The sequence below is a fragment of the Leclercia sp. GLN_9 genome, from assembly GCF_043105735.1.
Classification (GTDB): Bacteria; Pseudomonadota; Gammaproteobacteria; order Enterobacterales; family Enterobacteriaceae; genus Enterobacter; species Enterobacter adecarboxylatus.
Map to the genome: position 1 here is coordinate 114,441 of NZ_JBICLV010000013.1, position 57,024 is coordinate 171,464.

The 57,024-nt window shown below is 56.8% G+C and carries 55 protein-coding genes (1 of these 55 cut by a window edge); 35 read left to right on the forward strand and 20 right to left on the reverse strand.

Annotated features, from left to right (window positions below):
- Positions 1-1,101, reverse strand: partial view of an aspartate:alanine antiporter gene (locus ACF8PE_RS07500; RefSeq protein ID WP_032617265.1) — the 5' portion only. Its footprint begins 585 nt before the window's first position; only the first 1,101 of its 1,686 coding nucleotides appear in the window; it begins with the start codon at positions 1,099-1,101; the stop codon falls past the left edge of the window.
- A gap of 275 nt (positions 1,102-1,376) precedes the next feature.
- Between ACF8PE_RS07500 and ACF8PE_RS07505 the strand changes: the two genes are divergently transcribed.
- Positions 1,377-1,766: an inner membrane protein YbjM gene (locus tag ACF8PE_RS07505; protein WP_032617266.1), complete on the forward strand. Its 390-nt coding sequence runs from the start codon at positions 1,377-1,379 to the stop codon at positions 1,764-1,766.
- Between the two features lie 13 nt (positions 1,767-1,779).
- Here ACF8PE_RS07505 and ACF8PE_RS07510 read toward each other — a convergent pair whose 3' ends face one another.
- Complete coding sequence (locus tag ACF8PE_RS07510) at positions 1,780-2,049, reverse strand: GrxA family glutaredoxin (protein ID WP_032617267.1); 270 nt, start codon at positions 2,047-2,049, stop codon at positions 1,780-1,782.
- A 179-nt stretch (positions 2,050-2,228) separates the two neighbouring features.
- Here ACF8PE_RS07510 and nfsA point away from each other — a divergent pair, with 179 nt between their 5' ends.
- From nfsA to ACF8PE_RS07565, 11 genes are all read left to right on the forward strand, one after another.
- The gene (nfsA, locus tag ACF8PE_RS07515) at positions 2,229-2,951 is read left to right on the forward strand and encodes an oxygen-insensitive NADPH nitroreductase (protein WP_103791975.1); all 723 of its coding nucleotides are present in this window, start codon (positions 2,229-2,231) and stop codon (positions 2,949-2,951) included.
- 72 nt (positions 2,952-3,023) lie between these two features.
- The gene (gene rimK, locus ACF8PE_RS07520) at positions 3,024-3,926 is read left to right on the forward strand and encodes a 30S ribosomal protein S6--L-glutamate ligase (RefSeq protein ID WP_032617270.1); all 903 of its coding nucleotides are present in this window, start codon (positions 3,024-3,026) and stop codon (positions 3,924-3,926) included.
- A gap of 61 nt (positions 3,927-3,987) precedes the next feature.
- Positions 3,988-4,464 (forward strand): YbjN domain-containing protein, encoded by a 477-nt coding sequence (locus ACF8PE_RS07525; RefSeq protein WP_032617271.1) that lies wholly within the window; start codon positions 3,988-3,990, stop codon positions 4,462-4,464.
- A 349-nt stretch (positions 4,465-4,813) separates the two neighbouring features.
- Positions 4,814-5,926: a spermidine/putrescine ABC transporter substrate-binding protein PotF gene (gene potF, locus ACF8PE_RS07530; protein ID WP_059308409.1), complete on the forward strand. Its 1,113-nt coding sequence runs from the start codon at positions 4,814-4,816 to the stop codon at positions 5,924-5,926.
- Positions 5,927-6,022: 96 nt separating this feature from the next.
- A complete protein-coding gene (gene potG, locus ACF8PE_RS07535; RefSeq protein ID WP_032617274.1) occupies positions 6,023-7,156 on the forward strand; it encodes a putrescine ABC transporter ATP-binding subunit PotG in 1,134 nt (377 codons plus the stop codon).
- 9 nt (positions 7,157-7,165) lie between these two features.
- Positions 7,166-8,116, forward strand: a complete 951-nt coding sequence (gene potH / locus ACF8PE_RS07540; RefSeq protein WP_032617276.1) for a putrescine ABC transporter permease PotH — start codon at positions 7,166-7,168, stop codon at positions 8,114-8,116.
- The gene (gene potI, locus ACF8PE_RS07545) at positions 8,113-8,958 is read left to right on the forward strand and encodes a putrescine ABC transporter permease PotI (protein WP_032617277.1); all 846 of its coding nucleotides are present in this window, start codon (positions 8,113-8,115) and stop codon (positions 8,956-8,958) included. The genes potH and potI overlap by 4 nt, the downstream gene beginning before the upstream one ends.
- A 57-nt stretch (positions 8,959-9,015) precedes the next feature.
- Positions 9,016-9,504, forward strand: coding sequence for a YbjO family protein (locus ACF8PE_RS07550; protein WP_032617278.1), 489 nt, complete (start codon positions 9,016-9,018; stop codon positions 9,502-9,504).
- A gap of 40 nt (positions 9,505-9,544) precedes the next feature.
- On the forward strand, positions 9,545-10,672 hold the full coding sequence (gene rlmC, locus ACF8PE_RS07555) for a 23S rRNA (uracil(747)-C(5))-methyltransferase RlmC (RefSeq protein ID WP_392494731.1): 1,128 nt from the start codon (positions 9,545-9,547) through the stop codon (positions 10,670-10,672).
- Positions 10,673-10,821: 149 nt separating this feature from the next.
- Positions 10,822-11,514: a response regulator transcription factor gene (locus tag ACF8PE_RS07560; RefSeq protein ID WP_392494732.1), complete on the forward strand. Its 693-nt coding sequence runs from the start codon at positions 10,822-10,824 to the stop codon at positions 11,512-11,514.
- On the forward strand, positions 11,511-12,965 hold the full coding sequence (locus ACF8PE_RS07565; protein ID WP_032617282.1) for a sensor histidine kinase KdpD: 1,455 nt from the start codon (positions 11,511-11,513) through the stop codon (positions 12,963-12,965). The genes ACF8PE_RS07560 and ACF8PE_RS07565 overlap by 4 nt, the downstream gene beginning before the upstream one ends.
- 85 nt (positions 12,966-13,050) lie before the next feature.
- Here ACF8PE_RS07565 and artJ read toward each other — a convergent pair whose 3' ends face one another.
- The 6 genes from artJ to ACF8PE_RS07595 form a co-directional block, all read right to left on the reverse strand.
- On the reverse strand, positions 13,051-13,782 hold the full coding sequence (gene artJ / locus ACF8PE_RS07570; RefSeq protein WP_032617283.1) for an arginine ABC transporter substrate-binding protein ArtJ: 732 nt from the start codon (positions 13,780-13,782) through the stop codon (positions 13,051-13,053).
- A gap of 174 nt (positions 13,783-13,956) precedes the next feature.
- The gene (gene artM / locus ACF8PE_RS07575; protein WP_392494733.1) at positions 13,957-14,625 is read right to left on the reverse strand and encodes an arginine ABC transporter permease ArtM; all 669 of its coding nucleotides are present in this window, start codon (positions 14,623-14,625) and stop codon (positions 13,957-13,959) included.
- Complete coding sequence (artQ, locus tag ACF8PE_RS07580) at positions 14,625-15,341, reverse strand: arginine ABC transporter permease ArtQ (RefSeq protein ID WP_032617286.1); 717 nt, start codon at positions 15,339-15,341, stop codon at positions 14,625-14,627. The genes artM and artQ overlap by 1 nt, the downstream gene beginning before the upstream one ends.
- A 6-nt stretch (positions 15,342-15,347) precedes the next feature.
- A complete protein-coding gene (gene artI, locus ACF8PE_RS07585) occupies positions 15,348-16,079 on the reverse strand; it encodes an arginine ABC transporter substrate-binding protein ArtI (protein ID WP_032617288.1) in 732 nt (243 codons plus the stop codon).
- Positions 16,080-16,098: 19 nt separating this feature from the next.
- Positions 16,099-16,827 (reverse strand): arginine ABC transporter ATP-binding protein ArtP, encoded by a 729-nt coding sequence (artP, locus tag ACF8PE_RS07590; protein WP_059308406.1) that lies wholly within the window; start codon positions 16,825-16,827, stop codon positions 16,099-16,101.
- Between the two features lie 238 nt (positions 16,828-17,065).
- The gene (locus ACF8PE_RS07595) at positions 17,066-17,584 is read right to left on the reverse strand and encodes a lipoprotein (RefSeq protein WP_032617290.1); all 519 of its coding nucleotides are present in this window, start codon (positions 17,582-17,584) and stop codon (positions 17,066-17,068) included.
- A gap of 260 nt (positions 17,585-17,844) precedes the next feature.
- Between ACF8PE_RS07595 and ACF8PE_RS07600 the strand changes: the two genes are divergently transcribed.
- The 3 genes from ACF8PE_RS07600 (at position 17,845) to ACF8PE_RS07610 (ending at position 19,893) form a co-directional block, all read left to right on the forward strand.
- Positions 17,845-18,168 carry a heavy metal-binding domain-containing protein gene (locus tag ACF8PE_RS07600; protein ID WP_032617291.1) on the forward strand — a complete coding sequence of 108 codons (324 nt, stop codon included), beginning with the start codon at positions 17,845-17,847 and terminating at the stop codon, positions 18,166-18,168.
- Positions 18,165-18,995: an N-acetylmuramoyl-L-alanine amidase gene (locus ACF8PE_RS07605; RefSeq protein WP_130589105.1), complete on the forward strand. Its 831-nt coding sequence runs from the start codon at positions 18,165-18,167 to the stop codon at positions 18,993-18,995. The genes ACF8PE_RS07600 and ACF8PE_RS07605 overlap by 4 nt, the downstream gene beginning before the upstream one ends.
- Before the next feature lie 274 nt (positions 18,996-19,269).
- Entirely contained in the window at positions 19,270-19,893 is a 624-nt protein-coding gene (locus ACF8PE_RS07610; protein WP_077227480.1) for a helix-turn-helix domain-containing protein, read from the forward strand.
- Here ACF8PE_RS07610 and ACF8PE_RS07615 read toward each other — a convergent pair.
- Both ACF8PE_RS07615 and ACF8PE_RS07620 read right to left on the reverse strand, forming a co-directional pair.
- Positions 19,887-20,540, reverse strand: a complete 654-nt coding sequence (locus ACF8PE_RS07615) for a hypothetical protein (RefSeq protein WP_392494734.1) — start codon at positions 20,538-20,540, stop codon at positions 19,887-19,889. The genes ACF8PE_RS07610 and ACF8PE_RS07615 overlap by 7 nt on opposite strands.
- Complete coding sequence (locus tag ACF8PE_RS07620; protein ID WP_392494735.1) at positions 20,540-22,117, reverse strand: peptidoglycan-binding protein; 1,578 nt, start codon at positions 22,115-22,117, stop codon at positions 20,540-20,542. The genes ACF8PE_RS07615 and ACF8PE_RS07620 overlap by 1 nt, the downstream gene beginning before the upstream one ends.
- A gap of 304 nt (positions 22,118-22,421) precedes the next feature.
- Between ACF8PE_RS07620 and gspC the strand changes: the two genes are divergently transcribed.
- The 14 genes from gspC to iagB all read left to right on the forward strand — a co-directional run bounded on the left by gspC (position 22,422) and on the right by iagB (position 36,690).
- Complete coding sequence (gspC, locus tag ACF8PE_RS07625; RefSeq protein WP_392494765.1) at positions 22,422-23,153, forward strand: type II secretion system protein GspC; 732 nt, start codon at positions 22,422-22,424, stop codon at positions 23,151-23,153.
- A 13-nt stretch (positions 23,154-23,166) separates the two neighbouring features.
- Entirely contained in the window at positions 23,167-25,074 is a 1,908-nt protein-coding gene (gspD, locus tag ACF8PE_RS07630; protein WP_059308401.1) for a type II secretion system secretin GspD, read from the forward strand.
- A 14-nt stretch (positions 25,075-25,088) separates the two neighbouring features.
- The gene (gene gspE, locus ACF8PE_RS07635; protein WP_392494736.1) at positions 25,089-26,567 is read left to right on the forward strand and encodes a type II secretion system ATPase GspE; all 1,479 of its coding nucleotides are present in this window, start codon (positions 25,089-25,091) and stop codon (positions 26,565-26,567) included.
- On the forward strand, positions 26,567-27,775 hold the full coding sequence (gene gspF, locus ACF8PE_RS07640; RefSeq protein ID WP_191152982.1) for a type II secretion system inner membrane protein GspF: 1,209 nt from the start codon (positions 26,567-26,569) through the stop codon (positions 27,773-27,775). Before gspE ends, gspF begins: the two co-directional genes overlap by 1 nt.
- A 2-nt stretch (positions 27,776-27,777) precedes the next feature.
- Positions 27,778-28,221, forward strand: coding sequence for a type II secretion system major pseudopilin GspG (gspG, locus tag ACF8PE_RS07645; protein WP_032617298.1), 444 nt, complete (start codon positions 27,778-27,780; stop codon positions 28,219-28,221).
- Positions 28,221-28,706: a type II secretion system minor pseudopilin GspH gene (gene gspH / locus ACF8PE_RS07650; protein ID WP_117385713.1), complete on the forward strand. Its 486-nt coding sequence runs from the start codon at positions 28,221-28,223 to the stop codon at positions 28,704-28,706. Before gspG ends, gspH begins: the two co-directional genes overlap by 1 nt.
- Positions 28,699-29,073, forward strand: coding sequence for a type II secretion system minor pseudopilin GspI (gene gspI / locus ACF8PE_RS07655; RefSeq protein WP_117385712.1), 375 nt, complete (start codon positions 28,699-28,701; stop codon positions 29,071-29,073). The genes gspH and gspI overlap by 8 nt, the downstream gene beginning before the upstream one ends.
- Positions 29,070-29,732, forward strand: a complete 663-nt coding sequence (gene gspJ, locus ACF8PE_RS07660; protein WP_392494737.1) for a type II secretion system minor pseudopilin GspJ — start codon at positions 29,070-29,072, stop codon at positions 29,730-29,732. The genes gspI and gspJ overlap by 4 nt, the downstream gene beginning before the upstream one ends.
- The gene (gspK, locus tag ACF8PE_RS07665; RefSeq protein ID WP_392494738.1) at positions 29,729-30,745 is read left to right on the forward strand and encodes a type II secretion system minor pseudopilin GspK; all 1,017 of its coding nucleotides are present in this window, start codon (positions 29,729-29,731) and stop codon (positions 30,743-30,745) included. The genes gspJ and gspK overlap by 4 nt, the downstream gene beginning before the upstream one ends.
- 15 nt (positions 30,746-30,760) lie before the next feature.
- On the forward strand, positions 30,761-31,906 hold the full coding sequence (gene gspL, locus ACF8PE_RS07670; RefSeq protein WP_392494739.1) for a type II secretion system protein GspL: 1,146 nt from the start codon (positions 30,761-30,763) through the stop codon (positions 31,904-31,906).
- Positions 31,903-32,388 (forward strand): type II secretion system protein GspM, encoded by a 486-nt coding sequence (gspM, locus tag ACF8PE_RS07675; RefSeq protein WP_032617304.1) that lies wholly within the window; start codon positions 31,903-31,905, stop codon positions 32,386-32,388. Before gspL ends, gspM begins: the two co-directional genes overlap by 4 nt.
- Positions 32,385-33,182, forward strand: coding sequence for a prepilin peptidase (locus tag ACF8PE_RS07680; protein ID WP_392494740.1), 798 nt, complete (start codon positions 32,385-32,387; stop codon positions 33,180-33,182). The genes gspM and ACF8PE_RS07680 overlap by 4 nt, the downstream gene beginning before the upstream one ends.
- 247 nt (positions 33,183-33,429) lie before the next feature.
- Positions 33,430-36,123: a glycosyl hydrolase family 18 protein gene (locus ACF8PE_RS07685; protein WP_392494741.1), complete on the forward strand. Its 2,694-nt coding sequence runs from the start codon at positions 33,430-33,432 to the stop codon at positions 36,121-36,123.
- Between the two features lie 123 nt (positions 36,124-36,246).
- On the forward strand, positions 36,247-36,690 hold the full coding sequence (gene iagB, locus ACF8PE_RS07690) for a type III secretion system invasion protein IagB (RefSeq protein WP_164540070.1): 444 nt from the start codon (positions 36,247-36,249) through the stop codon (positions 36,688-36,690).
- A 177-nt stretch (positions 36,691-36,867) separates the two neighbouring features.
- Here iagB and ACF8PE_RS07695 read toward each other — a convergent pair whose 3' ends face one another.
- From ACF8PE_RS07695 to poxB, 4 genes are all read right to left on the reverse strand, one after another.
- A complete protein-coding gene (locus ACF8PE_RS07695) occupies positions 36,868-37,881 on the reverse strand; it encodes an NAD(P)-dependent oxidoreductase (RefSeq protein WP_032617309.1) in 1,014 nt (337 codons plus the stop codon).
- Positions 37,882-37,972: 91 nt separating this feature from the next.
- A complete protein-coding gene (locus ACF8PE_RS07700) occupies positions 37,973-39,409 on the reverse strand; it encodes a DUF2867 domain-containing protein (protein ID WP_392494742.1) in 1,437 nt (478 codons plus the stop codon).
- Between the two features lie 9 nt (positions 39,410-39,418).
- A complete protein-coding gene (gene ltaE, locus ACF8PE_RS07705) occupies positions 39,419-40,420 on the reverse strand; it encodes a low-specificity L-threonine aldolase (protein WP_130589091.1) in 1,002 nt (333 codons plus the stop codon).
- 154 nt (positions 40,421-40,574) lie between these two features.
- On the reverse strand, positions 40,575-42,293 hold the full coding sequence (gene poxB / locus ACF8PE_RS07710; protein ID WP_059308389.1) for a ubiquinone-dependent pyruvate dehydrogenase: 1,719 nt from the start codon (positions 42,291-42,293) through the stop codon (positions 40,575-40,577).
- A gap of 152 nt (positions 42,294-42,445) precedes the next feature.
- Between poxB and ACF8PE_RS07715 the strand changes: the two genes are divergently transcribed.
- On the forward strand, positions 42,446-42,880 hold the full coding sequence (locus ACF8PE_RS07715; RefSeq protein WP_103791990.1) for a DoxX family protein: 435 nt from the start codon (positions 42,446-42,448) through the stop codon (positions 42,878-42,880).
- Between the two features lie 99 nt (positions 42,881-42,979).
- On the opposite strand, the gene hcr is transcribed toward ACF8PE_RS07715, so the two are convergent.
- From hcr to aqpZ, 4 genes are all read right to left on the reverse strand, one after another.
- Positions 42,980-43,948 (reverse strand): NADH oxidoreductase, encoded by a 969-nt coding sequence (gene hcr / locus ACF8PE_RS07720; RefSeq protein ID WP_392494743.1) that lies wholly within the window; start codon positions 43,946-43,948, stop codon positions 42,980-42,982.
- A gap of 10 nt (positions 43,949-43,958) precedes the next feature.
- Positions 43,959-45,611, reverse strand: coding sequence for a hydroxylamine reductase (hcp, locus tag ACF8PE_RS07725; protein WP_032617316.1), 1,653 nt, complete (start codon positions 45,609-45,611; stop codon positions 43,959-43,961).
- A gap of 143 nt (positions 45,612-45,754) precedes the next feature.
- Positions 45,755-46,654 (reverse strand): lysine exporter LysO family protein, encoded by a 900-nt coding sequence (locus ACF8PE_RS07730; RefSeq protein ID WP_165717607.1) that lies wholly within the window; start codon positions 46,652-46,654, stop codon positions 45,755-45,757.
- 130 nt (positions 46,655-46,784) lie between these two features.
- Complete coding sequence (gene aqpZ / locus ACF8PE_RS07735) at positions 46,785-47,480, reverse strand: aquaporin Z (protein WP_392494744.1); 696 nt, start codon at positions 47,478-47,480, stop codon at positions 46,785-46,787.
- 358 nt (positions 47,481-47,838) lie between these two features.
- Between aqpZ and ACF8PE_RS07740 the strand changes: the two genes are divergently transcribed.
- A complete protein-coding gene (locus ACF8PE_RS07740; RefSeq protein ID WP_117385696.1) occupies positions 47,839-49,497 on the forward strand; it encodes an ATP-dependent endonuclease in 1,659 nt (552 codons plus the stop codon).
- Here ACF8PE_RS07740 and ACF8PE_RS07745 read toward each other — a convergent pair.
- Entirely contained in the window at positions 49,494-50,450 is a 957-nt protein-coding gene (locus tag ACF8PE_RS07745) for a VirK/YbjX family protein (RefSeq protein ID WP_059308385.1), read from the reverse strand. The genes ACF8PE_RS07740 and ACF8PE_RS07745 overlap by 4 nt on opposite strands.
- Before the next feature lie 159 nt (positions 50,451-50,609).
- Here ACF8PE_RS07745 and macA point away from each other — a divergent pair, with 159 nt between their 5' ends.
- Both macA and macB read left to right on the forward strand, forming a co-directional pair.
- Positions 50,610-51,725 (forward strand): macrolide transporter subunit MacA, encoded by a 1,116-nt coding sequence (gene macA, locus ACF8PE_RS07750; protein ID WP_032617322.1) that lies wholly within the window; start codon positions 50,610-50,612, stop codon positions 51,723-51,725.
- Entirely contained in the window at positions 51,722-53,662 is a 1,941-nt protein-coding gene (gene macB / locus ACF8PE_RS07755; RefSeq protein ID WP_059308384.1) for a macrolide ABC transporter ATP-binding protein/permease MacB, read from the forward strand. Before macA ends, macB begins: the two co-directional genes overlap by 4 nt.
- A 165-nt stretch (positions 53,663-53,827) precedes the next feature.
- Here the strand turns inward: macB and cspD are convergent, their stop codons facing one another.
- Entirely contained in the window at positions 53,828-54,049 is a 222-nt protein-coding gene (cspD, locus tag ACF8PE_RS07760; RefSeq protein ID WP_032617324.1) for a cold shock-like protein CspD, read from the reverse strand.
- A 321-nt stretch (positions 54,050-54,370) separates the two neighbouring features.
- On the opposite strand from cspD, the gene clpS reads away from it, so the two are divergent.
- On the forward strand, positions 54,371-54,691 hold the full coding sequence (gene clpS / locus ACF8PE_RS07765) for an ATP-dependent Clp protease adapter ClpS (RefSeq protein WP_032617325.1): 321 nt from the start codon (positions 54,371-54,373) through the stop codon (positions 54,689-54,691).
- Between the two features lie 30 nt (positions 54,692-54,721).
- The gene (gene clpA / locus ACF8PE_RS07770) at positions 54,722-56,998 is read left to right on the forward strand and encodes an ATP-dependent Clp protease ATP-binding subunit ClpA (RefSeq protein WP_392494745.1); all 2,277 of its coding nucleotides are present in this window, start codon (positions 54,722-54,724) and stop codon (positions 56,996-56,998) included.
- The last annotated feature ends 26 nt before the right edge of the window (positions 56,999-57,024 follow it).

Below are 57,024 nucleotides of genomic sequence, written 5' to 3' on the forward strand. Positions count from 1 at the left end.
GACGGTTTTCACGCGGCGCGTGTCGCCGCTCACCTGCAACACATCGCCCTTGTTCAGCACGATGTTGTCATCGATTGGCATCTCAATCTGGCTGCGGATCACCCGGTTGAGGAAGCAACCGTGGTCGGTCAGCTTGAGCTGTGCCAGACGGCGGCCAACGGCATTGTGGTTTTTGACCACAATCTCTTCGGTGACGATGCGCATGTCGAGCAGGTCGCGGTCGAACACCTCTTTGCCGTTGCGGAAGCTCGGATCGAGACGGGCGTGCGCATCCGGGTAACCCACCAACGCGATGTCATCGCCCATCTGCAGCACCGCATCGCCGTCCGGGTTGGCCAGAATGCCGTTACGGCGAATACGTTCGATATAGCAGCCCGTCTGGCGATAGATGCCCAGCTCACGCAGATTTTTACCGTCGGCCCAGGCCACCAGCTCCGGGCCGACACGGTAGGCGCGGATCACCGGAAGATAAACTTTGCGTTTGATGTCAGTGTCCAGACCGCGCTCGCGGGCGATTTGCTGGGCGCTGGTCTGCAGATCCTGATGCTGTAATTTCGGTAAATAGCGCGCGCCCACAATCAGGCTCACCAGACCGATCAGATAGGTCAGGGCATAGCCAAGGCTCAGGTGATCCAGCGCCAGTGACAGTTGGGCGTTATCCAGCCCAAGATGGCGCAGCGTATCCCCGGCACCGACCAGCACCGGCGTGGAGGTCATCGACCCGGCCAGCATGCCCGCCGTCAGGCCAATATCCCAGCCAAAGATCTTGCCTAAACCCAGCGCGATTAACAGGGCACTGCCAACCATCACCAGCGCCAGCATCAGGTAATTTTTACCGTCGCGGAAGAAAATAGAAAAAAAGTTGGGACCAGCTTCAACGCCGACACAAAAAATAAACAGCATAAAGCCCAGATTCAGGGCATCGGTGTTAATACTGAAATGCTGCTGGCCTAATAATAATGAAACGACTAAAACGCCAATAGAATTACCGAGTTGGATTGACCCGAGACGTAATTTCCCCAGGCAAAGACCTAAAGCCAGTACCACAAATAATAACAGGATGTAATTCCCATTTAACAATTCTGCGACGTTTATGTTCACGGAGGATAACTTTTCGTTTACCAGTAAGTGGTTGAAGGGGTGGGATATTTAGGCTACTGTTTGCGCTGTAATAACAGGAGTTAAGACACTCCTGATCGCATATCATAATATATCCCACAAAGTAATATCAAACTATTAGTGAATTTTTAACAGATATCACCCAATGATAGCAGTGACGTTAAGACCCGGTGATTTTGGCAAGGAAGGCCGGGTGACTCAACTAATTGGCGTCCATCGGACGAAAAAGTATTTGCCCGCAATGGCAGGGGGATAGATTGAATATTAAACGTAACTGGTTTGGCGTGGCTTGCTGCTTTTTACTGTTTACCGCAGTTTGCATCTGTCTGATGTACCAGGTGAGGGGGGCGTTTATTTCTTCGGGGTACCCTGGGCTTGGGCTACTTTTCTTCATCTTACCCGGTATCGCTGCGGGCTTCTTCTCCCGTGGTGGAGAGGTGATCAGGCCGCTGATGGGGGCGATACTCGCCGCGCCGGTCTGCCTGGTGGTGATGCGGATGATCTTTATTTCGTCACGCAGCATCCTGCAGGAACTGGCCTGGCTGCTGAGCGGCGTTTTCTGGTGTGCGTTAGGAGCGTTGTTCTTTCTGTTTGTGCGCCGGGCGCTGAAGCACCGCCGCGTGAGAGTAAAAACGCCCTCAGAGTGAGGGCGTGAAAGGATTACTGGGCAGCGAACAGGCCCAGGTGCTCTTTGGCATAGGCTTCAAAATCGGTAAAGCCGCCGATGTGGGTCTGGTCGAGGAAGATCTGCGGAACAGTTTCAACCGGCTTACCTACGGTCTGCTCCAGATCGGCTTTAGAGATACCTTCTGCGTGGATGTCCACGTAGCGGTAGTTAAAATCTTCACGCTCAGCGGTCAGTTTTTCTGCCAGATCTTTTGCGCGCACACAGTAAGGGCAACCCGGACGTCCAAAAATTACTGCAAACATTTTCTCTCTCCTGAAACTAAGCCCGACGGCGAATGACACTATATTGCCGATAACTATCGGTAATGGAAAGCAGGTTCTGCCTGTTACATTGATACCTTCAGGCTATGTTTGGCCAATTACAGCCTCATTTTCTTTGCCTATACTGGCGAAATGTCAGTAACGCCGTAAAGAGAGACAAGATGACGCCAGTAATTGATCTGTTACGTTCCCACCGCTCCATCCGCCATTTTACCCAGGAACCTATCACCGATGCGCAGCGCGAAGCCATTATTGCCGGTGCGCAGGGCACCTCCAGCTCCAGCTTCCTGCAGTGCAGCTCCATTATCCGCATCACCGACCCGGCGATGCGTGAACAGCTGGTGACCCTCACCGGCGGGCAAAAGCACGTTGCCGAGGCGGCGGAGTTCTGGGTGTTCTGCGCCGACTTCAACCGCCATCTGCAAATTTGTCCTGAGGCGCAGCTTGGCCTGGCAGAACAACTGCTGCTCGGCGTGGTGGATACCGCGATGCTGGCGCAAAACGCGATGACGGCGGCAGAGTCGCTGGGGTTGGGTGGCGTTTATATTGGCGGTATCCGCAACAGTATTGAGGCCGTGACCGAGCTGCTGCAGCTGCCGAAGCACGTTCTGCCGCTGTTTGGCCTGTGCCTGGGCTGGCCTGCGGATAACCCGGACGTCAAGCCGCGCCTGCCAGCGGCGATGGTGGTGCATGAAAACCACTACCAGCCGGTCGATAAAGAGGTGCTGGCGCAGTACGACGAGGAGCTGGCGAACTACTATCTCAGCCGCGCGACCAATAACCGCCGTGATACCTGGAGCGACCATATCCGCCGCACCATCATCAAGGAAAACCGTCCGTTTATTCTCGATTATTTGCATAAACAGGGCTGGGCTACACGATAAGTCCATTCATCCTGCGCCTGCCTGCGTGTATGATACGCAGGCTTTTACCGGATTATGTCTGAGAGGTGCAGGGTGAAAATTGCCATATTGTCCCGGGATGGAACGCTCTTTTCCTGTAAACGCCTGCGTGAAGCGGCAGAGCAGCGTGGCCATCATGTAGAAATCCTCGATCCGCTGTCCTGCTATATGAATATCAGTCCGGCGGCATCCTCCATTCACTATAAAGGGCGTCAACTGCCGCATTTCGACGCGGTTATCCCGCGCATTGGCTCGGCAATCACCTTTTATGGCACCGCCGCGCTGCGCCAGTTTGAACTGCTCGGCAGTTATCCGCTGAATGAATCCGTGGCCATTACCCGGGCGCGCGACAAACTTCGCTCCCTGCAGCTGCTGGCCCGTCAGGGGATCGACCTGCCGATCACCGGTATTGCCCATTCGCCCGACGACACCAGCGATCTGATCGAGATGGTGGGCGGGGCACCGCTGGTGGTCAAGCTGGTAGAGGGCACCCAGGGGATTGGCGTGGTGCTGGCCGAAACCCGCCAGGCGGCAGAGAGCGTGATTGATGCCTTTCGCGGCCTGAACGCGCATATTCTGGTGCAGGAGTACATTCAGGAGGCCAAAGGGCGCGACATTCGCTGCCTGGTGGTGGGGGATGAAGTGGTCGCGGCCATTGAGCGCCAGGCCAAAGAGGGCGATTTTCGCTCCAACCTGCACCGGGGCGGTGTTGCCCGGGTGGTAGAGATCACCGCGCGCGAGCGGGAGATTGCGCTGCTGGCCGCGCAGACGCTGGGGCTGGATGTTGCCGGGGTCGATATCTTACGTGCCGATCGCGGGCCGCTGGTGATGGAAGTGAATGCCTCACCGGGGCTGGAAGGCATTGAGAAAACCACCGGGATTGACATAGCCGGGAAGATGATCGGCTGGATAGAGCGTCAGGCCACGCCGGAGTTTTGCCTGAAAACGGGCGGATAACTGACCTGCCACGCAAACGTCGCCTGGCACAGGCACTATTTTTTTAAGGGGTTCCACCGTTATGGATTCACTCGTTGTACCGACACTTGATACTTTGCGTCACTGGCTCGACAACATGGGCGTCAGCTTTTTTGAATGCGACACCTGCCAGGCGCTGCACCTGCCGCACATGCAAAACTTTGACGGTGTGTTTGATGCCAAGCTCGATCTGATTAATGACGTCATTCTTTTTTCCGCGCTGGCAGAGGTCAAACCCTCGGCATTACTGGCCTTAGCATCGGATTTATCTGCCATCAATGCCAGTTCTTTGACGGTGAAAGCATTTCTCGATATACAGGATGATAATCTGCCAAAGCTGGTGGTTTGCCAGTCTTTCAACGCCACCGTCGGGCTGACTTTCCCGCAGTTCGCGGCGTTCATCCAGCAGAGCGAAGAGCAGATCTCCATGGTGATGCTTGAAGCCAGCGCCCATCAACTGCTCTACAACGCCGAAGAGGGCGCTGAGCAGCCTGAATCTGCGGGCAATTTTCTGCACTAAAGCTGTCTGACTTTTAGGCAGTCGCTGTCGTGGCGGCTGCATAACACCCTCGTTTCTGCTGGATTTAACCTTCCTTTAAAGAATTATTCACCGCCATCCCGGCAAATCGGCTTATCACATAGACACTTCCTGCATAAAAAATTGTTAAAAGGCGTTTTTTAATCTGAGCTATAGCTACGGAGACAAGCTACAGTTTATTCTTGCGATGCTGTTAAATGCGAGCAGATACCGCCACCTGAGTAACATCTTCTGCTGCATGCAGAGTGATAAATTATGCACGTTTCTTGCATAGGTTAAGAGTGTTCATTTTTGGCGCGTTTGTTAACGCGCTTTCAGAAGGATTAACGCTATGATCGCTTTACATAAAAAATGGTTATCGGGTCTGGTTGCAGGTGCTCTGATGGCGGTCTCTGCCGGCACGCTTGCGGCGGAACAAAAAACGCTGCATATCTATAACTGGTCTGATTATATTGCCCCGGACACGGTGGCGAATTTCGAAAAAGAGACCGGGATTAAAGTCGTTTACGACGTCTTCGACTCCAACGAAGTGCTGGAAGGCAAACTGATGGCGGGCAGCACCGGCTTCGACCTGGTGGTACCGTCAGCCAGCTTCCTTGAGCGTCAGCTCTCTGCTGGCGTGTTCCAGCCGCTGGACAAAAGCAAACTGCCGGAGTGGAAAAACCTCGATCCCGAGCTGCTGAAGCTTATCGCCAAACACGACCCGGAAAACAAATACGCGATGCCTTATATGTGGGCCACCACGGGCATCGGCTATAACGTCGACAAAGTGAAACAGGTGTTGGGTGCCGATGCCCCGGTAAATAGCTGGGACCTGGTGCTGAAGCCAGAGAACCTCGAGAAGCTGAAAAGCTGCGGCGTGTCGTTCCTCGATGCCCCGGAAGAGGTGTTTGCCACCGTCCTGAATTACCTCGGCAAAGATCCGAACAGCACCAAAGCGGATGACTACACCGGCCCGGCAACAGACCTGCTGCTGAAGCTGCGTCCTAATATCCGTTATTTCCACTCGTCTCAGTACATTAACGATCTGGCGAACGGCGACATCTGTGTAGCCATCGGCTGGGCAGGGGATGTTCTGCAGGCGGCTAATCGCGCCAAAGAAGCCAAAAACGGTGTGAATATCGCCTATTCAATCCCGAAAGAGGGGGCGATGGCCTTCTTTGACGTCTTCGCGATGCCAGCCGATGCGAAAAACAAAGACGAAGCCTATCAGTTCCTGAACTATCTGCTGCGCCCGGATGTTATTGCCCACATCTCTGACCACGTCTTCTATGCCAACGGCAACAAAGAGGCCACCAGCCTTGTCAGCGCCGAAGTGCGTGATAACCCGGGGATCTATCCACCGGCTGACGTGCGCGCCAAAATGTTCACCCTGAGCGTTCAGGAGCCGAAAATCGACCGCGTGCGTACCCGTGCGTGGACGAAAGTGAAAAGCGGTAAATAACGATGTGATGTACGCCGGGCAGCGCAAGCGTGTGCCCGGCGATACGCACCCTGATGGTGCGTTTGCACCAGTTTGATTGATGCCGGAGAGCACCCCGTGAACGACGCGATCCCCCGCCCGCAGGCGAAAACCCGTAAAGCGCTGACCCCGCTGCTGGAAATCCGCAACCTGACCAAATCCTTTGATGGTCAGAATGCCGTGGATGATGCCAGCCTGACCATTTATAAAGGCGAAATTTTTGCCCTGCTTGGCCCATCCGGCTGCGGGAAATCGACGTTGCTGCGTATGCTGGCCGGGTTTGAACAGCCCAGCGCCGGGCAGATTATGCTTGATGGCGTCGACCTTTCCCACGTGCCGCCGTATCAGCGTCCCATCAATATGATGTTTCAGTCCTACGCGCTCTTCCCGCACATGACCGTGGAGCAGAACATCGCCTTTGGCCTGAAGCAGGACAAAATGCCGAAAGCCGAGATCGCCACCCGCGTGGCCGAAATGCTGAGCCTGGTGCACATGCAGGAGTTTGCAAAGCGCAAGCCGCATCAGCTCTCGGGCGGGCAACGTCAGCGTGTGGCCCTGGCCCGCAGCCTGGCGAAACGCCCCAAACTGCTGCTGTTAGATGAGCCGATGGGCGCGCTGGATAAAAAACTGCGCGACCGTATGCAGCTGGAAGTGGTGGATATTCTGGAGCGCGTGGGCGTGACCTGCGTGATGGTCACCCACGACCAGGAAGAGGCCATGACCATGGCCGGGCGCATCGCGATCATGAACCGCGGCAAGTTTGTGCAGATAGGGGAGCCGGAAGAGATTTACGAGCATCCGACTACCCGCTACAGCGCCGAATTTATCGGCTCAATCAACGTGTTTGAAGGGCTGCTGAAAGCGCGGGAAGAAGACGGCCTGGTGATCGACTCGCCGGGGCTTATTCACCCGCTAAAGGTTGCCGCCGACAACTCGGTGGTGGACAACGTGCCGGTATACGTGGCGCTGCGCCCGGAAAAAATCACCCTGTGCGATGCACCCCCGGCCGACGGTTACAACTTTGCGGTGGGGGAGGTGGTACATATTGCCTATCTCGGCGATCTCTCCATTTATCACGTCCGGCTGAAGAGCGGCCAGATGATCAGCGCCCAGCTGCAGAACACCTGGCGCTACCGCAAGGGGCTGCCGACCTGGGGCGACGAAGTGCGTCTGTGCTGGGAAGCAGACAGCTGCGTTGTACTGACGGTATAAGGAACGGCGATGAGCAAACCTGAACCTGCGACCCGCGTAGCGGCGGGCATTGATACCAGCTGGCTGACGCGGATGCAGATGGCCCACGGCCGCAAGCTGGTGATCGCCCTCCCTTACGTGTGGCTGATCCTGCTGTTCCTGCTGCCGTTCCTGATTGTGTTTAAAATCAGCCTGGCAGAGATGGCGCGGGCGATCCCGCCCTACAGCGACCTGGTGGAGTGGGGGGACAGTCAGCTGTCGATCATGCTCAACCTGGGTAACTTCCTGCAACTGACCGACGATCCGCTCTATTTTGAGGCCTATCTACAGTCGTTGCAGGTGGCGGGCATCTCGACGATTTGCTGTCTTCTGCTGGCCTACCCGCTGGCCTGGGCAGTGGCGCACAGCAAGCCCTCGACGCGAAATATCCTGCTGCTACTGGTGATTTTACCCTCCTGGACCTCGTTCCTGATCCGCGTTTATGCCTGGATGGGGATCCTGAAAAACAACGGCGTGCTGAACAACTTTCTGCTGTGGCTGGGGGTTATCGATCAGCCGCTGACCATTCTGCACACCAACCTGGCGGTCTATATCGGCATCGTGTACGCCTATCTGCCCTTTATGGTGCTGCCGATCTACACCGCCCTGACGCGCATCGACTATTCGCTGGTGGAAGCAGCGCTTGATCTCGGTGCCCGTCCGCTAAAAACCTTCTTCACCGTGATTGTGCCGCTGACCAAAGGCGGGATTATCGCCGGATCGATGCTGGTGTTTATCCCGGCAGTGGGGGAGTTCGTGATCCCGGAACTGCTCGGCGGCCCGGACAGCATTATGATTGGCCGCGTGCTGTGGCAGGAGTTCTTTAACAACCGCGACTGGCCGGTGGCCTCGGCGGTGGCGATCGTGATGCTGCTCCTGCTGATCGTGCCGATCATGTGGTTCCACAAGTACCAGCAGAAACAGATGGGAGATCATGGATGAACAACTTACCGGTAGTGCGCTCTCCGTGGCGGATCCTGATCCTGGTGCTCGGCTTTACGTTCCTGTATGCCCCGATGCTGATGCTGGTGATCTACTCCTTCAACAGCTCGAAGCTGGTGACGGTGTGGGCGGGCTGGTCAACGCGCTGGTACGGCGAGCTGTTCCACGACCAGGCGATGATCAGCGCCGTGGGGTTAAGCCTGACCATTGCCGCCTGTGCGGCAACGATGGCGGTGATCCTCGGCACCATCGCCGCCGTGGTCATGGTGCGCTTTGGGCGCTTTCGCGGAGCCAACGGTTTTGCCTTTATGATCACCGCTCCGTTGGTCATGCCCGACGTGATCACCGGCCTGTCACTGCTGCTGCTGTTTGTCGCCATGGGTCACGCCATCGGCTGGCCGTCGGATCGCGGCATGTTGACCATCTGGCTGGCCCACGTCACCTTCTGTACCGCCTATGTTGCAGTGGTGATCTCCTCGCGCCTGCGCGAGCTGGATCACTCCATTGAAGAGGCGGCGATGGATCTGGGCGCCACGCCGCTGAAGGTGTTCTTTATCATCACCCTGCCGATGATTATGCCGGCGGTGGTCTCCGGCTGGCTGCTGGCCTTTACCCTGTCGCTGGACGACCTGGTGATCGCCAGTTTCGTCTCTGGCCCGGGAGCGACCACGCTGCCGATGCTGGTCTTCTCCAGCGTGCGCATGGGGGTTAACCCGGAGATCAACGCCCTCGCAACGATCATTCTCGGCGTGGTGGGCATTATCGGGCTGATTGCCTGGTATCTGATGGCGCGTTCTGAAAAACAGCGCCAGCGCGATATCCAACGTGCAAGACGCGGCTGAAGCTCCTAAAATCTGCACAGGCGTAAATGAGATGCCGCGTTATCGCGGCATCGTTTCATGGAAGACATCACGTTGGGATTTTTCAGTAAAACAAGTCAGTCACATGCCCGTCTGAATGTTCCTGCTCTGGTGCAGGTGGCGGCGCTCGCCATTATTATGATCCGCTGCCTTGATGTATTCATGATTTTCAATACCCTGGGCGTGCGCGGCATGGGGGAGTTCATTCACCGCAGTGTCCAGACATGGAACCTGACGCTGGTCTTTTTCGCCAGCCTGATGCTGGTGTTTATAGAAATTTACTGCGCTTTTTCGCTGGTGAAAGGGCGTAACTGGGCGCGGCTCATCTACCTCCTGACCCAGGTGGTAGCTACCGGCTATCTGTGGGCCGCGTCGCTGGGTTACGGTTATCCTGAACTGTTCAGCATCCCCGGCGAGTCAAAACGCGAGATCTTCCATACCCTGGTGATGCAAAAGCTGCCCGACCTGCTGGTGCTCGGCCTGCTGTTTGTTCCGGCCGCCAGCCGACGGTTTTTCCGTCTGCAATAACGTGTATAATCGCTGCCCCCAGACGTATTAAGGTTTCGTTATGCAGTGCGCACTCTATGACGCCGGTCGCTGTCGCTCCTGTCAGTGGATAGAACAGCCGGTCTCTTCTCAACTTTCCGCCAAAATGGCCGACCTGCAGACTTTACTGTCTGGCCTGCCGGTGGCTGAGTGGTGCGCGCCCGTCAGCGGGCCGGAACAGGCATTTCGCAATAAAGCCAAAATGGTGGTCAGCGGCAGCGTCGAGAAACCGCTGCTCGGCATGTTGCACCGGGATGGCACGCCTGTCGATCTCACCGACTGTCCGCTCTATCCAGCCTCGTTCGCCCCGGTCTTTGCCGCCCTGAAACCCTTTATTGCCCGCGCGGGTCTGACCCCCTACAACGTGGAACGCAAGCGCGGCGAACTGAAGTACATTCTGCTGACGGAAAGCCAGCGTGATGGCGGGATGATGCTGCGCTTCGTGCTGCGCTCGCAGGCTAAGCTGCCCCAACTGCGTGCGGCCCTGCCGTGGCTGCAACAGCAGTTACCGCAGCTGACGGTGATTACCGCGAACATTCAGCCGGTACATATGGCGATCATGGAAGGGGACGAAGAGATCTTCCTCACCGGCGCCCAGGCGCTGGCGGAACGCTTCAACGACGTGCCGCTGTGGATCCGCCCGAAGAGCTTCTTCCAGACCAACCCGACCGTTGCCAGCCAGCTCTATGCCACCGCGCGCGACTGGGTGCGACAGCTGCCGGTCAACCATATGTGGGATCTGTTCTGCGGCGTCGGCGGCTTTGGCCTGCACTGCGCCACGCCGCAGATGAAGCTGACCGGGATTGAAATCTCTGCCGAGGCGATCGCCTGCGCCACGCAGTCAGCCACCGAGCTGGGGTTAACCAATTTGCATTTTCAGGCGCTCGATTCAACGCAGTTTGCCACCGGCCAGGACAACGTGCCGGATCTGGTGCTGGTTAACCCACCCCGTCGCGGCATCGGCCAGGCGCTGTGCGACTACCTGAGCCAGATGGCCCCGCAGTTTATTATTTACTCCAGTTGCAATGCGCAGACGATGGCGAAAGATCTCCACGCCCTGCCGGGCTATTGCGTTGCGCGCGTTCAGCTGTTCGATATGTTCCCCCACACCGCGCACTACGAAGTATTGACGCTGTTAATTAAGCGTTGAGCCACTGCCCGGCGATGCTGCGCTTGCGCTCTCCCTGTGGGAGAGCGCCGTGGCGAGGGCACCTCCGCACAATGTTAAACAAAATGTGAACGTTTCCCGCCCCGGAAATCGGGTAAGCTTTACCTGTTAAGATTGAATAAGGCTGACCGATGAAGCAGATCCTGCTGGTGGAGGACGATGGCGATATCGCCGCGTTACTGCGCCTCAATTTAGAAGACGAAGGTTATGTGATCACCCACGAGGCAGACGGGGAAAAGGCGCTGCACCTGCTCGGGCAAACCCACTGGGATGCGGTGATCCTCGATCTGATGCTGCCCAACGTTGACGGACTGACCCTCTGCCGGGCGATCCGCCAGCGTGACCACTACCTTCCGGTGATTATCATCAGCGCCCGCAGCAGCGAAACCGAGCGCATTCTGGGCCTTGAAACCGGGGCCGATGATTACCTCGCCAAACCCTTCTCGGTGCAGGAACTGGTGGCGCGGATTCGGGCGCTGTTCCGCCGTCAGCAGGCGATGGGCCAGCAGACATCCGGGCTTATCACCGCCCACGGCCTGACCATCGACCCGCTGGCCCGCAGCGTCCAGCTGCGCGGCGAGGTGGTGGATCTCACGCCGCGTGAGTTCGATTTACTCTACTTTTTCGCCCGTCATCCCGGGGAGGTTTTCTCCCGGCTGGCCCTGCTCGAACAGGTGTGGGGTTATCAGCATGAAGGCTACGAACATACCGTCAACACCCACATCAACCGCTTGCGGGTAAAAATTGAAAAAGATGCCGCCGAGCCGGAGGTGATCCGCACCGTGTGGGGTAAAGGCTACCGGTTTGCCCGGGAGGCAGAATGACGCGCCGCCTGACCCTGCTGTTTATCCTCTTGCTGACGGGCTGTGCGGCGGTGGCCTGCGCGGTGCAGCTCTGGACCAGCATGCAGTACGGTAACGCCATGGTGCAGCGTCTCTCCGGCGGGCTGGCGCAGCACATCGCCCAGCGCGAAACACTGCTGGATGCCCAGGGGCAGGTCGATCGCACCCGGCTCAAGCCGCTGTTCGATCGGCTGATGACCTTTAACCCCAGTGTGGAACTCTACATTCTCTCCCCGGACGGACAGATCCTCGCGGATGCCGCCCCGCCGGGGCATATCAAACGGCAGAAGCTCGCCGTTGCGCCGGTTCAGCAGTTTCTCAGCGGCGGGATGATGCCGGTCTACGGGGACGACCCGCGCACCCTGACGGGCGAGAAGGTCTTCAGTGCCGTGCCGCTGCATCAGGACGGCGTACTGCGCGGCTATCTGTATATCATCTTGCAGGGAGAAGAGCTGAACGCACTGGCGGAGCAGGCGTGGCAAAAAACGCTCTGGAGCACGGTGCTCTGGTCGCTGCTGCTGGTAGCCCTTTTTGGTGCGCTGGCGGGGGGGCTGGTCTGGTACTGGGTCACCCGGCCGGTGAAGCAGTTAACCGACGAGGTGAGTGGCCTCGATCGGGAAAGTATGCACGTTATCAAGCAGCTGGCCGCCCAGCCCCCGCAGGCCGCCCCGTCTGACGAAGTGGCCCTGCTGCGTAACACCTTTATCGAGCTGGCGCAGCAGATTGCCAGCCAGTGGGATCAGCTGGCCGACAGCGACCGGCAGCGCCGGGAGTTTATCGCCAATATCTCCCACGATCTGCGCACGCCATTGACCTCGCTGCTGGGGTATCTGGAAACGCTGTCCCTCAAATCCGGCACGCTTTCGGCGCAGGAGACGCAGCACTATCTCGCTATTGCCCTGCGTCAGGGGCATAAAGTGCGTCATCTGTCCCAGCAGCTGTTTGAGCTGGCGCGTCTTGAGCATGGCAGCATCAAGCCGCAGCGGGAGCGCTTTGCCATCGGGGAGCTGATTTCCGACGTGGCGCAAAAGTTTGACCTGGCGGTGGAGACCCGTCAGCTCCGGCTGCATATCGACGTGCCGCGCCAGTTGCCGATGATCAACGCCGATCTGTCGATGATCGAGCGGGTGGTGACCAACCTGCTGGATAACGCCATTCGTCATACGCCGCCAGGCGGCGAAATTGGGCTGAAGGTGTGGCTGGAGGGGGAGCAGTTGCAGGTGGAGGTGAATGACAGCGGGCCGGGCGTCGATGAACATCTCCGGGATCAGCTGTTCATGCGGCCTTCAGCGCTGAGTCAGCAGGCATCGCGGGATAATCGCGGTGGGCTGGGGCTGTTGATTGTCAAAAGGATGCTGGAGCTGCACGGCGGCGGGATCAGGCTGATGGAGGCGGCGCACGGAGCCTGTTTTCGCTTCTTTGTGCCGCTGTGAGCCATGCCGGGTAGCGCTGACGCTTACCCGGCATGCAAATCTCAAACCGGCCGGGTAAGGCATAGCCGCCCGCGGGCAAAAAATCTTATTGCGGGAACCACTGGTCGCTGATTTTCTGATACGTGCCGTCTGCTTTAATGGCTTTCAGAGCGCCGTTCAGTTTCTCTACCAGGGCTTTGTTATCCGGGCGTACGGCAATGCCCAGACCGGTGCCGAAGTACTGCGGGTCGGTCACTTTATCCGTTGCGGTGCCCAGCTGCGGGTTGGTTTTCAGCCACTCGTTCACCACCGCCGTGTCGCCAAACACGCCATCGATACGGCCATTTTTCAGGTCGATAATCGCATTCTGGTAGCTATCGTACGCCACGGTTTTTACTTCCGGGTGCTTATCCTGGAGGTATTTCTGGTGCGTGGTGCCGTTTTCCATGCCAATGCGCTTGCCTTTCAGCTGCTCAAAGGAGGTGTACTGGCCTTTTTTGGCGATCACTACTGCGGAGTTAGCGTAGTACGGGTCAGTAAAGGCAACCTGCTTGCTACGCTCCGGGGTGATATCCATGCCCGAGATCACCGCGTCATATTTTTTGAATTTCAGGGACGGGATCAGGCTGTCAAAGGCGTGGTTAGTAAAGGTGCACTCCGCCTGCATTTGGGTACACAGCGCTTTTGCCAGGTCGATATCAAACCCGACGATCTGGTTGCTGGCATCCAGTGACTCGAACGGTGGATAGGTAGCAGAAACACCGAAGTTGATTTTATCGGCGGCAGAAGCGCCTGCGGCGAAGGTTGCCAGTAAAGCGGCCAGAACTAACTTTTTCATTGTGAAGCTCCCGTCTGTCAATCTTGTCATTATGTGCCGTGTCTGCGGCTGGGAGTTACAATGCCATTGAATGAATTTGTATGCAATAAAAATGATTAAGTATTACTTGGTTCATAAAAAAAGGCGGGTGGTCGTTAGACTTGCCCGCCTTGAGTAATCACAATGTATGCAGTCTTAGTTGCGGCGTTCGAAGGCCAGCGCTTTACGCTCAACTAAACGCATCAGCAGCGTCAGCAGGCCGTTGACCACCAGGTAGATCAATCCGGCGGCACCAAACACCATCACATCGTAGGTGCGTCCGTACAGCAATTGTCCGTGACCCATCACCTCCATCAGGGTGATGGTGTAGGCCAGGGAGGTACTTTTGAACACCAGCACCACTTCGTTAGAGTACGAAGAGAGGGCGCGCTTGAAGGCGTACGGCAGCAGGATCGCCAGCGTATCTTTCTTGCTCATCCCCAGCGCACCGCACGACTGCCACTGCCCGTCCGGGATGGCGCGAATGGCCCCGTAGAACAGTTGGGTGGTATAGGCGGCGCTGTTCAGCGACAGGGCCAGCAGGGCGCACAGCCACGGCTCGGAGAGCAGATGCCACAGCACCGGATATTCCTGTAGCGTCGGGAACTGGCCCGGGCCGTAGTAAATCAGGAAGATCTGCACCAGCAGCGGTGTGCCGGTAAACAGGGTGATATAGCCGCGGACAATCCACACCAGTACCGGCGTTTTCAGCGTCAGGATGATGGTGAAAATCAACGCCAGCACCTGCGCCACGATAATCGAGGCGACGGTCAACGTCAGGCTGGTGTGCAGCCCTTTCATCAGTTCGGGTAAGTAATCCAGCATCAGCCTGGTCTCCGTTCAAAACGCGTCGCACGCAGGTCAATACGCTTGAGAATGTACTGACTGAGCAACGTGATCACCAGGTAGATGGCCGCCGCCACGATGTACCAGGTAAAGGGCTCCTGGGTACGGGTGGCGATGCTTTTGGTTTGCAGCATCAGGTCGTTAACGCTGATTAAGCTCACCAGCGCGGTATCTTTCAGCAGCACCAGCCACTGATTGCCAAGCCCCGGCAGGGCATGACGCCACATCTGCGGCATCACCAGACGGAAGAAGATCGCCGTTTTCGACAGTCCCAGCGCCTGGCCGGACTCCCACTGGCCTACCGGCACCGCTTTCAGTGCGCCGCGCAGAGTCTGCGAAGCATAGGCGGAATAGAGCAGGGAGAGGGCGATCACGCCGCACAGGAACGGGCTGACATCGAAGTTTTCGATCTGCATCTGAATAGGGATCTGCACCACGCCCAGATTGAGCGTAAAGCCGTCCGACAGCATCAGCAGCAGCTGCGAGGAGCCGAAATAGATAAACAGGACCACCAGAATTTCCGGCAGGCCACGAAGAAGGGTCACCAGTGCAGAGCCGGTCCAGGCGACAGGTCGCCACTTAGCCGATTCCCACACGGCAAAGATCATCGCCAGCACCAGGCCGATAATCAGCGCACAAACGGCAAGGCCGACGGTCATCCCGGCGGCGCTTGCTAATGGAAAAATTTCGTTCATCAGATCTTACTTCTGGAACCATTTTTTATAGATGGAATCGTACGTGCCATCTTTCTTCACTTTTTCCAGCGCGGTGTTGAATTTCTGCTGCAGCGCGGTGTTGCCCTGACGCACAGCAATACCCAGACCGGTGCCGAAGTAATCTTTATCCGTCACTTTATCGCCAACCGCAGCCAGCTTGTCGTTGGCCTTCAGCCATTCGGTGACCACCGCGTTATCGCCAAAGACGGCATCAATACGGCCATTCTGCAGATCCAGACGGGCGTTCTGGTAGCTGTCGTAAGGCACGGTAGTGATTTCCGGGTGCTTATCCATAATGAATTTCTGATGGGTGGTGCCGTTCTGCACGCCCACTTTCTTGCCTTTCAGCGCATCAATAGAGGCATATTTGCCTTTCTGACCGATGAACAGGGCAGAGTTCTCGTAATACGGGGTGCTGAACAGAACCTGCTTTTCACGCTCTGGCGTGATATCCATACCGGCCATGACCGCATCAATACGGCGGAATTTCAGGCTCGGGATCAGGCTGTCGAAAGACTGATTCGAGAAAGTACAGGTGGCGTCGATCTCTTTACACAGGGCGTTAGCCAGATCCACATCGAAGCCCACAATCTTGTTGTTCGCATCCATTGATTCAAACGGAGGGTAGGAGGCTTCGGTGGCGAAACGAATGGTTTCGGCAGCGGTGGCAGAGAGGCTAACGCTGGCAAGCAGGGCGGCAATCACTATTTTTTTCATTGTCGTTCTCTCGATTCGATTAGTGAGACAGATAATTTCTGAACGCGTCGGTCTGCGGCTGGGCAAAGCAGCTCGCATCCCCTTGCTCAACAATATGACCGTTTTCCATATAGACCACACGACTGGCGGTTTTACGCGCCACTTCCACTTCGTGCGTCACGATCACCTGAGTAATATTGGTTTCCGCCAGCTCGCGAATAATGCTAACGATCTGGGCAGTGATTTCCGGGTCCAGCGCGGCGGTCGGTTCATCAAACAGCAGCACCGCAGGCTCCATCATCAGCGCGCGGGCAATGGCCACACGCTGCTGCTGACCGCCAGAGAGGTGCAGCGGATAACGATCGCTGTAGGGCTTCAGGCGCAGACGTTCCAGCAGCTTCTCGGCACGCGCCAGCGCCTGCTCTTTGGAGAGGCCCAGCACGCGGCACGGGGCCTCGATCAGGTTCTGCTGCACGGTCAGGTGCGGCCAAAGATTGTATTGCTGGAAGACCATCCCGACGTTCTGGCGCAGATCGCGGATCGCTTTTTCAGACGGCGCTTTGGCAAAATTAAAGTGATTACCGGCGATATCCAGCGTACCGGAGCGCGGCATTTCAAGCAGATTGAGGACGCGAAGCAGCGAGCTTTTACCCGCCCCGCTTGGGCCTAACAGCACCAGCGTTTCGCCCTCAGGACAATTCAGTGTGATGTCGAACAGCGCCTGGTGTGCGCCGTAGAAGCAGTTAATGCCGTTTAGTTGAATACTCATCGGGGCAGTCTTTACTCATCCAGGCAATCTATAGCAATTGAGGCCGCAAATAGTACCGTCGGCAGAATAGTTATGCAATATTTCTGCGTTAAAAGTTAAATATAAACCGTATCTATACCTAAACATAGCACAAAATAGCGGATGGTCTGGGCGGCGAGAATAAATGTCGGCATTCCTCACGAAATGCCAGACATTTTACGGGGTTTTCCCTGCTTGACGGGCGGTTAAGCGTGACTGTTTAGCGTTTTTCAATGGACTGGCGCAGGGTGCCTGCCGGGGCGTGGACAGTGCCGCCGAGATAGCGCACGTCATCAACTGCCCAGCACTGACCCTCGCGGATCATCAGCACTTCATCCTGCCAGGTCTCGCTGCCCTGCGTCAGTTTCACCCGCAGCGGAATGTTGCGCGCATCGGTATTCGGAATAGTGGATGCGCTGGAGACTTCAGCTTTTTGCGGCGCAATGTTGCGGCTGGAGAAAGGATCGTCTTTCAGCAGGTTTTGATGCTGCGGATCGCGGCTGGCATTACTGAGAAGCATCGCCAGGTCATCGCTCAGATACGGGCGCAGCGCGGTGAAGTCATTGCTGCGGTGCGAAATGCGGTAATCATAGAATTGTTGGGCCACAGCATCCGGGCCGCCAGTAATGCAGCTGCCGCTGCGGGTACCGATATCCTTAAAAGCCGGGGTGACCGGGGTGGTGCAGGCGCTGAGCAGCAGCGCGCAAGGCACTAAAAGCGTCAAAGCAGAATAGCGCATGTTGATTTCCTTATGAGGCTGCAATAATTAACTAACCTTTAAATGATAGCGTAACGAAGAGATAATGGTTTTGTTCTTATACGCTTAGACCCGGCCCATCAGGCTATTTTATTCGCCATTTTGGACCTTGCCAGTGCTCACAATCCTCACGTACTACGTGTACGCTCCGGTTGTTCCGCGCTGTCCGTGTCCAAACTGCCTTCAACAATAAACGCCTGATGGGCCGGGTCCTGCACTTAACGCGCAACAAGGAGACGAAGATGCAATTTTCTACCACCCCCACTCTGGAAGGGCAGCCGATCAGCGAATACTGCGGCGTGGTGACCGGCGAAGCCATTCTCGGCGCCAATATCTTCCGCGACTTTTTTGCCGGTATCCGCGATATCGTCGGCGGCCGCTCTGGCGCGTATGAAAAAGAGCTGCGTAAAGCCCGTGACATCGCCTTTAAAGAGCTGGGCGAGCAGGCGAAGGCCCTGGGCGCGGATGCCGTCGTGGGGATCGATATCGACTACGAGACCGTCGGCAAAGACGCCAGCATGTTGATGGTCAGCGTCAGCGGTACGGCAGTGAAAACCCGCCGATGAAGCACGCGCTTGCGCCTCTCCTGCTGGCGCTGCTGCTGGCAGGCTGTGCGTCAGAAAAAGGCGTCGTGGATAAAGGTGCCTATGAGCTGGATACCCGACGGCAGGCCCAGGCGGCCTACCCGCGTATCAAGGTGCTGGTGATCCACTATACCGCCGACGACTTTGACAGTTCTCTCGCCACCCTGACCGATAAAAACGTCAGCTCCCACTATTTGATCCCGGCGATCCCGCCGCAGCACAACGGCAAGCCGCGGATCTGGCAGCTGGTGCCGGAGCGCGATCTGGCCTGGCATGCCGGGGTGAGCTACTGGCGCGGCGCTACCCGTATTAATGACACCTCGATTGGGATTGAGCTGGAAAACCGCGGCTGGCAAAAGCGCGGCGATGAGAAACGCTTCGCGCCGTTTGAACCGGCGCAGATTGCCGCCCTGATCCCGCTGGCGAAGGACATTATCCAGCGCTATGACATCAAGCCACAGAACGTAGTAGCCCATGCGGATATCGCGCCTCAGCGCAAAGACGATCCGGGGCCGCTGTTCCCATGGCAGGCGCTGGCGCAGCAGGGCATTGGTGCCTGGCCCGATCCTGACCGGGTCGCGTTTTATCTGAACGGACAGCCTCCTTATGAGCCTGCGGACACTGCCACGCTGCTTAATCTGCTTTCCCGATACGGTTACGATGTGCCGGATAATATATCGTTGGCGCAGCAGAAACGTATTATTATGGCGTTTCAGATGCATTTCCGATCAAAATTATGGAGTGGTGTTTCTGATAAAGAAACAATAGCCATTGCAGAAGCTCTGCTGGAAAAATACGGACAAAAATAACCTAAAAAAAACTACTCACTTATGAGTATTTGTTTTTGACTTAAGATTAATCTTAAGTACATTACCAATTCATTTTTAGTTAATTGACTTAAAATTACCCACATTTAATATAGACGCATAGCTTGCTAATCAAGTTAGCCACTTAAAAATATTAGAGAGTAATTTTCCCCCAGGTTATCGTCTTAATTTATTTGAATCGGACCTCATTTATCAGTTGCGACATTGCTGTTGCAGGGGTTCCATTTACTCTAAAAAAAATGAAACAGGCATACTAATGTTAAATATTTACAGTAGAAATAGTCGCCCGGAAAAAGCGATAGACGCGATTATCGCTGCCACGGCTGATTATCCTGAAAAAACACTGAAAAAATGGCAGAAAGTCATTACTGCAGATACCAATTATGTTCACATCCTGATCCGCGGTGAAATCGAAATTCGCCGACGTTCCGATGAGTTAAGCATGTTCACCATGCGTCATGCGGGCTTTTTAGGGGTCTCCGCTGTCTATAACCGGGCGTCTCATATGTATGGTATTACCCGCGATACCAGCGTTATTCGCACCATCAAAAGAGAGGAATTTGAGCGCATCATCAGTGAAAACAATCTCTGGCTCGAATTTAGCCAAATTCTGGTCTGGTATATTGATATTCTGAGTAAGCGGGACGATGTTTTGGTTGCCCGCAGCGCCTATTCCGTGGTGCGCGAATTTCTTCTGGAAATTAATGATCTTATTCTCTACCAGAATCGCGATATTAATGTTTATGACTATATTCAGGAATACACCAACCTGGCGCGTAGCACCATTATAAAAATTCTCTCCGACCTGAAAAAAGGTCAGTACATTGTGGTGGAAAAAGGCAAATTGATAAACATCAGCAGCCTACCGGAACGTTACTGAACATCCTTCTCCGAATCTCCATGGGTTAACGCCGATGGAGATTTTTTTATTCCTTGCGCAGATATTTTTTCTGTTTTAAACGCCGCCGTCTGATTTATTACGTTTTCGCCATTCAAAGCGCTGGTTTGTGTCTCATCAACCGGGTCCTGCGGTATTTTTCCCTGCGAATAATCCTGCTGTTGTTCTTTAAGCGCTTCCATAAGCCGTTCCTTTAATGAGAGTGAGCCGGTTTCCGGCGGAACGTCATGCGAGTCGGATAAAGGGCTGGCGGAACTGTCACTGTCCGGGGCTTGCTGCCAGTCAGGCTCGCTGTCCATCATCAACGGATCCCCCGGCGGCGGCAAAGGCGCGCTGTATTCCGGGTGACTGACTTTTGGTGTCGGGAAGGGTTTCGACACGTAAACATAATGCATATCCGAAAGCTGCGTGTCAGGCTGCGCGACGCTCACCGGTTTTGGCGCAGGGGCCGGGTGACGCAGATTCCAGTAAATATGGGCATACAGGCCCGCGGCCAGCAGCGCAAACAGGCAACATAAGCTTGCCAGCGTTCTGACCAGCATTGTGTTCAGTGAGGGGAGACGGTAAGAGAACCAGACCGCCTCACCGGTCTGGAAGCTGCGCTGCGCAGCCAGGCAAATCGTGGACATTAGCGTGCTTTTCCTTGCGCCAGGGTTTGCGGCGTGGTCTTTGAAACCGGCGTCAATATGGCAGGGGTGGTGTTATTGAAACGCATCAACTGCATCAGGGTATCTTCACCCGGTATGCCATCAACGTTTAACTGCGCAACAGACTGAAATTCGCGGGTCCGCTTCTCCAGCTCATGCGTCCAGGCTTGGGTATGCGTGCCTGGCTCATGCAACGCCTGGCTGAGCTGCGTATCAAACCAAACCAGATCCTGGCCGCTGCTGGTGGCGTTGATCTCATCTTTCCCGGCCGGGGTCAGACGGTGCAGTAAGGTGTAGTTCCCGGTGGCATGGGCAGTGAACCAGCTTCGCTTCACCTGCCAGGTGCGATTATTCATCAGCAGATCGAGGGAGTTTGCTCCTACCCGTGCCACCACGGCATAGTTCAGGTGATCCCCGGTTTTCAGTTCGCTTATCCACGGGTAGCCCTCTTTTTCCAGCGTCGGCAGCGGGGCGTTACCCTGCTTACACGCGAGATTCACCCGGGCGGCATTCTGGCAGAGCGCCTCCTCGGCGGAAGGATCGTACCCCCACATGGTATAGAGCTGATGCATGGCATCCGGCGCGTTCACCACCTCTTTCTCGATCGCCGGCTGGACCGGCGCTTTCAGGACAGGGCGCGGTTGCGTCCAGCTCGCGGGGATGGGCGGCTGCACTGGCAAGGTTGCGGTTATGGCGGGAGAGAAGTACCAACCGCAGGCGGCAAACAGCACGCTGGCGAACAGACCGACCGTCGCCAGCGTTTTGCTGTGGGTTTTACGCGGCAGCACTTCGCCTGCCGCCAGACGTAAATGGCGTGGCCCCACCACTGCGGCGCGCTCCGTCCAGGCCGCCAGCATCGACAGGTGCGCCAGGGTGTTCAGTTTGCTCACCGACCCTTTGGTCAGGGCGTGCATCCGGCGTACACGGGCCGGGGTAAAGGGGGATGCCCCGGCACCACACGCCTCCGCCTGCGCCGTAACATAGCTCAGGGTCTCATGGCAGGTCAGCGGGCGTAGGGTATGGCGGGTATGGACCCGGGACGCCAGACCGGAGTGATTCATCAGGCGAGCTTCCTGATCGGGAGTGCCGGTCAGCACCAGCGTCAGCGACAGATTGCACTCCTGCGCGCGGGACAGCAGCATGCCCAGAGTTTCCCAGCAATTATCCCGCATCGACTGGGTGGCGGCGATAGCCAGCACCAGGCCGTTTTTTTTGCAGGAAGGGTATTTTTCATGCCATTGGCGCAGCACTGCATCAATGGCATGAATTCTGTTATTGGCATCTTTTGCGTTGGCGCTGAGTTTATACAGCAGGGCTTTGGCGTTGAGTTTCGGAAACGCGTTGATGGCAACCCCGGCAGGTGACTTTGCCAGCACCTGGCCGGTGAAGGTGGCCAGCAGATCTTCGTCATCGCTGAAGAGCGCGGCAATGCCGGGTACGGTCGATTTCTCCGCCAGCATGCCGAAGACATCCTGGTGGTAAGCGGCAAAGAAGCTCCCGCAGGGGCGGACCGCACTCCTGAAAGGGTGGCGGGTAAATTTATAATGACTCAGATACATGACACTTCACCGTTGTATTTCATTAACCGATTCTCAGGCTGAAAAATAAGGGAAGGCGCGTACCGCAGCAATTTTTATACAGGAGAAAAATAACCTGTTGTTAGCGCTTAACATTGCTTTTTTTCAGGGTCAATATTTTTCTTCATTAAAGTTAACGGCAAACCCGATGGAGCGGGCCAGGCGTCATTATTATTATTTCCGGGTTTTTCAGGTGCAGCGCCAGGCTGCTAATTCCTGCATTTACGACAAGGTCAGTTAAAAAATGAAAATGCAGCTTTATTCCCGATTGATTGCGCCCTGCGTGATGTTTGTCCTGCTGATATTTAGCGGTCATCAGGGATATGTCGTATTTAAAGAGTTCAGAAAGGCGGCCGATCCCCTTCCGGGTCATTTACCGGCGAACCCGCGTCCGCGCCCGGAGGAGCAGACTTTCGCGCTGTTCCAGCCTGCGGTTAAACAGCCTGCGCTTCAGCAGGCAGCGCAAAAGACGATTTCAGCGGAGGTCGACGGGATTATCAGCAGCGACGAAGCGTGGCTCTCGTTCGCGGTGATCAAAACCCCGGTTGGCCAGCAGAGTTACCGCGAAGGCGAGTATCTGCCGGGCTACAACGATGCGTGGATCGAAGAGATCAACAGCGACAATGTGGTGGTGAATTACCAGGGCGAGCGGCAGGTGCTGGCGTTAAAACGCCCCGATTATATTAAAGGCGATGCGAATGCGTCGCCGGTGCCAAAACCGAAAAACGATGCGGGTGCCGATAATATTCATCTCAATGATTACCTTGTCCTGAAGCCTTATGTCGAAAAGGGCCAACTGGAAGGCTATCAAATAAAACCTAAAAATTCGTCCTCCTTTTTTAGCCATAGCGGGCTGAAAAAAGGGGATGTGGTAGTGAAAGTAAATGCCGTCGATATGACGCGAGCGGAGCAGGCGAAAAATATTATCGCCAGCTGGTCAAAAATGAGAGAAGCGGAAGTCGTAGTCCGACGCCACGCTCACCTTGAAAATATTCGGGTTAATGTTTTCAACAATTAACAAGTGTAATGTTATGAAGAAATTTCCCTGGGCGTGTGTCGCGCTGACAGCAGCGTCTTTGATGTCTAATTCCGTGATGGCGGCAAATTTTAGCGCCAGTTTCAAGAACACCGATATTCGCGAATTTATTGATACGGTAAGCCGCAATCTGAATAAAACAATTCTTGTCGATCCTTCCGTTCAGGGAAATGTATCGGTTAAGACCTATAACGTGCTGACGGAAGATGAATATTATCAGTTCTTCCTTAGCGTGCTGGATCTGTACGGTCTGTCGGTGATCCCGATGGATAACGGTATGGTGAAAGTCGTGCGTTCAACGGTCGCGCGTACCGCGGGTGCGCCGCTGGCTGACAGCCAGCATCCCGGCAAAGGCGATGAGATCATCACCCGTGTCGTGCGGATGGAAAACGTGCCGGTCCGCGAACTGGCCCCGCTGCTGCGCCAGCTGAACGACGCCACCGGTATTGGCAACGTGGTCCATTTTGAACCTTCCAACGTGCTGCTGCTGACCGGAAAAGCCTCGGTGGTTAACCGCCTGGTGGACCTGGTGCAGCGCGTCGATCGCTCCGGGATGCAGCGCCGGGAGATCGTGCCGCTGCGCTACGCCTCTGCCAAAGAGCTGTCTGACATGTTGAATAATCTCAACAATGAAGAGCAGAAGGGGCAAAACGCGCCGCAGCTGGCCACCAAAGTGGTCGCCGATGACGAAACCAACAGCCTGATCATCAGTGGCACCGAAGACGCCCGCGCGCGCACCCGGTCGCTGGTGGGGCAGCTCGATCGCGAACAGAACAATGAAGGCAATACCCGCGTCTTCTACCTGAAATACGCCAATGCCAGCAAAGTCGTCCCGGTGTTAACCGGTATCGGCGAGCAGCTGAAGGATAAATCGGGCGCGGCGAAAGGGAAAACAACCTCCGCCGGCAACGATCTGAATATTACCGCTGACGAGGCCACCAACTCGCTGGTGATCACCGCCCAGCCAAACGTGATGAACTCGCTGGAAAAGGTCATCGACAAACTGGATATCCGCCGTCCACAGGTGCTGGTGGAGGCGATCATTGCTGAAGTGCAGGACGGAAGCGGTCTTGACCTCGGCGTGCAGTGGACCGGTAAACACGGCGGGGTGCAGTTTGGCTCTACCGGCCTGCCGATCAGCCAGATTAAGAATGGGACCATGAAAGGCACCAGCTTTACCGGCCTGGCAACGGGCTTCTTTAACGGTGATTTCGGCGCGCTGATGACCGCACTCTCTACCGACGGCAAAAACGACATTCTGTCGACCCCAAGCGTGGTGACCCTGGATAACAAAGAGGCCTCGTTTAACGTCGGCCAGGATGTGCCGGTGCTGGCGGGTTCTCAGACCACCAGCGGCGATAACGTCTTTAACTCGGTGGAGCGTAAAACGGTCGGTACGAAGCTGAAAATTGTTCCGCAGATCAACGACGGTGACATCATTCATCTGAAGATTGAGCAGGAAGTCTCCAGCGTGGATGCCAGTTCAACGGATGATGCCAGCCTCGGCCCGACCTTTAACACCCGTACCATCAATAACGAAGTGATGGTGCACAGTGGGCAGACGGTGGTCCTCGGCGGATTGATGGAGAACGTCACCAGGCAGAACGTCTCGAAAGTGCCGTTGCTGGGGGATCTTCCGCTGGTGGGGCAACTGTTCCGCTACACCTCCCAGGACACCTCGAAACGTAACCTGATGGTCTTTATTCATACCACCGTTCTGCGTGACGACGATACCTACAGCGCGTCTTCGAAGGAAAAATATGACCAGATCCGGGCGCGGCAGCAGCAGCGCCTGGAGGAGAAAAAGCTCGGCATTATCGAACCTGAGAGCAATGCCGTGCTGCCCGCTTACCCGACTGCGGCCAGTACAAAACCGGTCAATCGCAATCCGTTTAAAGAGTAAGGGCGAGGCGCAACATGGATGGACTGAGTCATGAGTTATGCACCAGCAACTACGCCAAAACCCACGGGATCCTCTTTTATCAGGATCAGGTCTGGGTGCGTGATGACGCTCCAGCGTTTGCCCTGCTGGAAGTACGCCGGGTGCTGGGGCGATCCTTCACCCCAACGATCCTCACGGCCGAAGCCTTTGACGAGATGCTGGCCAAAATCTGGCAGCAGAACAGCGGCGTTTCCCAGCAGTTAGTGGATGACATGGACGCCGACATCGATTTGATGGCGTTAACGGAGGAGATCCCCGACAACGAGGATCTGCTGGATAACGACGAAAACTCGCCGGTGATCCGCCTGATCAACGCCATTCTGGGCGAAGCGGTGAAAGAGGGTGCCTCGGATATTCATATCGAAACCTTCGAGCGCACGCTGAGTATTCGCTTTCGCGTCGATGGCGTGCTGCGCCCGGTACTGCAACCGGCGCGGAAGCTTGCGCCGCTGCTGGTGTCGCGTATCAAGGTCATGTCAAAGCTTGATATCGCTGAAAAACGCCTGCCGCAGGATGGCCGTATCTCGCTGCGCATCGGTCGTAAAGCCATCGACGTGCGTGTTTCCACCATACCTTCGCAGTACGGCGAGCGCGTGGTCATGCGTCTGTTGGATAAAAGCAACCTTAAGCCGGATATCAACAAGCTGGGGCTGATAGACGAAGAGTTACAGCAGTTGAAAGGGCTGATTGGTCGCCCGCACGGCATTATTCTCGTTACCGGGCCGACAGGCTCCGGGAAAAGCACCACCTTGTACGCCATTCTGTCGGCGCTGAACGGTCATGAACGCAACATTCTTACCGTTGAAGATCCGATTGAATACGAGCTGGAAGGGGTAGGACAGACGCAGGTCAATCCGCGCGTGGATATGACGTTCGCCCGCGGGCTGCGCGCTATTCTGCGTCAGGACCCGGACGTGGTGATGATCGGTGAAATTCGTGACGGCGAAACCGCGCAAAATGCGGTGCAGGCGTCGCTGACCGGTCACCTGGTGATGTCCACCTTGCACACCAACAGCGCGGCAGGGGCGATTACCCGTCTGCGCGATATGGGGCTGGAGTCGTTTTTAATCGGATCATCGTTGCTCGGTGTCATTGCCCAGCGTCTGGTGCGACGGCTGTGTACCCACTGCCGAACCACCAGTCCGCTGGACGACAATGAAAAAGCCCTGTTCAGCTTTATGGATACGCCGCCGAAAGCGATCTATCGCGCGGTGGGCTGCGAGCACTGTCGCCAGAGCGGGTATCAGGGGCGAGCGGGGATCCATGAATTCCTGGTGGTCGACAGTACGATGCGCCGGGCTATTCATGAAGACAAAGACGAAATGTCCATTGAGACCGAGCTGTTCCGTCAGGCCTACAGCCTGCGCGAAAACGGCCTGCTGAAGGTGATCTCTGGCGTCACCTCGCTGGAAGAGGTGATGCGCGTCACCGCCGAGCGCGGGGGAGATGAATAATGGCATGGTATGCATGGACGGCTACCAATGTGGCGGGCAAAACCCAGCGCGGCACCTTACAGGCCGAGGGGCCAAAGCAGGTGCGTCAGGCGTTGCGCGATCAAAAGCTGATCCCGGTGAGCATTACCGTTACCCGCGAACAGGCCGCCAGCGGTGGCGCGCAGAAAGGGGTAAAGCTTTCTACCCCCGTGCTGTCGATGTTTACCCGCCAGCTTGCAACCCTGGTTAACGCCGCGCTGCCGCTGGAAAGCGCCCTGAAGGCGATCGCCAAGCAATCGGAAGATAAAAAACTGGCGGCGATGGTGACGGATATCCGCGACAAGGTGGTGGAAGGGCATACCCTGTTCGACGCCTTCAGCCAGTTTCCGCGCACCTTTGACAAGCTCTACTGCACGCTGGTGATGGCCGGGGAAAAGACCGGGCATCTCGGCGATGTGCTGGAAAAGCTGGCCGAATACAACGAACAGCGCCAGAAGATGAAAAGCAAGCTCACCCAGGCGATGGTTTACCCCATCACCCTGACGGTGGTGGCCGTGGCGGTGATCTGCATTCTGCTGGTGGCGGTTGTGCCCCAGGTGATTGAGCAGTTTACCCATATGAAACAACAGCTGCCGATCACCACCCGGACGCTGATTGCGGTGAGCGATTTCCTGCAGGCGTATGGCATTTATATCGGTGGCGGGCTGGCGACCGCCTTTATCGGCTTTAAAAGCTGGCTGAAAAAAAACAGTCATCGTTATCTCTGGCACCGCTGGCTGGTGAACGCCTCGCCCATTAAAAAGCTGGTGTGCGCCATCAACAGTGCGCGCTATATCCGCACCCTGAGCATTCTGCAGGCCAGTAGCGTGCCGTTGCTGGAGGGGATGTATATCGCCATGGACGGGATCGAAAACCTCCATGCCCGCCAGGTGCTGGAGCAGGCAGCGGACACCGTGCGTCAGGGGGCCTCGTTATATGCCGCGCTGGAGCAGGCGAAATTATTCCCGCCCACCATGCTGTATATGATCGCCTCCGGTGAAGAGAGTGGCGAATTAGGCAATCTGATGGATCGGGCGGCAGAAAACCAGGAATCCGCATTACAGCACCGAATTACATTAACGCTGTCGGTATTTGAACCGGCGCTGGTGGTCTCTATGGCGACCATTGTTCTGTTTATTGTGATGTCAATATTACAACCGCTTCTGCAACTTAATAACATGGTAGGTTAATTATGGCGATGAAACGAAAAAACCTGGCGCGCCAGGCGGGCTTTACTTTGCTCGAATTAATGGTGGTCATTGTTATTCTCGGCGTGCTGGCCAGTATGGTGGTGCCGAATTTAATGGGTAATAAAGAGAAGGCCGATACCCAGAAAGCCACCAGCGATATTGTGGCGCTGGAAGGTTCGCTGGATATGTACAAGCTGGATAACCACCGCTATCCCACCACGGAACAGGGCCTGCAGGCGCTGGTCACCAAACCGGAAATCGCGCCAATCCCGAACGGCTATCGTGCCGACGGCTATATTCGCCGTCTGCCGCAGGATCCGTGGGGTAGCGATTATATTCTGGTCAGCCCTGGTGAACATGGCGCCATTGATGTCTTTTCCGCAGGCCCGGACGGGGAAGCCAATACCGCAGACGATATTACTAACTGGTCATTCGATAAAAAATAATGAACAGGCAACGCGGCTTTACTTTGCTGGAAATTATCCTGGCGTTAGTCATATTTGCCAGTTGCGCCATGATGGTGGTCTCGACAATACCCTCCCGCAGTGGCGCGGATATATTTGGCCAGCAATTAAAAGCCCTTGTGGATTATGGTTCTGATCGTGCCGTCATGGACGGAAATATCGTTGGCCTGGTGATCACCCCGGATAATTATCAGCTGGTGACGCTGGCGGTTAAAAACGGCCAGCGTCGCTGGGTTCCTCTGTCTGAAAGACGTATCACGACTCAGGGGCATTTCCCTGAAGAGATGCACGTGTCGCTCTCCCCCCAGCGTCTGGCCGCCACGTCCGATGCTGAGCCGCAAATTGTCTTTTTGCCGGACGGGGAGATCAGCCGTTTCACGTTGACATTGCAGAGCTTCGATAAACAGCACCATTTCCGCGTGGTGTCGCAGGGCGCGGCACCGGTAACGGTAGAAAACGATGGCTAAGGCAAAGCAACAAGGCATGACGCTGCTGGAGGTGATGGTGGCGCTGGTGATCTTCTCCACCGCCGCGCTGGCACTCATGAACTCCATCTCCCTGAACGTGCGCTTTACCCACGGGCTTGCCGATACCCTGCAGGCCAGTTGGGTTGCAGAGAATCAGCTGGCAGAAGCGCAACTGACCGGAAGCGATTTCCCTGATGCTCAACAGCAGGGCACCGAAATCATGGGCGGGCGCAGCTGGAACTGGCGTATACAGCGGGTTAAGGCCGCCGACAACAGTCTGGTGGATGAGATCCAGGTCTATGCCGAAGGGGATGAGAGCCAGCCGGTGGTGGCGCTCAGGATCCTGCCGCCAGGGGAGAAAAAGTGAAAAAAATTCAGCATCAGCGCGGATTTACGCTGCTGGAGATCATGATTGCGCTCACTATTTTTGCCGTGATCAGCACCCTCGCCTGGCAAATCCTGGATGGCGCAATGCGCACCAGCAATGCGACGGATCGTAATGCGGCAAAGCTCAACCAGATCCAGCGCGCCTGGAGCCTGCTGGAGCGTGATTTTTTCCAGCTGCAGGCCCGCGCGCCGCGCAACGACGGCGGGGTGTTTGTCCAGCAGGATAATGCCCTTGAGCTGACCACGCTCAATGGCATGAGCGGCCAGGTACAGCTCGAACGCGTCCGCTGGCGCGTTGACGATCACCGCCTGTGGCGCGATGTGTGGCCGACGATAGACAGCCCGGCGGGCGTTAAACCGGAAGAAGTGCCGATTGTCGCCAAAGTGAAGTCAGCCGAGTGGCGGTTTTACAGCGGGTCATGGCAAAAGCGCTGGAGTGAGAGCGACCACCAGCCTGACGGCGTGGAACTGACGCTGACGATGGAGAATGGCGAGACCTGGCGCTGGGTGTTTACGACCCCTGGCGATATGCCGCAACCGCAGATCGTCGCGAAAGCCGAAGGCGAGAACCCAGAGGCCGCGCCATCCGCACCCGCGCCCGAACAGGCGGCAGCGCCTGCGACGGGAGGCCAGCCATGAGCCGCGTCCCCCTGCGACAGCAGCGAGGCGTCGCCCTGTTAGTGGTGCTCATCCTGCTGGTGATGATGTCAGCCCTGGCGGCCAAAATTAGCCAGCAGTTCTGCCGCAATTTACAGAAAACCCACTACCAGGTGAGTCAGCAGCAGCTGCGCTGGGCCATTCAGCGTCAGGAGCAGGTGGTGAAAATGCGGTTACAGACCGCCGCCATCGGCGAAAACAGCGTCCTGACGCTGGAGGGCGAGTGGCATGAACCCCTTGAGACGCAGGGGGAGTATTACACGGTGGTGAGCCAGGTTGAGGATGCCGAAGACTGCTTTAACGTCAATAACCTGCTCACAGAAGAGAAGGCGGCACAGGGGCAGGAGCCGTCGGCTATCCCGGAAAAACCGCGTAAACAGCGCACCGTCGAGCAACTGCTGGTTAACGGCGGTCTGGATCACGCCACAGCGGAACAGGTCTATGACCAGCTGGTGGATTACCTTGATGGCGACAGTACCACGGCGAAAGAGGCGCAGGAGAGTGATGCCTGGGCGGGCGTTCAGCCCGCGCGTCTTCCGGCCAACCAGATGATGCGCAACATTGGCGAAATTAAGCTGCTGCCCGCGTTCCCGGCGGCGGCCTACGCAAAAGTCAGTACCTTGCTGTGTGCCTTGCCGGATGCCAACAGCAAAATTGACGTCAACACCCTGAAGCCCGAACAGGCAACCCTGCTGGCGGCGCTGTTTCCGGGGAAACTGACGGAGGATGACGCAGCACGCCTGCTCGCGGCACGCCCCGAAGCGGGGTGGGAGAGTGTTGAGGCGTTCAGCAAAGCGCTGGAGCAAAACTTCCCGCAGCTGAAAGACGATTTAACGCAGGTGGCTGCGCAGGTTGCCGTCAGCAGTCGTTATTTCCGGGTCAACTACACCGGCAACACCGACGATTTAACGCTTCACGTGGTCAGCCAGCTTCAGATGAATAGCGAAGCGGGTGAGATCCTGACGTGGCAGCGTCGTTACCGAATGATTGAATAACAAAAGCCGATACCGATGAAAAAAAGACTCTTTATTCGTCCCGATAGCCGCGAGGACGGGAATATTGCGTGGTGCGAATCCGGCAGCCAGCAGGTGCAGACGCTCAGCGGCATGGCGGCGCTGAATACGCTTGCGTCACACCCCCTGGCTGCCCACGTCTGTCTGTTGCTGCCCGCCAGCGAGATGATCTTCCGTCACTTTTCACTGCCGAAGAAAGGCCCTGGCACCCAGGCGACGGCCTTCTCCTGGCTGGCGGAAGAGACGCTGATTGGCGATGTCGATGCGCTTCACTGGACGGTGTTGAATAAAAAAGGGCGGGAAGTGGACGCCGTCGCCATTGATGCCCAGCGCTTACGTCACTGGATCGCGCTCTTCCAGCAGGCCGGGCTAACGGTGGTGCAGGCGCTGCCTGACGCCTGGCTGCTGCCGGTGGCCGAGGGGGGGCGCACGCTGGTCTCGCTGGGGGAGAACTACTGGCTGCGTTGCTCCAACGCAGGTGCGTGTGAAACCGACGCGTCGCTCCTGCCGCTGCTGATGCAGAAGACTGGCGAAGGAGAGGTGTGTTGCTACGGCGAGGCCCCAGAAGGGGTAAAGGTGGATGAAACCTTACCCTGGCAGCATCCTTTGCAACTGATTCAGCCCCAATGGCAGGCCTGCCGGGCTAACGTCTTGCACGGTGATTTTGATCCCCGTGGCGCGCAGGGGGGCACGACAAAAAGCCTGAAAGGCGTGATGGTCGCGCTGGGGATCCTCAGCCTGGGGCTGCTGCTGGGGCCGAGGCTGGCCATGGCCTGGATGCTGGTGCAGCAGGAAAACCAGCTGCAAGAGGAGAATGCCACGGTGTATCAGTACCATTTCCCCAGCCTGCGGCAGCAAACGAACATCAAATACCATTTTGGTCAGAACCTTAAGAAGGTGAAGAAAGGCGTCTTTCTGCAACTGGACGATCTGAATAAAGCGAAGCAATCGGTGCCGGGAATGGAAATTAATTTGCTGGAGTACGACAGCGCGCAAAACGCGTGGACGCTCAGCGCCGTCGCAGAACATAGCGAATCACTACAGGCATTTATCAGGCAGGCGAATACGGATTTTGATTTTTCTCTCCAGCCGGTTTCCACGGCTGCGCCTTATACCGCCATGATTACAGGGAAGCATAAATGAAACAGCGAGTCGCGCAACTCAAAGCGCGTTATCAGCAATACAGCGTCCGCGAAAAGCGATTAATGACACTCTGTGGCACAGCGTTTTGCTGTGCTCTGGTCTATTACGCAGGCGTAGTGCCGCTGGATAATATGATAAAAAACAGCCAGGCCACGCTGAAGCGTCAGACTGAAACCCTGGCCTGGATGCGCAGCGAAATCGATAAAAATCATCTGCAGGTTCAGCAACTGAAAACCAATAATCCGCGCAGCGTGGTGGAAAACAGCGCGCGGGAAATTAAGCTGCCGCTGAATGATGTTCGACAGGAGGGGCAGACGTTATCTTTTATTGTGCCGCGCGTGAATATTTATGAGCTGAAGAACTGGCTGCGTGAAATCAATACTGCCTCAGGGATCCGGCTGGATAAAATGAAGCTCACGCCGGTGGACCATCTGAGTGACGTTAAGGCGGAGATCCAGCTCAGCTGGACGAAGATGGCATGACCAGCCTGGCGCTGCTGCGGGAGAGCAGCCCGGCGCTGTTTTGCACGATGAGCGCCATACTGGGGGCCATTATCGGCAGCTTTCTCGGCGTGGTGGCAGAGCGGGTTCCGCAGATGATGCTTGGGGAGGATTCACGGATCAATCTCCTTTTCCCGGCCTCCCACTGTCCGGCGTGTCAGCATCAATTGTGCTGGTGGGAAAACATCCCGCTGGTCAGCTGGCTGGCGCTGCGCGGGCGATGCCACCAGTGCGGCAGCGCAATCCCGCTGCGGTTATGGCTGCTCGAAGCCTTTACCGCCCTGTTTTTTGCCGCCACGGCCTGGTGTCTACCCACCGTATCGGCGCTCTTTTCCCTCTGGCTGATAGCGGCCTTTTTGCTGCCGTTGGCCATCATTGACGGGCGCTATCAGCTGCTACCGGACTGCCTGACGCAACCCCTGCTGTGGGCCGGGCTGCTAGTGCACACCTTCAGCCATACGCTGGCGCTGAGCGATGCCATTATCGGCGCGGTGGCGGGGTATCTGTCGCTCTGGCTGTTGTACTGGGCGTTTCGTCTGGCAACGGGAAAAGAGGGGCTTGGCTACGGCGATTTCAAACTGCTGGCGGCGCTGGGTGCCTGGTGCGGCTGGCAGGCGTTACCGACAATAATATTGCTGGCCTCGTTAATGGGCATTGCGGGTTATTTCTTTTTTATTAGTTCGACGAATAAATCACCGCAGATTCCTTTTGGTCCCGCTATTGCTTTAGCCGGTGTAATGACCTTTATTAGCCATATTTACGCGCTCGCTCTGTAAATAATCTGTCAATTATTTTTTGAAATTTTTTCGGCAGGGGAATTGAGTGAGTATGGCTTCTTTTACGAATACCATTCGATTTACAAACCGCATGGATTATTAATCTTACTGTTGAGATTAACAGAAAATCTTAAAAGCATATTAAGTGGCAATGTATTTTAATCTTTTTTGCGCGCCATGCTGGTTTTATTCATGTTTATGGAAGACATGTTCTTTAAGTTCACAAATTAGTTATCGGGAATTGAAAATGAAATTTATGAAGCCAAAATATCTGGCACTTTTTGTGGCGGCGGCCGTTAGCCCTGTATTTGCAGCCGTCCCAGGCGTACCGTCGCTGACCAACGGTAATGACAAATTTGCGATCGTTGAAGTTAACCAGGCCGCGCAGGATTATAACAACCTGGTCAAAGTTCACGATGGCGCTGACGTCAAAGTCGAGTGGAACATGTGGAGCGGCGATGCGCCAACGTCAGCAAAAGTGCTGCTGGATGGCAAAGAGGTCTGGTCCGGCGCGGGCAGCGCAGCAGGTTCTGCCACCTTTAAAGTGATGAAAGGCGGCCGTTACCAGGAGCAGGTCCAGCTGTGTAATGACAGCGGCTGTAGCACCAGCGCCAGCAAGCTGATCATTGTGGCGGATACCGATGGCAGCCACCTGCTGCCGCTGACCACCACCCTGCAAGAGAACAACAAAGCCTTTGCGAAGCACACTGACAAAGTGGTGGCGGCCTATTTCCCTGAGTGGGGCGTCTATGACCGTAACTTCACCGTAGATAAAATCCCGGTGGCCAACCTGAACCACATTCTGTACGGCTTCATTCCAATCTGTGGCGGTGATGGCATCAACGACAGCGCAAAAGCGTCCGGCGCGCTGGAATCTCTGAAACGTGCCTGCGCAGGTCGCGAGGATTACACCGTAGCCATTCATGACCCGTGGGCTGCCCTGCAAAAACCACAGCAAGGCGTGACCGGCTGGGATGAGCCGTACAAAGGCAACTACGGCCAGCTGATGGCGATGAAAAAAGCCAACCCGAATCTGAAAATTCTGCCTTCTGTGGGCGGCTGGACCCTGTCCGATCCATTCTTCCAGATGGATAACAAAGTGTTGCGCGACCGTTTCGTCGGCTCAGTGAAAGAGTTCCTGAAAACCTGGAAAGTGTTTGACGGTGTGGATATCGACTGGGAATTCCCGGGCGGCGGCGGTGAGAATGCCAAACTGGGCAATCCGCAAACCGATAAAGCTACCTACACCGCGCTGATGCACGATCTCCGTGCGATGCTGAATGAGCTGTCAGCGGAAACCGGCCGCACTTATGAGCTGACCACCGCGATTGGCGCGGGTAAAGATAAGATCGAGGACGTGGATTACACCAACGCTCAGCAGTATATCGACCATATCTTCCTGATGAGCTACGACTACTACGGCGCATGGAGCAACACCGAGCTGGGTCACCAGACGGCGCTGTATGGCTCCTCCTGGAATCCTGCCACCAACTACACCACCGACAACGCGGTGAAAGCGATGCTGGATCAGCACGTACAGCCGGGCAAAATCGTGGTCGGTGCGGCGATGTATGGCCGCGGCTGGACGGGTGTGCATGGTTATAACGGTGACAATCCGTTCACCGGCACAGCGACCGGGCCAATTGCAGGTACCTGGGAAGCGGGTATCGTTGACTATCGCGTCATCGCTAACCAGATGAAAGGCAAGCCAGGCTGGGAGTACAAATATGACGCCGCGGCTGAAGCACCTTACCTCTTTAACAAATCCACCGGCGAACTGCTGAGCTATGACGACGCCCGTTCTGTTGCTGCGAAAGGCAAGTATGTCCTCGACAAAAACCTTGGCGGCCTGTTCGCGTGGTCCGTTGAGTCTGATAACGGCGACATCCTGAATGCCATGAACGAAAGCCTGTTGGGCAGCGGTTCTTCCTCTGACCAGCCTGTTGTCAGCAACCGTGCCCCAGTGGCAACCGCAGTGGATCAGGCCGTCACCGGCCCGGTTACCGTGACGCTGGATGGCTCTGCCTCTTCCGACCCGGATGGCGATGCGCTGACCTACAAGTGGACCCAGACCGCAGGCGCAACGGTGGCTATCGCCAACAGCACCTCTGCGAAAGCGTCCTTTAGCGCCCCGGCGGTAACTGCTAACCAGACGCTGGCTTTCCGCCTGACCGTGACCGATGCAAAAGGTCTGAGCAGCACGGCGGATGTCCAGGTGCTGAACAAGGCGCCAAAAGCGAACCAGGCACCGGTGGTTAACCCAATGGAAGCCATCACCCTGGAAGCGGGCCAGACGCAGTCTCTGCATGTTCAGGCCACCGACCCGGATGGCGATGCCCTGACCTACAGCTGGAGCGTACCGGCAGATATGAATGCCTCCGGTACTGATACCGCGAACGTGCGTATCACCGCACCAGAAGTGTCTTCAGAAGAGCATTACACCCTGAGCGCCATGGTAAGCGATGGCAAGACCAGCGTGCAGTCCAACGTGCAGGTCACTGTGGCGCCAAAAGCCGCTGCGCCAGCTGCCGACGTGACCCCGCCTGCTGACGACGTCACGCCACCGGCTGATGACGTGACACCGCCATCTGATGAGGGCAGCGCGAGCAGCAGCTGCGATAACCCTGTCGATGCCAATGCCAGCAAATACGCTGCCTGGAATGCCAGTGCGGTGTACAACAATGGCGATATCGTCAGCTTCGACCACCTGGTCTGGAAAGCGAAATACTGGACTCAGGGCAACCAGCCTGGCTTCTCTTCCGAATCCTGGGATCTGGTCAGCAAGGTGAAATTCGGCTGGAAAGCGGATGTGGTCTACAACGGTGGCGATACCACAACCTATGAAGGTTCCGAGTACCGTGCGAAATGGTGGACCCGTGGTGACAACCCGGCCCACAGCGATGTCTGGGTGAAAGAGGGTGCAGCATCAGACTGCAAATAATCTTCTTCGTCTGAGACCGCGGGTGTGAATATCGCCCGCAACTACTGACCGCGCTCCTCCCGGAGGGCGGTCAGTTCTTTAAAGGTACACAAGGAAAACGGCCTGCATCCGTCAGGTGATGAAATGAAACGGTTTATTTTTCTGTTGCTGTTAATCAGTCAGGGAGCATTTGCCAATTGCTGGAATACGGCAGGGGATTATTATCACGTCGATCCCTATCTTTTATTTGCCATTGCCGAAGTCGAGTCCGGCCTTAACCCCTATGCGGTAGGCTATAACCACGATGGTTCACGGGATGTTGGACTGATGCAAATTAACAGCTCACATTTCCCTGAGCTGGAACGTAAAGGTATCGATGAATATCGCTTAATGGCGGAGCCATGCACCTCCATTATGGTGGGCGCGTCTATTCTCTCCGGCATGATTAAAGTCTATGGCTATAACTGGGAAGCGGTCGGGGCGTATAACGCCGGACTAAAACGCGAGAATTTCCCTCAGCGTATGCTCTACGCCAGAAAAGTCTGGGATAAATATCAGAGAATAAAACGCGTGTCACAGTACAAATAACCGGGCTGATTTTTTGACGAGTTTTTCCCGGTATTTTTCAGAAAGACAATTTGGCTGTTCCGGGTTCGGCGTAGGGTGAACCTGACGCAGGTTTGACATGGGCAGACGCCGGGTCAGTACGATAAAACCCCTGTTTTTGCCCTTTCCCGGGGGGAGAGGGCATCATGTCACAGATGGCTAGCGATGTAATTTCCCGTGATCCCGCAGCCACGCCGCGGTACGCACAATCCCTTCATCCAGCGTCACCAGCGGTTTATAGCCCAGCTCACTCTCAGCGCGCTGCGTATCGAGGGTAAAATCAAAGTTGAGTTTCGACACCCCGTAGTGGGTCAGGGCAGGCTCTTTGGCAGCCTTGTTTCCCAGCCGCTCCATGCTGCGGGCAATAATATCCAGCATCGGGTAAGGCACCGAGCGGATCCGGCAGTGAATATTCAGCTCGTCAATCAGCTTCTGCACAATGCTGCGCAGGGAGCGCGGTTCGCCGTTGGTGATGTTGTACGCCCGCCCGGAAGGGAGCTGATCGCATTCGCTCTGGCTGGCCAGCCACATGGCATGAATGGCGTTGTCGAAATAGGTCATGTCCACCAGCGCATCTCCGCCGCGCGGCAGCAGCACGCTACCGTAGTGGTGCATCATCTGCGCCAGGCGTGGAATAAAGACTTTATCGTGCGGGCCAAACAGGCTCTGGGGCCGCAGGATGGTAAAGCGGGTATGCGGGTTGGACTGCGCCAGCAGATCGATCACCTGTTCGCTGGCGGCTTTGCTGCGGGCAAATTCGCAGGCGTAGCGCGCAGGACGGAAATCTTCCTGGACGTCGCGATGGTGGTGATAGTCAAAATAGAGCGACGGGGAAGAGATATGGACAAAGTTGCGCACGCCCCAGGCCACAGCCCACTCCCCCAGACGGCGGGTAGCGCGCACGTTAGCCAGATCGAAGGCTTCCTGGGTTCCCCACGGCGAGGTAAAGCTGGAGCAGTGCCATAGCGTATCGATCCCGGCCAGCATCACTTTTGCCTGGGAAGAGACCAGTTCCGTCAGGTCGGCATGGACAAACTCTGCGCCCATTTTTTGCAGCAATTTACCCATCGCTTCATTGCGACCGGTAGCCCGGACGCTGACGCCTTTATTGCGCAAAAACTCCACCGCATTACGGCCTAAGCCGCTGGTGGCGCCGGTAACCAGTACCTTCATATCGATCCACTGTTTGAAAAGAATTTCGTGCGCATTCTTCCGTGAATTACGCTTGCATGCAATGGGAAACGTGAAAGATTCGCAGTTTTAATTAGACTTTTTCTGTCTTTTGTTCTGCCAGACGGGCAATACGCCGGGCCATGCCGCGGAAGATGAACAGGTGCGCCGGGATCATCAGCAGCCAGTAGAACAGACCGGGCATGCCGTGCGGGTGCCACCAGGCGCGCACGTCCAGCTCCCGGTGGTCGCCTTTGTCCTTAAGGGTAAAACACAAACGCCCGAGGCCGGGGGCTTTCATGCCAAACAGCATCGCCAGCTGCTTCTCCGGCTCGACGATAATCACCTTCCAGCTGTCGACCGTATCGCCGGTTTGCAGCCAGGGTGCCGCCGGACGGCCTTTCGCCAGCTTGTGCCCCACCAGCAGGTCCATCATCGCCCGGGTTTGCCACAGGGCATTGCCAAAGAAGTAGCCCTCTTTCCCGCCGATCTGATTGACCACCTGCCATAAGGCGCTCAGGCTGGCGGCGGTTTTTACCGTACAACCGGCCTGTTTCGGATAATAACCATATTCCGGCCGCCAGCGGGCGAAGGCCTGGGCGTCGTAACCCCAGTCGCTGGAATTTACCAGCTTCTCCTCTTCTTTCAGCGTATTGCGCACCGCGTCATCGAAGCGAATTAATTCCTGCGGGATCAGCGCCCGCAGCGCCCGGTCGTCGGCCAGCAGATCGTGCTTCAGCCCCTGGATTAAGGCTTTGGCGGTGGTCGGCGGTACGGAGGTAATGACGTTTAAAAACCACACTGAGATCCAGCGGGTCGGGAAGGGGATGGGGATCAGCGGGCGACGGCGGCCGCTTACCGCCATAAAATGTTCGAACTGCTGCTGGTAACTCAACACCTCTGGCCCGGCGGCCTCCAGTACCCGGTGCGTTGTGGCCGGGTGATGGAGCAATTCAACCAGATAGTGCAGCAGGTTCTCCAGCGCAATCGGCGTGGTGCGCGAGCGCACCCAGCGCGGCGGGGTCAACACCGGCAGGTTATAGACCATGTCACGCATCACCTCGAAGGCGGCAGATCCCGCCCCGACGATGATCCCGGCCCGCAGTTCGGTGAGCGGGATCCCGGCGCTGCGCAAGGTTTCAGCGGTCAACTGCCTGGCGCGCAAATGGTCGGACTGCTCATGCTCCGGTGCCTGCAACGAACTGAGGAAGATGATCTGTTTGACCGGATTATCTAATAGTACGTCGCGCACGTTCATCGCCACCTGGCGCTCGTGAGCGATAAAGTCTCCCCCTTCGCCCATGCTGTGCACCAGATAATAAAGGGTATCCACCCCTTCAAGCAGGGCCGCCAGTTCCCGCGGCCAGTTAAGATCGATAGCATGGCAACTGACGTTGGGCAGGTGCTGTTTTTGCAGGCGCTCAACGTTGCGTGCCGCAGCCCGGACCTGATACCCGCGTGCGCTCAGGGCGGCCACCAGATGTTGGCCGATATACCCGCTGGCACCCAGCACCAGAATACGTTGCGGCACGTTAGCTCCTTAGCGCTGCAAAAAAGCCTGCCAGTGGGCAACCACTTCGGCAAGCTGCTCGCGGTTGACGTCAAGATGCATCACCAGACGAACCACCGGCGAGGCGTTAATCAGCACTCCGCGCGCCTTCATAAACTCGCCCAGCGCCGCGGCGTTATCATCCCCGACGCGGATAAACAGCATGTTGGTATCGTGACGCATCACATCGGCACCGATCTCGCGCAGTTGCGTCGCCATCCACGCCGCGTTGTCGTGATCGTCTTTCAGGCGAGCAACGTTATTTTTCAGCGCGTACAGACCCGCAGCGGCGAGGATCCCGGCCTGGCGCATGCCGCCCCCGGTCATTTTACGCCAGCGGTTAGCTCGCTTGATGTAGTCGGCATCACCCACCAGCAGGGAACCCACCGGCGCGCCCAGCCCTTTGGAGAGGCAAATGGTGAACGAGTCGCAATATTGCGTGATCGCTTTCAGCTCGCAGCCATACTCCACCACGGCGTTAAAGATGCGCGCGCCATCCACGTGCAGCCCCAGCTTACGCTCGCGGGTAAAGTCCCACGCCGCTTTCAGGTACTCGCGCGGCAGCACTTTGCCGTTATGGGTATTTTCGAGGCTGAGCAGTCTGGTGCGGGCAAAGTGGATATCATCGGCTTTGATTTTGGCCGCGACCTTGTCCAGCGGCAGGGAGCCGTCAGGCGCGGCATCGATTGGCTGCGGCTGAATGCTGCCCAGCACCGCTGCGCCACCGGCTTCGTACAGGTAGTTATGTGCCCCCTGGCCGACGATATACTCTTCGCCGCGCTCGCAGTGGCTGAGCAGGGCCACGAGGTTGGCCTGGGTGCCTGTCGGCAGGAACAGGGCGGCCTCTTTGCCGCTCAGTTCGGCGGCATAACGCTGAAGTTCGTTAACGGTGGGGTCGTCACCGTAGACGTCGTCCCCGACCGGCGCGGCCAGCATCTCCTTGAGCATGGCCTGCGTCGGGCGAGTAACGGTATCACTGCGTAAATCAATCATGTCATATCCTTATACACGTCCTCCTTCGTGCTGCCGCGGCGTTAGTTGCCTCCTCAAACCCCCATCACATCGTGACCTCTGCTTCTGGGGATTTTCGGGCTTGCCGCCTTAATGCAACGCGAAGGATTTTGTGTATGAATTGAAAAGGATATTTTTACCTGAGCCAGTTGGTTTTTGCTAGCTCCAGAACTTCGTCACCGCGACCGCTGATGATGGCGCGCAACATATACAGGCTAAATCCTTTCGCCTGTTCGAGTTTGATCTGCGGTGGGATCGCCAGTTCGTCTTTGGCGACCACCACATCCACCAGCACCGGGCCGTCGGTGGCGAAAGCGCGTTGCAGGGCGTCATCCACCTCCGAGGCTTTCTCCACCCGGATGCCGGTGATGCCGCAGGCTTCCGCGATGGCCGCGAAATTGGTGTCGTGCAGGTCGGTGCCGTCGGTGAGATAGCCCCCGGCTTTCATCTCCATTGCCACAAAGCCCAGCACGCTGTTGTTGAAGACGATGATCTTAATCGGCAGCTTCATCTGCGCCACCGAGAGGAAATCGCCCATCAGCATGCTAAACCCGCCATCGCCGCACATCGCCACCACCTGGCGATCCGGCGCGGTGGCTTTGGCCCCCAGCGCCTGCGGCATGGCATTCGCCATTGAGCCGTGGTTGAACGAGCCGAGCAGGCGGCGCTTGCCGTTCATTTTCAGGTAGCGCGCCGCCCAGACGGTGGGGGTGCCCACGTCGCAGGTGAAGATGGCGTCCTCGTCGGCGTAATGGCTGATCTGCTGCGCCAGGTACTGCGGATGCAGCGCCTTGTCACTGGGCTTCGCCAGGTCGTCCAGCCCTTTGCGCGCGTCACGATAGTCGCTGAGCGCTTTATCAAGGAACTTACGATCGGTCTTCTCCTCCAGCAGCGGCATCAGGGCGGCGAGCGTGGCCTTGATGTCCCCCACCAGCGCCATATCGACTTTGCTGTGCGCCCCGATACTGGCCGGGTTGATGTCGATCTGGATGATTTTGGCATCGGTGGGGTAAAACGCGCGATAAGGGAACTGGGTACCGAGCAGCACCAGGGTGTCGGCGTTCATCATGGTGTGGAACCCGGACGAGAAGCCGATCAGCCCGGTCATCCCCACGTCGTAAGGGTTATCGTACTCCACATGCTCTTTACCGCGCAGGGCGTGAACAATCGGCGCCTTGAGCATGCCCGCAAATTCCAGCAGCTCATCATGCGCACCGGCACAACCGCTGCCGCACATCAGGGCAATATTGCTGGAGTAGCGCAGTAGCTGGGCCAGCTTTTTCAGTTCGGCCTGGGCGGGGGTGACTACCGGCAGGGGAGCGGGATACCAGTGGTTACTGGCGCTTTCCGGGGCCGCCTGCAACGCCACGTCGCCAGGCAACACAATTACCGAGACGCCGCGTTTTAAAATGGCGTTACGCATGGCCAGAGCCAGCACCTGGGGGATCTGCTCTGGCGAGGAGATCAGCTCGCAGTAGTGGCTGCATTCGCGGAACAGTTCCTGGGGATGTGTCTCCTGGAAATAGCCGCTGCCGATCTCACTCGACGGAATGTGTGCGGCGATGGCCAGCACCGGGACGTGATTACGATGACAATCAAACAGGCCATTGATCAGATGCAGGTTACCTGGCCCGCAGGAACCGGCGCAGACCGCCAGCTCGCCGGTGAGCTGAGCCTCGGCCCCGGCGGCGAACGCGGCGACCTCCTCATGACGGGTGGGCATCCACTCGATAGTGTCCATCCGGTTCAGGCTGTCGCTCAGGCCGTTAAGTGAATCCCCGGTGACACCCCAGATCCGTTTTACTCCGGCCTGTTCCAGCATTTTCGCGATGTAGTTCGCCACGGTTTGTTTCATGGTAGTCCGTCTCCTGAATGTGATAACGCTTTCAAGCTTAGATGAAACTCACCGCCATGCTGGTTTAATCCCCCTCATTAATGGTTGCTTTCAATGTGCAATATTTCGTCATATTGTGAGGTGACTTAGGGTGAAAACAGGAATAAATTCAAATGGTTAAATCATTGTTAATTGCTGTTAATGAAAAGCTAACTTGCGACGATACGGGTAAGCTGTTGTTGCGTCTGGCGGTAGGGGGATTGATGCTGTTTCATGGTCTGCATAAGGCCATTGACGGGGTGGGGGGCATTGCAGGCATGCTGGTGGCGAAGGGGCTGCCAGGTTTTATCGCCTATGGCGTATTGGTTGGTGAAGTTATCGCCCCAATCCTAATTATTCTTGGCATCCTCACCCGTCCAGCTGCGCTGGTGCTGGCCTTTACCATGGTGGTGGCATGGTTGATGGTAGGCACCGGTAAAACCTTCGCGCTGGATGCTGTGGGGGCGTGGGCGATTGAGAGCCTGGTCTACTTCTTTGTGGGCGCGCTGGCGGTGGCATTTTTAGGGGCAGGGCGGTATGCGGTGGTGCGCGATCCGGCGTGGAAATAACGCCTCTGCGCCAGTAAAGCCGGGCGACACTGCATGTGCCCGGCCTACAGTTTGCTGTCTATGGCAGGCCCGGTAAGCGCAGTGCCACCGGGCGTTTTATCAGGCCAGCACTAAATCTCCCTGCGGATGACAGGAGCAGGCCAGTACATAGCCTTCCGCCACTTCGGCATCCGTCAGCGTCATGGTGCTGGTGACGGTGTAATTTCCGTCAACCACCTTCGTTTTACAGCAGCCGCACACGCCTGCACGACAGGCGGCCACCACCGGCACGTTATTGCTCTCCAGTGCCTCCAGCAGCGTGCTGCCCACGCGGCCAAAGAAGGTCTGCGCCGGTTGCAGTTTGGTGAACTTCAGCCCACTGGTGGCGGCTTCTGCCACCGGGGTAAAGAACTGCTCTTTAAAGAAGCGGGTCACGCCCAGGGCCTTCACCTCTTCTTCCACGATGCCCATATACGCTGCCGGACCACAGGTCATCACGGTACGACTGGCGATATCTGGCACGCGCTGCAGCAGCTCGCGGCTCAGGCGACCGGCGACAAAACCGGCCGTGGCGTTGTTTTCGGCCACCAGGGTGACCGGGTAGTTACGCCATTCATCCGCGAAAATCACATCCTGCGGCGAGCGCACGCTGAAGATAACCTCCACGTCGGCCTGCGGGCGGTACTTCGCCAGCCAGCGACGCATTGACATCACCGGCGTCACCCCGCAACCTGCGGCCAATAGCAGGAATTTATCGTCTGGCTTATCGTCACAGGTGAAATCCCCCTGCGCGTCGGAGAGCCAGAGATAATCCCCACGTTTCACTTCACGGGTCAGCCACTGCGAGCCTGCCCCCTCATCAATGCGGCGGATGGTCAGCGTAATGTACTCGCTGATGCCAGGCGTTGAGGAGATAGTGTACGCCCGCAGCGTCTCCGCTGAGTTACGCACGCTGACCAGCGCATACTGCCCGGCACGATACGGATAGTAGTCGTGGCAGAGCAGTGACAGGGTCCAGACGTCCGGCGTTTCCTGATGGATGTGATGAACCTGCATCCGCCATGGGCACTGATGGGTTGGCATTGTCATTCTTTACTCCTTACGCGCTCAGCAGTTGCTTCATGTCTTCTTCAACGGTGGTCACGGAACGCAGACCAAACTTCTCGTTGAGGACGGCCAGCAGATCCGGCGTAAAGAAGCCTGGTGCGGTCGGGCCGGTGACGATGTTTTTCACGCCCAGCGACAGCAGGGTCAGCAGGATCACAATCGCTTTCTGTTCGAACCAGGAGAGCACCAGCGACAGCGGCAGGTCGTTCACGCCGCAGCCCAGTTTTTCAGCCAGGGTGACAGCCAGAATGATTGCCGAGTAAGCGTCGTTACACTGACCGGCGTCGATCAGACGCGGCAGGCCTTCGATATCCCCGAACTCCAGCTTGTTGAAACGGTATTTACCGCAGGCCAGGGTCAGGATCAGGCAGTCATCCGGTACGCTGGTGGCGAAATCGGTGAAGTAATTACGTTCCCCGCGTGCGCCGTCGCAGCCGCCCACCAGGAAGATGTGACGCAGTTTTTCACGGCTCACCAGGTCGATCAGGGAATCCGCGGCACCCAGCAGGGTCTGACGGCCAAAACCAACGGTGATCAGGTGTGGAATTTCGCTGTACGGGAAGCCCGCCATCTGCTGTGCCTGGGCGATCACCGGACCAAAATCGTCACCCTCTAGGTGGCTCACACCCGGCCAGCCGACAATGCTGCGGGTCCAGATACGATCGTCGTAAGCGCCAACGGTTGGGTCGATGATGCAGTTAGAGGTCATCACGATCGGGCCAGGGAAGCGGGCGAACTCGACCTGCTGGTTCTGCCAGCCGCTGCCATAGTTACCGATCAGATGTTTGAATTTGCGCAGCTCAGGGTAGCCGTGGGCAGGCAGCATCTCGCCGTGGGTGTAGACGTTCACGCCGGTGCCGTCGGTCTGCTCCAGCAGGTTATAGAGATCTTTCAGGTCGTGACCGGAGATCAGGATGCACTTGCCTTCGGTCGCTTTGACGTTGACCTGAGTCGGCGTTGGGTGGCCATATTTGGTGGTTTCACCGGCATCCAGAATGCTCATCACCTTGAAGTTCATCTGGCCGATTTCCATGGAGCACTCCAGCAGAGCGTTCATGTCGGAAGGCCAGGTGCCCAGCCACGCCATAATTTTGTGGTACTGGGCGTAGATATCGTTGTCGTACTGATCCAGAACGTGCGCGTGTTCCATATAGGCCGCGGCACCTTTCAGGCCGTACAGGCACAGCAGACGCAGGCCGAGGATGTTCTCACCGATCGCCGCTTTGTCTTTGTTCGGGGTAAAGTCTGCCGCCTGACGTTGCAGGTCGCCGAGATCGTCGCTCACCAGTTGCAGGTCGGCCATAGGGTTATCGACGCGGGCATTGGCATCAACATTCAGGGACTGCGCTTTCAGGGCGTCACGCAGGGCAATGGCTTCGCGGGCATAGCCTACAATGCGTGGTGAATCGAAGTTGACGTTCGTCAGGGTAGAGAAAAACGCGCGTGGAGCGAAGTTATCAACGTAATGGTCGATAATGCCATATTCCCGGGCTTTTACCGCCCAGGCGGATAAACCTTGCAGGGCTGCAATCAGCAGATCCTGCAGATCGGAAGTTTCTGCGGTTTTACCGCACATGCCCTGTGCGTAGGAGCAGCCGTTGCCAGCTGGGGTACGGATGGTTTGTTCACATTGCACACAAAACATAATCACACCTGTTAAAGTTATATTTGATATACATGTTTAAGATTATGCTTGCGGCGATACGGTGAAAAGGGCTTTCTTCCACTAAGTAGAGGGTTATTGATTTAGCGCAATTTTGGCGATAGAAGGCTACCGCCTAAGAAGTATCAGGCGGAGAAGAACGCCATCATGATCGGTACCAGCAGGCTTAAAATAAAGCCGTGAACGATGGCCGCAGGTACCATCTCCAGCCCGCCCGAGCGTTGCAGCACCGGCAGGGTAAAGTCCATCGAGGTGGCACCACACAGGCCCAGCGCCGTGGAGCGGCTACGACGGACCAGGCCCGGAATAAGCATAATGGCGATCAGCTCGCGGCCTAAATCGTTAAAGAAGGCGGCGCTGCCAATGACCGGGCCAAAAGATTCGGTTAACAGAATGCCGGACAGAGAGTACCAGCCAAAACCGGAGGCCATTGCCAGGGCGGTATTGAGCGGCAGGTCGAGAATAAAGGCGTTGATCACCCCCCCCACCAGTGAACTGCCTACCACGATGACGGCGACCATCATGCCGCGGCGATTAAGGACAATCTGTTTTAAGGTCATGCCGTTATTTCGCAGCTGAATACCAATCAGGAACAGCAGGAAGATCAAGGTATATTCGCTGGCCTCGGTGGCGTGTTGTAAAAAGGCGAACCCGGTCAGACCCAGCATAAAACCGAGCACCACCACGCCGCATAATTTCAGTGACTCCAGCGCCATGGCGATACGCGACGGTAATTTTTCCTGATGATGGTGGTTTTTCCACGGAATAACGCGTTCCAGCCAGAAGAGGGCCGCAATATTGCACAGCAAAATAACCCCTATCGTAATGACGGAGTAATGCAGGATCGAGAGCAGGTTGGTCGCCAGATTATCGAGGAAGGCGAGGCTGATGCCCATAAAAAACAGAATGACGTAAACAATCCAGCTCAGTAAACGGTTGATCAGTTTTAACGCTGACAGCTGACGAAGAGGAATGAGATAACCCACGATCAGCGGGATCAGAATGATTAAGAGTCCTGAAAACATGAACAACCGGTCCTTTATATGAATGGCGCAGTGACACTACCCAATTCAGGCGGTTCAGTAAAGGTAGAAAATGGGGGGAGGTGCGGTTTAAGGCCGGGCGGCGCTAACGCTTGCCCGGCGCGGCGTTGGTTCAGTCGCGTTTTTCCAGCAGGGTGCGGTACAGCACGCCGCCGAGGATACCGCCGACAATCGGCATCACCCAGAACAGCCACAGCTGATCCAGCGCCCAGCCGCCCTGGAAGAGCGCTACTGCGGTACTACGTGCCGGGTTAACTGAGGTGTTGGTCACCGGAATGCTGATCAGATGGATCAGGGTCAGCGCCAGGCCAATCGCAAGGGGGGCAAAACCGGCCGGGGCGTGTTTGTCGGTGGCGCCGTGGATCACCAGCAGGAAGCCGGCGGTCAGCACAATTTCAATGACGATGGCAGACAGCATCGAGTAACCGCCCGGCGAGTGCTCGCCAAAACCGTTCGCAGCAAAACCGCTGGCCGCGGCATCAAAGCCTGCTTTACCGCTGGCAATCAGATACAGAATCGCGGCCGCAATAATGCCGCCAATCAGCTGGGCAATAATATAGCCAATAATCTCTTTTGCCGGAAAACGGCCGCCCGCCCATAAACCTAATGTAACCGCCGGGTTAAAATGTCCGCCGGAAATATGCCCCACGACATACGCCATGGTTAATACCGTTAAGCCGAAGGCCAGAGCAACCCCGACAAAACCAATCCCTAATTCCGGGAAACCTGCCGCCAGCACGGCGCTGCCGCAGCCACCAAACACCAGCCAGAATGTACCAAAACATTCCGCTGCTAATTTTCTGAACATAACCACCTCAATGAAAAAAGGCGCAAGTCTGCGCCATTGTTATTTATCGCCAATAGGGCGATGAGTTTTGAAACGCCATTATTTTAAAAATGAATATCCCCCCTCACCAGCGAAATAAATAAGGTAAATTTGATGTAGGGCAAGGTGATGCCTTTAAGTAAAAAACGCATGGCGGAATTTCCGGCAGCAAAACGATTACGCGGATATTTTTATTTCGGATGAAAGCTGGCGGCTGAATATTTAATTTTTTTTAAATTTTCATATGACTATTCTACTGATAATCGGGTGTCCGTTCGGCCGTGCTGGGGTTATACTCCTGATAACTTAAAGGAAAAAGTTCATCTCTCCCGGAGGGTACATGTTGCTGGAACGTGTGGAAATCGTGGGGTTTCGCGGCATTAACCGTCTGTCGCTGATGCTGGAGCACAACAACGTGCTGATTGGGGAAAACGCCTGGGGTAAATCCAGCCTGCTGGATGCCCTGACGCTGCTGCTCTCCCCTGAATCCGAACTGTATCATTTTGTCCGGGAAGACTTCTGGTTCCCTCCCGGGGATCTGCTGGGACGTGAACACCATCTGCATATTATTCTCACCTTCCGTGAATCCGAGCCGGGCCGCCATCGCGTTCGTCGCTACCGCCCGCTTGCCGACTGCTGGGTGCCCTGCGATGACGGCTATCAGCGCATCTTTTATCGTCTTGAAGGGGAGCTGGCCAATGACGACAGCGTGCTGACCCTGCGCGGCTTTCTTGATACTGATGGCAATCCTCTGAAGCTGGCGGATATTGATGAGCTGGCGCGGCATCTGGTGCGCCTGATGCCGGTGCTACGCCTGCGCGACGCCCGCTTTATGCGCCGGATCCGCAACGGCACGGTGCCCAACATGCCCGACGTGGAAGTCACCGCCCGCGAACTGGATTACCTGGCCCGCGAGCTGGTGGCCCGGCCGCAAAATTTAACCGACGGCCAGATCCGCCAGGGACTGTCTGCGATGGTTCAGCTGCTGGAGCACTACTTTACCGAGCAGGGCACCTCGCCGGTCCGCAACCGGCTGATGCGGCGGCGATCCCATGATGAACAGCGCAGCTGGCGCTATCTCGACATCATCAACCGGATGATCGACAGGCCCGGCGGCCGTTCGCACCGGGTGATCCTGCTGGGGCTGTTCTCAACGCTGCTGCAGGCCAAGGGCACGGTCCGGCTCGACAGGGATGCCCGCCCGCTGCTGCTGGTGGAAGATCCCGAGACGCGCCTGCACCCGATTATGCTATCTGTGGCGTGGCATCTGCTCAACCTGCTGCCGCTGCAACGTATCACCACCACCAACTCTGGCGAGCTACTGTCGTTAACCCCGGTCGAGCACGTCTGTCGCCTGGTACGCGAATCATCCCGTGTCACGGCTTTTCGTCTCGGGCCGGGGGGGATGAACGCCGAGGACAGCCGCCGGATCGCCTTCCATATTCGCTTTAATCGCGCCTCCTCTCTGTTCGCCCGCTGCTGGCTGCTGGTGGAAGGGGAGACCGAAACCTGGGTAATCAACGAGCTGGCCCGCCAGTGCGGTCACCACTTCGATGCAGAAGGGATTAAGGTCATTGAGTTCGCCCAGTCGGGCTTAAAACCGCTGATCAAGTTTGCCCGGCGGATGGGCATTGAGTGGCATGTGCTGGTGGACGGCGACGAGGCGGGCAAGAAATACGCCGCTACCGTGCGCGGGCTGATCAATAACGATCGGGAAGAGGAGCGCGCGCACCTGACGGCGCTACCCGCCATGGACATGGAGCACTTTATGTACCGCCAGGGATTCTCGGACGTCTTTCATCGGGTGGCGATGATCCCCGACGATGTTCCCATGAATATGCGGCGGGTGATCATGAAAGCCATTCATCGCTCGTCGAAGCCCGATCTGGCGATTGAAGTGGCGATGGAGGCCGGGCGGCGCGGGGTTGAAGCAGTGCCGACCCTGTTGCGGAAAATGTTTTCCCGCGTGCTGTGGCTGGCGCGCGGGAGAGCCGATTAACGGCCGGTGGCCTGGTTGACCTGCTCGATCAGGCTGTCCAGCAGGGCAAAGCGGCGGCGGTACTCGGCGCGCTTTTTGCTGGCGATCTCCTCCATCGGTTTACGCGGCATGGCGAGCGGCAGACGGAAATTGCCGTCATCGCTGCGTTCGCCGCCCAGCGACGCCCAGAAACTGTCGTAATCGGCCAGCAGTTTGCCCTCTTTTTTCTTGCGATAGCGCCAGCTGCGATAGATATGGGTGCTGTTGCTCACTGCCACGATCTGCTCTACGGCGAGGGCGCTGCCCAGCGTCATGGCAGCCTCCACCAGCAGACGTTTCGGGAACAGGCCGTGACAGGCTTTGGTGGCGCTCTGGATCGCCTCGTGCGGCACAAAGGCTTTTGCCCCCTGCATCCCGCCGATAAACAGCGTCGCGGTGCCGTTAACCTGGCACAGCGTGAAAGTCATCTCTGCCAGCACCGTCTGCTGCGCGTCGCAAAACGCCAGCGTGGCTTCACCCTCTTTATCCAGAAAGGCATCGGCGCACAGGCGCAGGGTAAACTGCTGATCGTCTTTGCCCGTCAGGGTCAGTAACGTCACCCCTTCCCGGGAGAGATAGCCGTTCATCAGCGCCGCCGGGAGCTGGCGCTGCATTGTCTGATAGTGCCAGCTTAGCGCCTGCAGGGTTTGCTGACGGTTGATGGCAACGGATAACCACGGGCGGTGCAGGCGGCAGGGCAGCCCCGGCTGTACCTGCAACAGCTGCAGTAACTGCGGCTGTTTTGCCAGGCTTGTCAGCAGGCGGGCAGTGCTGAATGGCGTCATCAGCGATCGCAGCATAAACTTGCGGCGGTAGGCCGGATTGCGCCAGGCAAGCCCGGGGGTTAATCTCCCGGAGGCCAGGCTTTGAAACAGCTGCCAGCCCGATTTGGGTTGCGGTTGATGTGAATAAGATGACTCTGCGATGGATGACATAATCAATACCGGTCTTGTTGCAAGGTCTTTATTTCAGCAGGGGTTTTATCAACCTCTCCTCAACGATTTTCATCCATCCCGACAAGCAGGGGTTTCGTTGAGGAACGGTTTAGTTAGAATCAACAGTTATGTAAGCCAGAATATCTATTTGGAATATTTATGAACTTCAAGGGAAAACGCAGGAAGCTGTTTCTGCTGCTGGTGCTGATTGTACTGGTGGCTGGATTCTGGCTGTGGCAGGTGCTAAACGCGCCGGTGCCGCAATATCAGACACTGATTGTCCGTCCGGGCGAACTGCAGCAAAGCGTGCTCGCCACCGGCAAGCTGGACGCGCTGCGCAAGGTAGACGTGGGCGCGCAGGTCAGCGGGCAGCTGAAAACGCTGTCGGTAGAGATCGGCGACAAAGTACAAAAGGGGCAGCTGCTGGGGGTCATTGACCCGGAGCAGGCCGAAAACCAGATCAAAGAGGTGGAGGCGACCCTGATGGAGCTGCGCGCCCAGCGCAGTCAGGCCGAAGCGGAGCGTAAGCTGGCCCAGGTAACCCTGAACCGTCAGCGGCAGCTGGCCGCAACCCAGGCGATCTCACAGCAGGATCTGGATACCTCAGTGACCGAACTGGCCGTTAAACAGGCCCAGATCGGCACTATCGATGCGCAGATCAAACGCAATCAGGCCTCACTGGACACGGCCAAAACCAACCTCGACTACACCCGTATCGTCGCCCCGATGGCCGGGGAAGTGACGCAAATTACCACCCTGCAGGGGCAGACGGTGATCGCCGCCCAGCAGGCACCGAACATCCTGACGCTGGCGGATATGGGCACCATGCTGGTGAAAGCCCAGGTTTCCGAGGCGGATGTGATCCACCTTAAGCCGGGACAAAAAGCCTGGTTTACCGTGCTGGGCGATCCGCAAACCCGCTATGAAGGGGTACTGAAAGACATTCTCCCGACGCCCGAGAAGGTCAACGACGCCATTTTCTATCACGCCCGTTTTGAAGTGCCCAACCCGCAGGGAGTGCTGCGTCTGGACATGACCGCGCAGGTGCATATCCAGCTGGCCGGGGTCAAAAACGTGCTGACCATACCGCTGGCGGCGCTGGGGCAACCGGCGGGAGATAACCGCTATAACGTGAAGGTGCTGCGTAACGGCGAGACGCGTGAACGTGAGGTGAGCCTCGGCTCGCGTAACGACACCGATGTAGTAGTGGTGAAAGGGCTTGAAGAGGGCGACGAGGTGGTTATCAGCGAGAGCCAGCCCGGGGCGGCTAAATGACCGCGCTGCTGGAGCTGATTGATATCCGCCGGAGCTACCCTTCCGGCGACGGGCCGGTGGAGGTGCTGAAGGGCATCACGCTGCAGGTCGAGGCCGGGGAGATGGTGGCGATTGTCGGGGCCTCAGGTTCCGGTAAATCGACGCTGATGAACATCCTTGGCTGTCTGGATAAACCCACCAGCGGCACCTACCGGGTCGCCGGGACCGATGTCGCCACACTGGACAGCGACGCGCTGGCAAAACTGCGGCGGGAACATTTCGGCTTTATCTTTCAGCGTTACCATCTGCTCTCGCACCTGAGCGCGGCGCAGAACGTCGAAGTGCCGGCGGTCTATGCCGGTGTGGAGCGCAAAAAACGCCTTGAGCGGGCGCAGGCGCTTCTTACCCGGCTGGGGCTAGGGGAGCGGGTGGATTACCAGCCCTCGCAGCTCTCTGGCGGCCAGCAGCAGCGGGTAAGTATCGCCCGGGCGCTGATGAACGGCGGGCAGGTGATCCTTGCCGATGAACCGACCGGGGCGCTGGACAGCCACTCCGGGGAGGAAGTCATGGCGATCCTGCACCAGCTGCGGGATCAGGGGCATACGGTGATCATCGTCACCCACGACCCACAGGTGGCCGCGCAGGCCGGGCGGATCGTGGAGATCCACGACGGTGAGCTGGTGAGCAACCCGCCTGCCACGCTTAACGCCACCCGACGTCAGGAGGTGGCGCTACCGCCGCCGTCCGGCTGGCGGCAGTTTGCCAGCAGTTTCCGCGAAGCGCTGACCATGGCCTGGCTGGCGATGGCCGCCAACAAGATGCGGACCCTGTTAACGATGCTCGGGATCATCATCGGTATCGCCTCGGTGGTGTCGATTGTGGTGGTAGGCGATGCCGCCAAACAGCTGGTGCTGTCCGATATCCGCTCCATTGGCACCAACACCATAGATATCTATCCCGGCAAAGACTTTGGCGATGATGAGCCGCAGTATCAGCAGGCGCTGAAATATGACGATCTGGCCGCTATCCAGAAGCAGCCGTGGGTCAATTCCGCCACCCCGGCGGTGTCGCAGAATTTGCGTCTGCGCTACGGCAATATCGACGTGGCCGCCAGCGCCAACGGCGTTAGCGGCGATTACTTTAACGTCTACGGCATGACCTTCAGCGAGGGAGGCACCTTCAACGCAGAGCAACTGGCGGGCCGGGCGCAGGTGGTGGTGCTGGATGCCAACTCCCGGCGACAGCTGTTCCCCAACAAATCGAAGGTGGTGGGCGAGATCGTCCTGGTGGGCAATATGCCCGCGACGGTGATCGGCGTGGCGGAAGAGAAGCAGTCGATGTTTGGCAGCAGCAAGATTTTACGTGTCTGGCTGCCGTACACCACCATCTCCGGGCGCATTATGGGGCAGTCATGGCTGAATTCGATCACCGTGCGCGTGAAGGAGGGCTACGACAGCGCCCAGGCGGAGCAACAGCTTGAGCGCCTGATGACGCTGCGCCACGGGAAGAAAGATTTCTTCACCTGGAACATGGACGGCCTCTTGAAAACGGCGGAAAAGACCACACGTACTCTTCAGCTCTTCCTCACGCTGGTGGCGATCATCTCCCTGCTGGTCGGGGGAATTGGGGTAATGAATATCATGCTGGTGTCGGTGACCGAGCGTACGCGCGAAATCGGCATCCGCATGGCGGTCGGCGCCCGGGCCAGCGATGTGCTGCAGCAGTTTTTGATTGAAGCGGTGCTGGTTTGTCTGGTGGGCGGTGCGCTGGGGATTTCGCTCTCCCTGTTAATTGCCTTTACGCTGCAGCTGTTTTTACCCGGCTGGGAAATTGGTTTTTCACCGATGGCGCTGTTAACGGCCTTCCTCTGTTCTACCTTTACCGGGGTTCTGTTTGGCTGGCTGCCCGCAAGAAATGCCGCGCGGTTGGATCCGGTGGATGCCTTAGCCCGGGAGTGAGTCTGTTGCCGGGCGGCCGCTACGCCTAACCCGGCCTACAAAAATTTGTAGGCCCGCGCAAGCGCAGCGCCGCCGGGCATGAAGCCGTACGGCAGCCCGCAAATAAAAATGCCAGCGTATCGGGCTGGCATTTTGAGTGAGGGGTGTACACAATGAAACAGAGGGCTATGCCACCACTTCTGCTTCGATGGGCACAATAACGCTGGCATGATTGCCTTTTGGCCCGAGGTGTACATCGAACCGAACGGCTTGTCCGGCTTTCAGCGTTCTGTAACCATCCATCTGAATGGTGGAGTAATGCGCGAAGATGTCTTCGCCGCCGCCTTCAGGGCAGATGAAACCAAACCCTTTGGCGTTGTTGAACCACTTAACTGTACCCGTTTCCATGCTTCGACATCCTTCGTAAATCTTATTGAGTTAGATGTAATGAACCGGTGATGGAGTGGGGGCTGTTCAAAACCTCGCCAACTCACGCCTGTACAATTTAGATAAACCAGATAGATCGTCAAGCATTTGCCGGTGAAGGGAGGGGGAAAATGAGTCAAAATTTGAAGCAGTTAACGCTATTGACAGGTATTGTGACAGACATCGCGGATGGCAATAATAGATGTGAGTTATCTGACATCTGAGGTAGATTCAGGTTATGTATAGCCTCCTGTCAGCATCAGAACCGCGACCGGAGACCGTAAACGAAGATGACGACTGACAATGGGTAAGACGAACGACTGGCTCGATTTCGACAAGCTGGCGGAAGATAAAGTGCGCGACGCGCTAAAACCGCCATCTATGTATAAAGTTATGTTAATGAACGATGACTACACGCCGATGGAATTTGTTATTGACGTGCTACAAAAGTTCTTTTCTTATGATGTAGAACGTGCAACGCAACTGATGCTTACCGTTCACTATCATGGCAAAGCCATCTGCGGTGTTTTTACTGCAGAAGTCGCAGAGACGAAGGTGGCGATGGTGAACCAGTATGCGAGGGAGAACGAGCATCCGTTGCTGTGTACGCTGGAAAAAGCCTGAATAAGGCAATGAAAATTGGGGGAGGTGCCTATGCTCAATCAAGAACTGGAACTCAGTTTAAACATGGCTTTCGCCAGAGCGCGTGAGCACCGACATGAGTTTATGACGGTCGAGCACCTGCTGCTTGCACTGCTCAGTAACCCATCCGCCCGCGAAGCGCTTGAAGCCTGCTCCGTGGATCTGGTGGCGCTGCGTCAGGAACTTGAAGCCTTCATCGAACAGACCACACCTGTACTGCCCGTCAGTGAAGAGGAGCGCGACACGCAGCCGACGCTCAGCTTCCAGCGTGTTCTCCAGCGTGCGGTATTTCACGTCCAGTCCTCAGGGCGTAGCGAAGTCACCGGTGCTAACGTGCTGGTTGCCATCTTCAGCGAGCAGGAGTCGCAAGCGGCCTACCTGCTGCGCAAACACGAAGTCAGCCGCCTCGATGTGGTGAACTTCATCTCTCATGGAACGCGAAAAGACGAGCCGAATCAGGCATCCGATTCCGGTCATCAGGTCAACAGCGAAGAGCAAGCAGGCGGGGAGGAACGTATGGAAAACTTCACCACCAATCTTAACCAGCTTGCCCGCGTCGGCGGTATTGACCCGCTGATTGGCCGCGAGAAAGAGCTGGAACGGGCGATCCAGGTACTGTGCCGCCGCCGCAAGAACAACCCGCTGCTGGTGGGGGAATCCGGCGTCGGTAAAACGGCCATTGCTGAAGGGCTGGCCTGGCGCATTGTGCAGGGCGACGTTCCGGAAGTGATCGCCGATTGCACCATCTACTCGCTGGATATCGGTTCGCTGCTGGCCGGAACCAAATACCGCGGTGATTTTGAAAAACGGTTTAAAGCGCTGCTGAAACAGCTGGAGCAGGATACCAACAGCATCCTGTTTATCGATGAGATCCACACTATCATCGGCGCCGGTGCCGCCTCTGGTGGCCAGGTGGATGCGGCCAACCTGATTAAACCGCTGCTCTCCAGCGGCAAGATCCGAGTGATTGGCTCGACCACCTACCAGGAGTTCAGCAATATTTTCGAAAAAGACCGCGCCCTGGCGCGTCGCTTCCAGAAAATCGACATTACTGAACCGTCCGTTGAAGAAACGGTGCAGATCATCAACGGCCTGAAACCGAAGTACGAAGCGCACCACGATGTGCGTTATACCGCGAAAGCGGTGCGTGCCGCGGTGGAGCTGGCGGTGAAATACATCAACGATCGCCATCTGCCGGATAAAGCGATCGACGTGATCGACGAAGCGGGCGCGCGCGCGCGTCTGATGCCGGTCAGTAAGCGCAAGAAAACGGTCAACGTGGCGGATATCGAATCCGTGGTGGCCCGCATCGCGCGTATCCCTGAGAAGAGCGTTTCTCAGAGCGACCGCGATACCCTGAAAAACCTGGGCGATCGCCTGAAAATGCTGGTCTTTGGCCAGGATAAAGCGATTGAGGCCTTAACCGAAGCCATCAAGATGGCCCGTGCCGGACTGGGGCATGAGCACAAACCGGTCGGTTCTTTCCTGTTCGCCGGCCCGACCGGGGTGGGGAAAACCGAGGTGACGGTGCAGCTCTCCAAAGCGTTGGGCATTGAGCTGCTGCGCTTTGATATGTCCGAGTATATGGAGCGCCACACTGTCAGTCGTCTGATCGGTGCGCCTCCGGGCTATGTGGGCTTTGATCAGGGCGGCCTGCTCACCGACGCGGTGATCAAGCATCCGCACGCGGTTCTGCTGCTTGATGAGATCGAGAAGGCGCACCCGGACGTCTTTAACCTGCTGCTGCAGGTGATGGATAACGGGACGCTGACCGACAACAACGGGCGCAAGGCAGACTTCCGCAACGTGGTGATGGTGATGACCACCAACGCCGGGGGGCGTGAGACCGAGCGTAAATCCATCGGCCTGATCCATCAGGATAACAGCACCGATGCGATGGAAGAGATCAAGAAGGTCTTTACGCCGGAATTCCGTAACCGTCTGGATAACATTATCTGGTTCGATCACCTGTCTACTGAGGTGATCCATCAGGTGGTGGATAAGTTCATCGTCGAGTTGCAGGTTCAGCTGGATCAGAAAGGGGTCTCCCTGGAAGTGAGTCAGGAAGCTCGCGACTGGCTGGCAGAGAAAGGCTACGATCGTGCGATGGGCGCGCGTCCGATGGCGCGTGTTATCCAGGACAACCTGAAGAAACCGTTGGCTAACGAACTGCTGTTTGGTTCGCTGGTGGATGGAGGCCAGGTGACAGTAGCGCTGGATCAGGCGAAGAATGAGCTGACGTATGACTTCCAGAGTGCGGCGAAGCATAAGCCGGAAGCGGCTCACTAAGACTGTTGCGTGATGATAAAAGCCGG

Bases quoted from the DNA above. Each gene is read 5' to 3' on its own strand.
- artM (WP_392494733.1), bottom strand. From the start codon at position 14,625: ATGCTGGATTACTTACCCGAACTGATGAAAGGGCTGCACACCAGCCTG.
- artJ (WP_032617283.1), bottom strand. From the start codon at position 13,782: ATGAAAAAGTTAGTTCTGGCCGCTTTACTGGCAACCTTCGCCGCAGGC.
- iagB (WP_164540070.1), top strand. From the start codon at position 36,247: ATGAAACGGTTTATTTTTCTGTTGCTGTTAATCAGTCAGGGAGCATTT.
- macB (WP_059308384.1), top strand. From the start codon at position 51,722: ATGACCGCGCTGCTGGAGCTGATTGATATCCGCCGGAGCTACCCTTCC.
- ACF8PE_RS07565 (WP_032617282.1), top strand. From the start codon at position 11,511: ATGACGCGCCGCCTGACCCTGCTGTTTATCCTCTTGCTGACGGGCTGT.
- ltaE (WP_130589091.1), bottom strand. From the start codon at position 40,420: ATGATTGATTTACGCAGTGATACCGTTACTCGCCCGACGCAGGCCATG.
- gspG (WP_032617298.1), top strand. From the start codon at position 27,778: ATGGCGATGAAACGAAAAAACCTGGCGCGCCAGGCGGGCTTTACTTTG.
- ACF8PE_RS07730 (WP_165717607.1), bottom strand. From the start codon at position 46,654: ATGTTTTCAGGACTCTTAATCATTCTGATCCCGCTGATCGTGGGTTAT.
- ACF8PE_RS07525 (WP_032617271.1), top strand. From the start codon at position 3,988: ATGGATTCACTCGTTGTACCGACACTTGATACTTTGCGTCACTGGCTC.
- gspD (WP_059308401.1), top strand. From the start codon at position 23,167: ATGAAGAAATTTCCCTGGGCGTGTGTCGCGCTGACAGCAGCGTCTTTG.
- clpA (WP_392494745.1), top strand. From the start codon at position 54,722: ATGCTCAATCAAGAACTGGAACTCAGTTTAAACATGGCTTTCGCCAGA.
- hcp (WP_032617316.1), bottom strand. From the start codon at position 45,611: ATGTTTTGTGTGCAATGTGAACAAACCATCCGTACCCCAGCTGGCAAC.
- potF (WP_059308409.1), top strand. From the start codon at position 4,814: ATGATCGCTTTACATAAAAAATGGTTATCGGGTCTGGTTGCAGGTGCT.
- gspK (WP_392494738.1), top strand. From the start codon at position 29,729: ATGAGCCGCGTCCCCCTGCGACAGCAGCGAGGCGTCGCCCTGTTAGTG.
- cspD (WP_032617324.1), bottom strand. From the start codon at position 54,049: ATGGAAACGGGTACAGTTAAGTGGTTCAACAACGCCAAAGGGTTTGGT.
- ACF8PE_RS07605 (WP_130589105.1), top strand. From the start codon at position 18,165: ATGAAGCACGCGCTTGCGCCTCTCCTGCTGGCGCTGCTGCTGGCAGGC.
- ACF8PE_RS07685 (WP_392494741.1), top strand. From the start codon at position 33,430: ATGAAATTTATGAAGCCAAAATATCTGGCACTTTTTGTGGCGGCGGCC.
- gspE (WP_392494736.1), top strand. From the start codon at position 25,089: ATGGATGGACTGAGTCATGAGTTATGCACCAGCAACTACGCCAAAACC.
- ACF8PE_RS07550 (WP_032617278.1), top strand. From the start codon at position 9,016: ATGGAAGACATCACGTTGGGATTTTTCAGTAAAACAAGTCAGTCACAT.
- ACF8PE_RS07600 (WP_032617291.1), top strand. From the start codon at position 17,845: ATGCAATTTTCTACCACCCCCACTCTGGAAGGGCAGCCGATCAGCGAA.
- artI (WP_032617288.1), bottom strand. From the start codon at position 16,079: ATGAAAAAAATAGTGATTGCCGCCCTGCTTGCCAGCGTTAGCCTCTCT.
- nfsA (WP_103791975.1), top strand. From the start codon at position 2,229: ATGACGCCAGTAATTGATCTGTTACGTTCCCACCGCTCCATCCGCCAT.
- macA (WP_032617322.1), top strand. From the start codon at position 50,610: ATGAACTTCAAGGGAAAACGCAGGAAGCTGTTTCTGCTGCTGGTGCTG.
- ACF8PE_RS07620 (WP_392494735.1), bottom strand. From the start codon at position 22,117: ATGTATCTGAGTCATTATAAATTTACCCGCCACCCTTTCAGGAGTGCG.
- ACF8PE_RS07715 (WP_103791990.1), top strand. From the start codon at position 42,446: ATGGTTAAATCATTGTTAATTGCTGTTAATGAAAAGCTAACTTGCGAC.
- ACF8PE_RS07595 (WP_032617290.1), bottom strand. From the start codon at position 17,584: ATGCGCTATTCTGCTTTGACGCTTTTAGTGCCTTGCGCGCTGCTGCTC.
- ACF8PE_RS07615 (WP_392494734.1), bottom strand. From the start codon at position 20,540: ATGTCCACGATTTGCCTGGCTGCGCAGCGCAGCTTCCAGACCGGTGAG.
- ACF8PE_RS07510 (WP_032617267.1), bottom strand. From the start codon at position 2,049: ATGTTTGCAGTAATTTTTGGACGTCCGGGTTGCCCTTACTGTGTGCGC.
- ACF8PE_RS07610 (WP_077227480.1), top strand. From the start codon at position 19,270: ATGTTAAATATTTACAGTAGAAATAGTCGCCCGGAAAAAGCGATAGAC.
- gspM (WP_032617304.1), top strand. From the start codon at position 31,903: ATGAAACAGCGAGTCGCGCAACTCAAAGCGCGTTATCAGCAATACAGC.
- ACF8PE_RS07695 (WP_032617309.1), bottom strand. From the start codon at position 37,881: ATGAAGGTACTGGTTACCGGCGCCACCAGCGGCTTAGGCCGTAATGCG.
- potH (WP_032617276.1), top strand. From the start codon at position 7,166: ATGAGCAAACCTGAACCTGCGACCCGCGTAGCGGCGGGCATTGATACC.
- rlmC (WP_392494731.1), top strand. From the start codon at position 9,545: ATGCAGTGCGCACTCTATGACGCCGGTCGCTGTCGCTCCTGTCAGTGG.
- potI (WP_032617277.1), top strand. From the start codon at position 8,113: ATGAACAACTTACCGGTAGTGCGCTCTCCGTGGCGGATCCTGATCCTG.
- gspC (WP_392494765.1), top strand. From the start codon at position 22,422: ATGTTTGTCCTGCTGATATTTAGCGGTCATCAGGGATATGTCGTATTT.
- ACF8PE_RS07745 (WP_059308385.1), bottom strand. From the start codon at position 50,450: ATGTCATCCATCGCAGAGTCATCTTATTCACATCAACCGCAACCCAAA.
- gspL (WP_392494739.1), top strand. From the start codon at position 30,761: ATGAAAAAAAGACTCTTTATTCGTCCCGATAGCCGCGAGGACGGGAAT.
- ACF8PE_RS07680 (WP_392494740.1), top strand. From the start codon at position 32,385: ATGACCAGCCTGGCGCTGCTGCGGGAGAGCAGCCCGGCGCTGTTTTGC.
- artP (WP_059308406.1), bottom strand. From the start codon at position 16,827: ATGAGTATTCAACTAAACGGCATTAACTGCTTCTACGGCGCACACCAG.
- artQ (WP_032617286.1), bottom strand. From the start codon at position 15,341: ATGAACGAAATTTTTCCATTAGCAAGCGCCGCCGGGATGACCGTCGGC.
- hcr (WP_392494743.1), bottom strand. From the start codon at position 43,948: ATGACAATGCCAACCCATCAGTGCCCATGGCGGATGCAGGTTCATCAC.
- ACF8PE_RS07560 (WP_392494732.1), top strand. From the start codon at position 10,822: ATGAAGCAGATCCTGCTGGTGGAGGACGATGGCGATATCGCCGCGTTA.
- ACF8PE_RS07740 (WP_117385696.1), top strand. From the start codon at position 47,839: ATGTTGCTGGAACGTGTGGAAATCGTGGGGTTTCGCGGCATTAACCGT.
- gspI (WP_117385712.1), top strand. From the start codon at position 28,699: ATGGCTAAGGCAAAGCAACAAGGCATGACGCTGCTGGAGGTGATGGTG.
- gspH (WP_117385713.1), top strand. From the start codon at position 28,221: ATGAACAGGCAACGCGGCTTTACTTTGCTGGAAATTATCCTGGCGTTA.
- clpS (WP_032617325.1), top strand. From the start codon at position 54,371: ATGGGTAAGACGAACGACTGGCTCGATTTCGACAAGCTGGCGGAAGAT.
- gspF (WP_191152982.1), top strand. From the start codon at position 26,567: ATGGCATGGTATGCATGGACGGCTACCAATGTGGCGGGCAAAACCCAG.
- aqpZ (WP_392494744.1), bottom strand. From the start codon at position 47,480: ATGTTCAGAAAATTAGCAGCGGAATGTTTTGGTACATTCTGGCTGGTG.
- poxB (WP_059308389.1), bottom strand. From the start codon at position 42,293: ATGAAACAAACCGTGGCGAACTACATCGCGAAAATGCTGGAACAGGCC.